Genomic DNA, 57671 nt, shown 5'->3' on the forward strand with positions numbered 1-57671 from the left:
CGAACCGAAGAATCGCCGAGACCTCTGCCTTCCTGCAGCAGGTCCGGGTGACGGGAAGCCGGGAGATTTCGTCCTTCACCGCTGCCGTCATCGCCATGGGCCGATCCTTCCATGCATCCGAAAAATACGGTCGTACGCGGCGGCCAACAGCACCGGATCGTGCTTGGCGGAGCTGTCGGGCGACGCGACCGGCGCCAGCTCGACCTCGGCACCCAGACGCTTGGCAGCGTCGTTGAGAGACTCCGGGTCGGGCACGGCGGCCTGGTCGGCCAGCACCACGTCCAGGGCGAGTTTAGGGGCGTGTCGGGCCAAAACCTCCAAATGACGCTGCGGGGAGAAGCCTTCGGTTTCACCGGGTTGCGGCGCGAGGTTCAGCGAGAGGACACGCCGGGCCTTGGTCTCGACGAGTGCGTCGAGCAGGTCGGGTACGAGGAGATGCGGGATCACGGAGGAGAACCAGGAGCCCGGTCCGAGCACCACCCAGTCCGCGTCGAGCACCGCGGCGACCGCCTCGGGGACGGCCGGCGGGTCGTGCGGGACCAGGTGCACGGACTGCACCTCGCCCGGCGTCAGCGCGACCGTGGCCTGTCCCCGTACGAGATCGACATCGTCCGGACGTTCGACCTCGTGGCCCTTCACCAGGGCCTGGAGCTCCAGGGGCACGGCGGACATCGGCAGGACGCGGCCGTGGGCGCCGAGCAGCTTGCCGACCAGGTCGAGGGCCTGGACGTGGTCGCCCAGCTGTTCCCACAGGGCGACGATCAGCAGGTTGCCCACGGCGTGGTCGTGCAGCTCGCCCTGGGACTGGAAGCGGTGCTGGATGACACGGGACCAGGTCTGGCCCCAGTCGTCGTCGCCGCACAGGGCCGCGAGCGCCTTGCGCAGATCGCCGGGGGGCAGCACGCCGAGCTCGTCGCGCAGCCGGCCGCTGGAGCCGCCGTCGTCGGCGACGGTGACCACGGCGGTGAGGTCACCGGTGATCCGGCGCAGGGCGGCCAGCGAGGCGGACAGGCCCATGCCGCCGCCGAGCGCCACGACCTTGGGCTGGGCGCCCCGCTTGCGGCTCAGCCGGTTCAGACGCCCCAGGCGGGGAGTCGGCCTCACTCTCGCCCCATGTCCCGGTGGACGACGACGGTCTCCACACCCTCGGCCGCCAGGCGCGCGGCCAGCTTCTCGGACATCGCGACGGAGCGGTGCTTGCCGCCGGTGCAGCCGACCGCGATGGTCACGTAGCGCTTGCCCTCGCGGCGGTAGCCCGCCGCGATCAGCTGGAGCAGCTCGGCGTAGCGGTCGAGGAACTCCTTGGCGCCGGGCTGGTTGAACACATAGCCCGACACCTCCTCGTTGAGGCCGGTGAAGGGGCGCAGCTCCGGGACCCAGTGCGGGTTGGGCAGGAAGCGGCAGTCCACGACCAGGTCGGCGTCGACGGGCAGGCCGTACTTGTAGCCGAAGGACATGACGGTGGCGCGCAGCTCCGGCTCGTCGTCGCCGGCGAACTGGGCGTCCATCTTGGCGCGCAGCTCGTGCACATTGAGGCTGGAGGTGTCGATCACCAGGTCCGCGTCGCCGCGCAGCTCGCGCAGCAGCTCGCGCTCGGCGGCGATGCCGTCCACGATCCGGCCGTCGCCCTGGAGCGGGTGCGGGCGGCGCACGGACTCGAAGCGGCGCACCAGGGCCTCGTCGGAGGACTCAAGGAAGACGATGCGGCGCGTGACCTGCTTCGCCTCCAGGTCCGCGAGGGACTGGCGGAGGTTGTCGAAGAAGCGCCGGCCGCGCACGTCGACGACGACGGCGATCCGCGCGACATTGCCCTGCGAGCGGGCGCCGAGCTCCACCATGGTGGGGATCAGGGCGGGCGGCAGGTTGTCGACCACGAACCAGCCGAGGTCCTCCAGACACTTGGCCGCGGTGGAGCGGCCCGCGCCCGACATGCCCGAGATGATCACCAGCTCGGGGATGGCCGCCTCGGCTGCCTCTCCGGCTTCGATCGTGGTGCCCGTGTTGCCCGTACTCACCTGTGCTCCATCGTCGTGCTCGGTCATCTGTCCTGCCCCCGTCGGTCGTTTTTCCGGCCCGTGGTGCGCCGTCTCATTCCATGATCTCTCCGGTCGCGGTGTTCACCGCGGGCGCGGCGGGCTCCGCCTGGGCGAAGGCCGCCACGATGGTCTCGGCGGTCTTGCGGCCTATGCCGGGAACTTCACAGATCTGGTCAATTGTGGCGGACCGCAGCCGCTTCACCGAACCGAAGTGCTTGATGAGCGCCTGCTTACGCGTCTCACCCAGGCCCGGCACGGCGTCGAGCGGGCTGGAGCGGATCTTCTTGTTGCGCTTGCTGCGCTGGTACCGGATCGCGAAACGGTGCGCCTCGTCCCGTACCCGCTGGAGAAGATAGAGCCCTTCGCTGGAGCGCGGGAGGACCACCGGGTCGTCCTCGTCCGGCAGCCAGACCTCCTCCAGGCGCTTGGCCAGGCCGCAGACGGCGACATCGTCGATGCCCAGCTCGTCCATGGCCCGCTTGGCGGCGGCGACCTGCGGCTGTCCGCCGTCGACCACGACGAGCTGCGGCGGGTACGCGAACTTCTTGGGGCGGCCGTCCTCCTCGGTGAGCTCCGCGGGGGCGGCGCCGCTCTCGTCGGGCGCCCACTCCCCCGTGCGCTCCTTCTCGGCGAGGTAGCGCTTGAAGCGGCGGGTGATCACCTCGTGCATCGAGCGGACGTCGTCCTGGCCCTCGAAGCCCTTGATCTGGAAGCGCCGGTACTCGCTCTTGCGCGCGAGCCCGTCCTCGAAGACCACCATCGAGGCCACGACGTCCTCGCCCTGCAGATGGGAGATGTCGAAGCACTCGATACGGAGCGGGGCGCTGTCGAGGTCGAGGGCGGCGGCGATCTCCTCAAGCGCCCGGGAGCGGGTGGTCAGATCGGAGGCGCGCTTGGTCTTGTGCAGGACGAGGGACTGCTGGGCATTGCGCTGCACGGTCTCCATGAGGGCGCGCTTGTCGCCGCGCTGCGGGATGCGCAGCGAGACATTGGCCCCGCGCTTCCCGGTCAGCCAGGCCGTCACGGCCGCCGTGTCCTCGGGCAGGGCCGGGACCAGCACCTCCTTCGGCACGGCGTCGCCGCTCTCCTCGCCGTACAGCTGCTGGAGCGCGTGCTCGACGAGGTCCGCGCTGGTGACGGCCTCCACCTTGTCGGTGACCCAGCCGCGCTGGCCGCGCACGCGTCCGCCGCGTACGTGGAAGATCTGCACGGCGGCTTCCAGCTCGTCCTCGGCCAGGGCGATGAGGTCGGCGTCGGTGGCGTCGGCGAGGACGACCGCGCTCTTCTCCATCGCGCGGCGCAGGGCCTCGATGTCGTCGCGCAGGCGCGCCGCCCGCTCGTACTCCATCTCCTCGGCCGCCTGCTGCATGTCCTTCTCCAGGCGGCGGATGTACGCGCCCGTGCGGCCGGCCATGAAGTCGCAGAAGTCCTCGGCCAGTTCGCGATGGTCCTCGGCGTCGACGCGGCCGACGCAGGGGGCCGAGCACTTGCCGATGTAGCCGAGGAGGCAGGGGCGGCCGGTGCGGGCCGCATTCTTGAAGACCCCCGCCGAGCAGGTGCGGACGGGGAAGACCCGCAGCATCAGGTCGACCGTCTCGCGGATGGCCCAGGCGTGCGCGTACGGGCCGAAGTAGCGCACGCCCTTCTTCTTGGCGCCGCGCATGACCTGGACCCGCGGGAACTCCTCGTCGAGCGTGACCGCGAGATACGGGTAGCTCTTGTCGTCGCGGTACTTGACGTTGAACCGCGGGTCGAACTCCTTGATCCAGCTGTACTCCAGCTGGAGCGCCTCGACCTCGGTGGCCACGACGGTCCACTCGACGGAGGCGGCGGTGGTCACCATCGAGGCCGTCCGCGGGTGCAGGCTCACGAGGGGCTGGAAGTAGTTGGCGAGGCGCTGGCGCAGCGACTTCGCCTTGCCGACGTAGATCACCCGGCGGTGCTCGTCGCGGAACTTGTAGACCCCCGGCGAGTCGGGGATCTGTCCCGGCTTGGGGCGGTAGCTGGAGGGGTCGGCCATGGGATCCACCCTACTGGCGGCCACCGACAGCCCGGGCCGTGATCGCGGCCATGGACCGTGCCTGGCCACAGGTGGTCCGGCGGCGGGTCCGGCGGCCGGCCGGGGCTAGCGGGATTCCAGGAACGTGAGGACCGCGAGGACCCTGCGGTGGTCGTCCGTGGCCTCGGGGAGGCGGAGCTTGCTCATGATCGAGCGGACGTGCTTCTCGACCGTGCCCTCCGTGACCCAAAGGCGCCGCCCGATACCGGCGTTGGACCGCCCCTCGGCCATCAGCTCGAGCACCTCGCGTTCGCGGCTGCTCAGGAGCGCCAGCGGATCGTCGCGGCGCTGGGCGGCGACCAGCTCCTGCACCAGGGAGGGGTCGACGACCGAGCCTCCCTTGGAGATCCGGTCGAGGGTCTCCAGGAACTCGTCCACGTCCGTGATCCGGCTCTTGAGGAGATAGCCGATGCGCTGTCCGCCGGCGAGCAGCGCGAGGGCGTCCTCGACCTCCACGTACGCGGAGAGCACGAGGATGCCGGTGAGCGGGAACTTCTCGCGGATCACCGAGGCGGCTCTGAGGCCCTCCGTCGAGTGCTCGGGCGGCATCCTGATGTCGACCACCGCGAGCTCGGGCCGGTGCTCGTCCACGAGGGCGAGCAGCGCCTCGCCGTCGCCGGCCTGGCCCACGACCGCGTATCCCACCCGTTCGCACAGGCTCGCGAGGCCCTCGCGGAGCAGGACGTCGTCGTCGGCGAGGACGATCCGCCCCCTCGGTGCGTGCGGTGCCGTTCCCATGGCCAGTCCCTCCGTCGGGCGGTCCCCTCCGTCGGCTGTGTGCACCGGACCGCCCGGGGACAGCCTGCCCGACCAGGGGCTCTTCCTGCTAGCCGGAAGAACCAGGAGGTGCTGGCGGTAACGGACCATGGGGGCGTCCCTGAAAGGGAGTTGGGGGGTGGCGGTGAGGACACGGCGGGCCGCCGCGGCGATGCTGAAGCCCTCGGGAGAAACCCGGAACGTACGGGTCGATGAGGCGGTACCAATGCGGCAGTCACGGATCGAGCGCAGTCGGCGGTGGTCGACCCGTGACTGCTCCGCCGCGCGAGGCGGAGACCAGCCCGACGATGGGCCGCAGCCGCGCATCGACCCGCGGGACCCCGACATCGTCCGCGCGAAGCGGATCCAGCGCGCCGCACGGGCGCGCACCTCGACCGGACGGCGCCCCGGTCCGTCCGGCTGACCGCCCCCGGCGAACGCATCTTTCCGAGTCCAAGGCCCCCCACTTGGCCCCCTCGCGTTCGCCGGGCGGTCGGCATCGCTGTGCTGAGCGGGCTCAGCCGGTCGATGCACCTGCGGCGCCTACGCGTTGGTACGGGGATCGGAGCTCGAGACCGGAGGCCCGGCGTCCGCGTCCGGTTTCTCCATGCGCGGCGCCGGCAGCCGTACACACAGCGAAGTGCCGTTTCCCAGTTGGCTGTTGACGTGCAGTGTGCCGCCGATCGCCTCGACGCGGTCGGCCAGGCCCACGAGGCCCGAGCCGCGGGCCGGTTCCGCGCCGCCCACCCCGTCGTCGGAGATGGCCAGTTCCACGGCCTCCTCGGCCCGCACGACCTGCACCGACACATGAGTGGCGCGGGCGTGCTTCGCGGTGTTGGCGAGGGCCTCGGAGACGACGTAGTACGCGGCGACCTCGACGGGTTCGGGCAGCCTGGCGCGCGGGATGCGCAGATCGAGCTCCACGGGCACGGACGAGCGGCGGGCCAGGGCGCGCAGGGCCGGGCCGAGCCCGCCCTTGGACAGGATCGCCGGGTGGATGCCGCGCGAGAGCCGCTGCAACTCGTCGAAGGCGTCCTGCAGCCCGTGCCCGATGTGGACCAGGAGGCCCAGCAGCTCGCCAGAGCCCTCGGGGGCCAGCGCCTCGGCGTTGCGCAGTTCCAGCTGCAGCGAGACGAGGCGCTGCTGCACCCCGTCGTGCAGATCGCGTTCGATGCGGCGGCGCGAGGCGTCCGACGCGGCCACGACACGGGCGCGTGAGGCGGCGAGCTGGGCGCGGCTGTCGGCGTTGGCGATGGCGCTCACGATCAGTTCGGTGAACGCGGCGAGCCGCTTCTCGGTGCCGGGCGGCAGCTCATGCCCTTCGGGAGCGGCCGCGACGACGGCTCCCCACAGCCGGCCCTCCACCACGATGGGGGTGCCCGCCGCGCCGGCCCTGCTGACCGGTTCGCCCGAGCGCGCCACCTCGGCCACGGCGGGTTCGCCGGCCAGGGTGCGCGATCCGGCGCCCGCGTCGCCGAGCACCGTGACGCCGCCGTCGGCCTCGTACCGTACGACCGCCGCCGACGGCGTCTCGAGCAGCAGCCCGACCTCGCAGGCCACCTCGCCGAACAGCCGCTGCGGGGGCACGCCTTGGGCGACGAGGGTGGCCACGCGGCGCAGTGCGCTCTGCTCGGCCTGCACCCTGCGCCGCTCGGTGACGTCGCGGGCGGCCGCGTGGATGAGTCCCTTGCCGGGCACGGGACGTGCGTTCCACTGCAGCCAGCAGGAGGTGCCGTCGGCGCGCAGATAGCGGTTCTCGAAGCGCAGGACCTCATAGCCCTCCGTGAGCCGGGTCAGCACCGCGCGCGTGCTGTCGCGGTCCTCCACGTGGACGAAGTCCATGAACGGCCGGCCGAGCAGCTCTTCGGAGGAGCGGCCGATGACCTCCTCGAAGGCGGGGTTGACCCGCCGGAAGTACCCCTCCAGGTCGGCGATACACATCAGGTCAGCGGAGAGCGTGAACAGGTTGTCGACCTCGTGCTCGGCCTCCTTGCGGCGCCCGTGCAGGTTGGCGAAGGAGGCCATGGTGCCGTTCAGGCCGTCGAGCAGCCGCGCCCACTCGCCCTGGAACTCGGCCGGGTCCGCACGGTGGTCGAGCCGATCCGCGTCGATGGCGTCCGTCATCTCACGCACCTGCGCGGTCAGCCGCTCGACGGTGCCCCGCAGCTGCCGGAAGACCTCCGCCACACTGCCGATCTCGTCGCGGCCGTGGTGGCGTATGTCGTACGAGAGGTCGCCGGCCGCCAACGCCTTTGCGCCGTGGGCGACTTCGGCCAGCGGCCGGCTGATGGAGCGGCGCAGCGCGAGGGCGAACGCGGTGACGACGGCGACCAGGACGAGGAAGAGCACCAGGTCGCGCCAGGCACGGGCCTCGGCGGTGCGCACGCCCTCGGCGGCGGAGGCGCGCAGCTCGTCCTCGGCGGCGCGGGTCACCGTGCGCAGGCCGTCCATACGGGTCGAGGCCGCCTCGGCCCAGCGCTCCGGGGTGGGATACGGGCCCGGGCCCGCCTGCGCGAGCTGCTCGCGCACCTCCACGACGAAGGCGGACTCGGGGCGTGAAAGGACGTCGGAGAGCCGGGACTTGAGGGGGGCGGACGCGGTGCGCCGGAAGGTGTCCAGGCGGGCCCCCTCCAGGGCGGGCCAGCGGCTCGCCGTCGTGGAGCCGCGGCCCGGCGTCGCGGCGAACAGGATGACCAGCTCCGAGCGCTCGGCGCCGGCGGCCTCGGTGGCCTGGATCATCGAGAGGTGGGCGTCGGCCACGCCGCGGGAGGACTCACCGGGCTCACGTGACTCGACGACGGCCACCAGGTCCACGACGTCGAGGACCACGGCGCCGAAGCGGGCGGCGACATGGTCGACCGTGATCGCCCCCGTGTCGTGGGCCTTGCGCAGGTCGCCGAGGTCCCGCTCGATGGTGTCGAGCCGGGTGGTGAAACGTCCCTCCTCGGCTGCCCTGCGGTCGGCTTCGGCGAGTGCGGCCGTGGTCGTACGACGGGCTTCGGCGAGCCGCTGTCCGGCTTCGGCACTGGGCCGCAGCGTGTCGAACATGCTGGCGAGGCGCTCCTGGGCGAGGGCGTCCGCGAGGGCTCCGGCGGCGAAGGAGACCCGCGTCGACCGGTCGAAGGCACGCAGCCGGTCCGCCTCGCGCCACTGCCCCGCGACGGAGACGACGGTGAGGGTGAGCAGGACCCCCACGGGCAGCAGGGCGAGGAGCAGCAGTTTCGTGCCGACGTGGAGGCGGGCGAAGACGGGAGTGGAGGGCTTGCGGGGAGCCCGGGTCGTACGGCGGACGGGGGCCGTACGGTCTCCGCTCGACCTCACCCACCACTTGCGCAGTCCCATTGCGCACCCCCGGCCACTCGGCCCTCCGCGCGCCGCCGACGGATGGCGCCGTTTCGGGCAGGGCTCATGGTAGCGGCGCATGCACGCAGTGGTGCCGGGAAGCGGAGGGCCGAGGGGAAGCAGCAACGCGGCGCGCGGTCAAGGCGGTTGGCGCGCCGGCGGCAAGGTTTCCCGCTAGCAGGAAGGCGGCCGGGCCCATGCCATTGGCACGCTGGGCACATGGCGATGCGCTGTCTCCTCGTGGACGACAACGCCCGCTTCCTCGAGGTCGCGAAGGCGCTGCTCGAGCGGGGCGGTGCGAGCGTGGTCGCTCTCGCCGGTTCGAGCACCGAGGCGCTCGCACACGCCAGGGAGCTGCGACCTGATGTCGCGCTGCTCGACATCGACCTCGACGGGGAGAGCGGTTTCGACGTCGCCGAGCTCCTGGCCGGCATCGTGCCCCACCTGATCATGATCTCGACGCACGCCCAGGAGGACTTCGAGGAGCTCATCGCGGAGAGCCCGGTCCTCGGGCTGCTGCCGAAGTCACGCCTGTCGGCGGAGGCGGTGGGCGAGATGGTGGGGGCGCGGGACTGACGGGGTGGGCGGCCGCGAGGCGGGCGATCTGTGCCGGTATCGTCGACCGGGTCAGTCGTCCCTCCTGAGCTGTGGAGACTCCATGCCCGGCAAGGCCCCCGCCCGTCGCACCGTCCTCAAGGGCGCCGCCCTCGCGGGAACGGCCGGGCTCGGTGCCGCGGCCTGCTCCACGGAGTCCGACCTCGGCCACGCGGAGAACCCCACCCCGACCGCCCCGGTCGACCTCGGTGCCGCCTCGGCCGTCCCGGCGGGCAGCTCCAAGCTCTTCCGCGAACAACGGCTCCTGGTGACCTGCGCCGAGGACGGCACGTACACCGCACTCAGCGCGCAGTGCACCCACGCCGGCTGTGTGCTCGACAAGATCGAGGGCGACGAGGCCAACTGCCCGTGCCACGGCAGCCGCTTCAGCGTCACCAACGGTGCCGCCGTCAAGGGCCCCGCCTCCGTGCCGCTGCCGAAGGTCCCGGTCCGCGTCGAGAACGGCAAGCTGATCGCCGGGCCGAAGGCCTGACTTGGGCGCCCCGGAGCCTGACTTGGGCCCGGAGGCCTGACTCGGGCCGGGCGGCCTGACGTGGGCCCGGAGGCCTGACGTGGAGGCCTGAGCCAGCCCACCTGACAGGCGGCTTGACGGTCAGTAAGGCGTCGGGCGCGCGTCGAGATAGGCGCGCAGCCGGTCGGTGTCCTGCGCGGTCCACCCCTCGGGCGGCAGCACGGCCGCCCATCCGTCCACGGATCCGGTGCCGTAGCGGTGGCCGTGCGGGGCCTCCACTCCGTACGAGACCGCCATGTCGACCGTGGTCTGCCAGAAGGTCACGAACGGGAACCAGTTGATCTCCGGCGTGATGTCGGGGCCGAGGGGCTCCTTCAGCCACTCCGGCCGCTCGAACAGCAGGTCAGGGGTCCACCAGACGATCGCGTCGGACGCGTTCTGCAGGACGACGGCACGCGGCCTGCCCCACTCGGATGCCGGCCGCGCGAGGTCCTCCACGGGGAACTGGGCGAAGCGCACATTGCGTCCGCCCTCGAACTCGGGCCGCCAGACGGGACTCCCCTCGTCCCTGCGGTCGCGCAGCTCACCGGCGATGGGCGAGAAGTTGGGGACGCCGAGGAGCAGGGCGGCGTCGGTACCGGCGAGCAGCTTGTCGACCGTTCCGTACGAGTCCTCGATGGCGTATCCACCCAGGCTCTCGCCCGTGACGGCCAGCTTGGGGCGCCGGTCGGCGGGCAGCTTGTCGAGCTCGGTGCGCACGGCGTCGACCAGGGCGCGGGTGGACTTGCCGGCCTTCTCCTTGTCGACGAGGAAGGACACCCAGCTGGGCAGGTACGAGTACTGCACCGCCACGGTGGCCGTGTCCCCGCCGTACATGTACTCCAGGCTCTGCACGACGTTGGCGTCGATCCAGCCGGAGCCGGTGGTGCCGGCGACCGTCAGGACCTTGCGGTCGAACGCCCCCGTCCGCTTGAGCTCACGGACCGCCAGCCGGGCCTGGGCCGCGAAGGGTTCGTCCTCCTGGAAGGCCTCGGGTGCGGTGGAGCTGATGTAGACGCGCACGGGGTCCTTGGCGGGCTTGCCCGTGAACTCCGTGATCTGGTCCTTGCTCAGGACCGAGCCGGTGAAGTTCCGCCCCTGGAAGCCGAGTTCGTCCCACTCCATCTCGGAGCCGGGGCCGCCGGAGACCAGCCGTGACGTCGGTTGGTGGATGCCGTCCTTGGTGCCGCCGTTGGTGGCCTTGGCGATGCGGTCGGCGACGTCGATGACGCCTCGTTCGAAGACGACGTCCTGGAGGGCCGTGGACACCACGATCCCGCTGACCAGGAGACCGATGCCGACGGCGACGGGTCGGGGCAGCGCACGGCCGAGCCACTGGATGAACGTGCTGGAGCCGAGCCGGACGGCCCGGGCCGCCATGAGCAGGAGCAGCCAGAGGGCGACGGCGATCAGGCCGATCATCGGCGTGTGCCAGGTGAGCGACGGCGGCAGCCCCTGGAGTTGCCGCAACTGCCGCTGCATGTGGGCGCTTTCGGAGATCAGCCAGCCGGCCAGGATCGGGCTGAGGATCCAGTACGCGAGCCAGCAGCGTGCGCGGGCCCGCTCACTGGGCCGCCACTTGACGAGCCAGCGGAACAAGGAGCTGAGCACGCTTCCCACCGCATAGCCGATGGCGGCGGTGATCCCTCCGATGACGCCCTGGAGGAACCAGGGCCGGGGCACGAGGGACGGGGTGAGCGACAGCCAGAAGAAGACGGTGGCGACGCAGGTGGCGAAGAGGTCGGGCCAGCGCCGGACGAGATAGCTCTCCGAGGGCCGCTCCCAGTAGGGCTGCGCGAGAACCCGCTTGCCCAGATTTTTCACCTTTTGCCCCGTGAGATGCATGGGGCAACTGTAGGTGGTGGGGCGGTCCCCCGCCCCACCACCTCCGCGGGCTCAGCTCTTGCGGGTCCGCGTCGCCTTCTTGGCGGGCGCGGCCTTCTTCGCGGACGCCTTCCCGGTCGCGGCCGAACCCGCCTTGGCGGACACGGCCTTCTTCGCCGGCGCCTTGGCCGCCGCGACCGTCTTCTTCGCCGCCGTCTTGCGTGCGGGCTTACGCGCCCCCGGCACCCCGGCGTCGCTGATCCGCTCGGCTTCGAGGATGTCCCGCAGGAACTTGCCGGTGTGGCTGGCCGGGACGCCGGCCACCTGCTCCGGCGTGCCCTCGGCGATCACCAGACCACCGCCGGAGCCGCCCTCGGGACCCATGTCGACCAGCCAGTCGGCGGTCTTGATGACGTCGAGGTTGTGCTCGATGACGATGACCGTGTTGCCCTTGTCGACCAGGCCCGAGAGCACCTTGATCAACTTGCTGATGTCCTCGAAGTGCAGACCGGTGGTCGGCTCGTCGAGCACGTACACCGTCCGGCCGGTGGAGCGCTTCTGCAGCTCGGAGGCGAGCTTCACGCGCTGTGCCTCACCACCGGAGAGCGTGGGCGCCGACTGCCCCAACCGGACGTATCCGAGGCCGACTTCGTTGAGCGTCTTGAGGTGACGGGCGATCGTCGGGACGGCCTCGAAGAAGTCCAGGGCCTCTTCGATCGGCATGTCGAGGACCTCGGCGATGGACTTGCCCTTGTAGTGGACCTCCAGCGTCTCGCGGTTGTACCGCGCTCCGTGGCAGACCTCGCACGGGACGTACACGTCCGGCAGGAAGTTCATCTCGATCTTGATGGTGCCGTCACCCGAGCAGTTCTCGCAGCGGCCACCCTTGACGTTGAACGAGAAGCGCCCGGGCAGATAGCCGCGCACCTTCGCCTCGGTGGTCTCCGCGAACAGCTTGCGGATGTTGTCGAAGACACCGGTGTACGTGGCCGGGTTGGACCGCGGGGTACGGCCGATCGGCGACTGGTCCACGTGCACGACCTTGTCGACGAGGTCGTCGCCCTCGACGCGGGTGTGCCGGCCGGGCACCGAACGCGCACCGTTCAGCTCGCGCGCCAGGTGCGTGTACAGGATGTCGTTGACCAGCGTGGACTTGCCGGAGCCGGAGACTCCGGTGACCGCCGTGAGCACCCCGAGCGGGAACGCCACGTCGATGTCCTGGAGGTTGTTCTCACGCGCGCCGTGCACCACCAGCTGCCGCCCGGGGTCCACGGGACGGCGAATGTCCGGCACCGGGATGGACTTCTTGCCCGAGAGGTACTTGCCGGTCATCGACTCGGCGTTGGAGAGCAGCTCGGCCAGCGGGCCGCTGTGCACGACCTTGCCGCCGTGCTCACCGGCGCCGGGGCCGATGTCCACCACCCAGTCGGCCACCTTGATGGTGTCCTCGTCGTGCTCGACGACGATCAGCGTGTTGCCCATGTCGCGCAGGCGGACCAGCGTCTCGATGAGCCGGTGGTTGTCCCGCTGGTGCAGGCCGATGGACGGCTCGTCGAGCACGTAGAGCACACCGACCAGACCCGAACCGATCTGCGTGGCCAGGCGGATGCGCTGGGCCTCACCGCCGGAGAGGGTGCCGGCGGCACGGTTGAGCGAGAGGTAGTCGAGGCCGACGTCGACGAGGAAGCGCAGCCGCTCGTTGACCTCCTTGAGCACCCGCTCGGCGATCTTCTTGTCCCGCGCATTGAGCTTCAGCTTGCTCAGGAACTCGGCGCAGTCGGCGATCGACATCGCGGAGACCTCGGCGATGGACTTCTCCATCACGGTGACCGCGAGCACGATCGGCTTGAGGCGCGTGCCCTGACAGGTGGGGCAGGGCACCTCGCGCATGTAGCCCTCGAAGCGCTCGCGGCTCGCGTCGCTCTCGGCCTCGGAGTGCCGGCGCTTGACGAAGGGCACCGCGCCCTCGAAGGGCGTGGTGTAGCTGCGCTCGCGCCCGTAGCGGTTGCGGTAGCGCACCTGGATCTGCGTCTTGTGCCCGTACAGGATCGCCTTCTTGGCGCGCTGCGGCAGCGCCGCGAACGGAGTGTCCGTGCTGAAGCTCAGCGCGTCGGCGAGCGCGCCGTAGAGGCGGCCGAAGTACTCCTTGTTGTGCCCGTGCGACCACGGGTGGATGGCGCCCTCGTCGAGCGACTTGTCCTCGTCGGGCACGATCAGCTCGGGGTCCACCTCCATCCGCGTACCGATGCCGGTGCAGTCGGGGCAGGCGCCGAACGGCGAGTTGAACGAGAAGGAGCGCGGCTCCAGCTCCTCGAACGACAGGTCGTCGTACGGGCAGTAGAGGTGCTCCGAGTACATCCGCTCGCGCTCGGGGTCGTCCTCGGGCAGGTCGACGAAGTCGAGCACGACCATGCCGCCGGACAGGCCGAGCGCGGTCTCGACGGAGTCGGTGAGCCGGCGCTTGGCGGAGTCCTTCACGGTGAGGCGGTCGACGACCACCTCGATGGTGTGCTTCTCCTGCTTCTTGAGCGTGGGCGGCTCGGAGAGCTGGATGGTCTCGCCGTCCACGCGCGCCCGGCTGTAGCCCTTGGTCTGCAGGTCGGCGAAGAGGTCGACGAACTCGCCCTTGCGCTCGCGCACCAGCGGCGAGAGCACCTGGAAGCGGCTGCCCTCGGGCAGCTCGAGGACCTTGTCCACGATGGCCTGCGGCGACTGGCGCGTGATGGGCCGGCCGCACTCGGGGCAGTGCGGCTTGCCGATGCGCGCGAAGAGCAGCCGCAGGTAGTCGTAGACCTCGGTGATGGTGCCGACCGTCGAGCGCGGGTTGCGCGAGGTCGACTTCTGGTCGATGGAGACCGCCGGGGACAGGCCTTCGATGAAGTCCACGTCGGGCTTGTCCATCTGGCCGAGGAACTGCCGGGCATACGACGACAGCGACTCGACGTACCGGCGCTGCCCCTCGGCGAAGATCGTGTCGAAGGCGAGCGAGGACTTGCCCGAGCCGGACAGGCCGGTGAACACGATGAGGGAGTCACGCGGGAGGTCGAGCGAGACGTTCTTCAGGTTGTGCTCGCGCGCGCCACGGACGATGAGACGGTCGGCCACGCCGGTCCGCACCTTTCTTGATGGGAGAGCGGGGGCAGGGCCCCGCTTCTCAGAGTACGAGGGCCGCCACAGCAATGGACTGCTTCTGCTGAGACAGCCGGACGGTGCTGAAGGGCCCGACTGTCAAGGATGCCTCGGCCGACCCTATAGCACGCACATTCGATTTACGGTCACAGTCCACCACCTTCACCCGAAGGAGTGGCGGGACTATCGTCGAGGTCATGAATGATCATGAGCACGACCTGCTTCTGGTGCGGGAAGCGACCGACCGGCTCCTTGCCGCGGCGGCCAAGCTGGACAACGCCGCCGTCGCCGGACCGTCACGGCTTCCCGGGTGGACCCGTGGTCATGTGCTGGCGCATGTCGCCCGCAATGCCGACGCCCTGGTGAACGTCCTGGCCGGGCACCCCATGTATCTGAGCGCCGAGGCGCGCGACGCGGACATCGAGCGGGACGCGCCGCGCCCGCTGGACGTCCAGCTCGACGACGTGCGCGACAGCGCGGCCCGCTTCACCGCCCAGGCCGCGCAGCCCGCGGACTGGTCGCGCACCGTGGAGCTGCGCAACGGGGTCACGGACAAGGCCGCCCGTCTGCCGTTCCGCCGGCTCGTCGAGGTGGAGCTGCACCATGTCGACCTCGGCATCGGCTACGAACTCGAGGATCTGCCCGAGGAGTTCACCGACCGCGAGATCGCCTTCCTCGCGGAGCGCTTCGCGGGCAACGCCGCGGTGCCCCGTATCGCGATCACCGCGAGCGACGGCCGTCAGTGGACCACCGGCCGCACGGACGGCGACCCGGTGTCCGTCATCGGGCCCGCCCCCGCCCTGCTCGGCTGGCTGTCCGGCCGCCGCGCGGGCGCGGAGCTCGAGTGCGACGGCGGTCTGCTGCCCGTCCTGCCCGCGCTGTAGCGCACGGCCGCACCCCGCGCGCGCATCCCTGCGTACCGGGCGGGCACCGGTCGGCCCCTGGGGGCCGCGGAACCCGCTCGGTACGCTGAGGCCATGACGTACAGCGGAGCGGTGACAGTCGGCGGGCCTGCGGACGTGCATGAACTGGCGGACCTGATGATCTCCAAGGTCGCGGTCGGCCCCATGAACAACAACGCCTATCTGCTGCGCTGCCGGGCCACCGGCGAGCAGCTCCTGATCGACGCGGCCAACGAGGCCGACACCCTCCTCAAACTGATCGGCGGCGACGGCATCGCCTCGCTCGTCACCACGCACCGGCACGGCGACCACTGGCAGGCGCTGGAAGAGGTCGTACAGGCGACGGGCGCCCGCACGTACGCGGGCGCGTACGACGCGGAGGGCATTCCGGTACCGACCGACGTACGCGTCGAGGACGGTGACACGATCCGCGTCGGCCGCGTCGAGCTCACCGCGCGCCACATGGTCGGGCACACGCCCGGCTCGATCGTGCTCGTCTACGACGACCCGCACGGGCATCCGCACGTCTTCACCGGCGACTGCCTCTTCCCGGGCGGGGTCGGCAACACCTGGAAGGACCCGGAGGCCTTCGCCAGCCTCCTCCACGACGTCGAGACGAAGCTCTTCGACGTGCTGCCGGACGAGACGTGGGTCTATCCCGGACATGGCGACGACACGACGCTGGGCGCCGAGCGCCCGCAGCTGCCGGAGTGGCGCCGCCGCGGCTGGTGAGGACGGCGCCCGGCGGGGCGCCCGGCCCTCCTCGCAGATGTCCATGCGACCGATCGTGTCACCCGCCACTGACAATCGAGCGTTTGCGCAGGTCAGAGGCAAGTTAGGGGTCTGAGACGGCCGTCATGGAGCTCCTGGAGGTGGCGGAGGCCTTCGGTCTGGGCGAACCGCTGCGGACGCACGCGCTGCGCGGCGGAAGCTCGAGCGGTGCGTGGCGCCTCGATACCCAGGACGGGGCGTGGCTGGTCAAGGTCCAGCCGCCCGCGGGCGACTGGTGGGCCAGGTCGGCGCGGCGCGCGTACGAGCTGGAGAGCGCGGCCCAGGCCTCCGCTCTGCCACTCCCCCGGCCGCTGCTCCCACCCGATCCGGCCATCGGTTTCTGGCATGACGCGGGGCCGTACTACGCGCGCGTCTCGGCCTACGTGCCGGGCCGCACCGCGCGTCTCGGCGATCCCGGTCTGGCCGAGTGGCTCGGCGGGACGCTCGCCGCCGTCGCCGCCCTGGACCTGCCCGCCGACCTCGCGGACGACGAGTCCGCTCCCCTGCATCCGCCGGCCGACTGGCGCGCCTGGGCTGCCGAGGCACGGGGGTCCGAAGTGGCGGACGCCGCACAGGAGTTGCTGCCGGCCGTGGCCGAGGCAACCGGCCTGGTCCGCGCGGCGGAGGCCGGCGCTCCCGCGGCCCGGCTCGGGCACCGGGACACCGGGCTCGCCAACATCCTCGTGCACCAGGGCTCCTTCACCTTGATCGACTGGGACGCCGCGGGGCCGGTCATCCCCTGGTGGGACGCGGTGCACACGGCCCTGCGGTGCGCGGGCGGGCTGGACGCGCCGGGTACGACGGACGCGGCGGCCGTACGGCAGACCCTTGCCGCGTACCGCGCCGCGGGCGGGCCCGTGGGAGCGGCGGACGAGACGGCGTTCGCGGGGCTGCTGCGCTCCACGCTGGCGTTCACCGCGTACACCTTGTGGCTGGCGCTGGGGCACCGCGGCGGCGACGCGGAATTCCGGGCGCAGGGCGCGCGGCGGTTCCGCGCGAGTGCCGACTCTCTCCACCGCGCTCTCGGCTCGCTGCCGGAGTGGCAGACGTGATCGGCGGGTGAGGCGGGCGCGCGTCGGCCACGCTACGTACGGCAGGCCGGCAACGCTGTGTAGCCGGTCAACGGACCCACTGCGCAGGCAGTCACCGGGCACACCGCGCAAGGCGGTCGTCGGCCCCACTGGACAGCAGGTCGCCGGCCACGCTGCGTAACCGGCGGAGCCCGCGGGCAGTTGACGCGGCATGCACGACGCACCCCCGTCACATCCCGCGCCCGCCCCGAGCGCCGGTTCCCGGCCGGTCTCGATGACGCGCCTCGCCACCGCCTCGCTCGCCGGCACCGCCATCGAGTTCTACGACTTCTTCATCTACGGCACGGCGGCCGCCCTGGTGCTCGGGCCGCTGTTCTTCCCGACCTTCTCGCCGCTGGCCGGCACGCTCGCCGCCTTCGGCACCTTCGGGATCGGGTTCCTCGCGCGGCCGCTCGGCTCCGTGCTCTTCGGGCACATCGGGGACCGGCGCGGGCGGCGACCGGTTCTGATCGCTTCGCTGCTGCTGACGGGCGGCGCGACGGTGGCCGTCGGCTGCGTGCCCACGTATGACGCGATCGGGCTGTTCGCTCCCGTACTTCTGCTGGTCCTGCGCTTCCTGCAAGGGCTCGGGCTCGGCGGCGAGTGGGGCGGCGCGGTGCTCCTGACCGCCGAGCACGCGCCCGCGGGCAGGCGAGGGCTGTGGGCGAGCTTTCCGCAGATCGGGCCCTCGGTGGGCTTCCTGCTCGCGAACGGTGTGATGCTCGCCCTGACCGCGGGCCTGACCGACGCGCAGTTCGCGGCGTGGGGCTGGCGGGTGCCGTTCTGGGCGGCGGGGGTGCTCGCGGTCGCCGGGCTGTGGCTGCGGCATTCCGTCACCGAGACCCCGCAGTTCCTCGGCGTCCAGGAGCACGCGCGCGTCCCGCTGCTCGAAGTGGTGCGCGACCACTGGCGGTTGGTGCTGCTGACCGCGGGCTCCATGGCCATCGGCTACGCCATCTTCTATACGGTCTCGACCTGGGCACTCGCCTACGGGACCGAGCAGCTCGGGGTGGCCCGCACCGTGATGCTCACCAGCATCATGGCCGCCGTCGCGATCAAGGGCGCGATGACGCCGTTCGCGGCGATGCTGAGCGACCGGGTCGGGCGGCGGCCGCTCTGTCTGTACGGGGCCGGGGCCGCGGCGCTGTGGATGTTCCCGCTCATCGGGCTGCTCAGCACCGGGGAGCCGCTCCTCATGTTCTGCGGCTTCCTCGTGGCGCTGCTCGCTTTCATCGCGATGTTCTCGGTCCTGGCCGCGTATCTCCCGGAGTTGTACGAGCCGAGGGTGCGGTGCACGGGCGCCGCCGTGGGCTACAACCTGGGCGGGGTGCTCGGGGGCGCCCTCACCCCGATCGTGGCGACCGTCGTGGCCGGACGCGGGGACGGACCGCCCTGGGGTGTGGCCGCGTATCTGACGGTGATCGCGCTGGTCAGCCTCGGGTGCTTCGCACTGCTTCCGGAGACGCGGCCGGCCGTGGCGCGGGAGCCTGCGGCTGCTTGAGCGGGGGCGTGCGGTGCGTGGAGGTCCTGGGCGGGGCCGGTCGCGCGGCGCGTGAGCAGAGGGGCGGTGTGCGTGGCGTGCCGGGTCCGCAGCGGAGAATGGGCGCGTGAGCTTCCACTACCGCCTCATCGGTCCCACCCGGGTCCTGCGCGAGGACGGCACCGAGGTGCCGCTCGGCGGGGCCCGGATCCGTGCGCTCGTGGCCGCGCTCGCGCTGGCCGGCGGGCGCAGCGTGCCGGTCGGCGGTCTGGTCGCACAGATCTGGGCCGCGGAGGAGGAACCGCCCGCCGACGAGGTGAAGGCGCTGCAGGCCCTGGTCGGGCGGCTGCGGAAGGCGCTCGGCGCCGCGGCGGTGGCCACGGGGCCCGGCGGGTACCGCCTGGTGGCCGAGTCAGAGGATGTCGACCTCTTCCGGTTCCGGCGGCTGGCCGCCGAAGGGGCGGCCGCGCTCGAGGCGGGCGAGGCCGCACGGGCGGCCGGGCTCCTGGACGACGCGCTCGGCCTGTGGTCGGGAGATGTGCTGCACGACCTGCCGGGCCGCACGACGGATCCCGAGGTCGTACGGGCCGAACAGCAGTACCGGCAGGCGCGCAGGGCGCGACTCGCGGCCGAGGTGGCGCTCGGACGGGCCGCCGGAACCGTGGACGAACTCACGGCCCTTGCCGCTGAGTCCCCGCTTGACGAACCCCTCCAGGCACTGCGACTGCGAGCGCTGCGGGCGGCGGGACGGCGGGCGGAGGCGTTGGCCGGCTACGAGGAGGTGCGCAGGCTGCTGCTCGAGCGCCTGGGGACCGATCCCGGCGAGGAACTCCGGGAGGTGCACCGGGAGTTGCTCGGGGTGACGGAGGGCGGCACGCCCGGCACCCCCGGCAGCCGCGACGACCGGGCTCCGGGGCCCGGCGCGCACGGCGCGCACGGCACGACCGGAACCCGGACCGGCCACGAGCCTCTCGCAACACCCGCGGGCAACCTCCGTGCCCGGCTGAATTCCTTCGTCGGTCGCGAACGGGAACTTTCCGAGTTGGCCGACGAGTTGAGGAAGCAGCGACTTGTGACGCTGCTCGGTCCCGGCGGCGTGGGCAAGACGCGGCTGTCCCTGGAAGCAGCCGATGCGCACAAGGAGGTGTGGCCGGACGGAGTCTGGATGGCCGAACTCGCTCCCGTACGGGAGGGATCCGCGGTGGTGGAAGCGGTGCTCACCGCGCTCGGCGCGCGGGAGACGACGCTGCGCGGCCCCGGCGCGGCGGACGAGCTGCAGCTCGCTTCCCAGGATCCGCCTGCCCGCCTGGTGGAGCACTGCGGCCGACGGCAGATGCTGCTGATCCTTGACAACTGCGAACATGTCATCGGCGCCGCCGCCGAGTTGGCCGAGACGGTCCTCACCCGCTGCCCCGGGGTGACCGTGCTCGCCACGAGCCGCGAGCCGCTCGGTGTGCCGGGTGAAGCCGTGCGCCCTGTGGAGCCCCTCCCGCAGGACGTGGCGCTGCGCCTGTTCGCCGAGCGGGGCGCGGCCGTGCGTCCCGGTTTCCGCGCCGAGGACGATGCCGAGGCGTGCGCGGAGATCTGCGCGCGGCTCGACGGACTGCCGCTCGCGCTCGAACTGGCCGCCGCCCGGCTCCGGTTGCTCACCCCGCGGCAGCTCGCGGACCGGCTCGACGACCGCTTCCGGCTGCTCACCGGCGGCGGCCGCACCGCGCTGCCGCGTCAGCAGACCCTGCGGGCCGTCGTGGACTGGTCCTGGGACCTGCTCGACGCGGACGAGCGGGCGGTGCTGCGCCGGCTCGCGGTGTTCGCGGGCGGGTGCGCCCTGGAGCAGGCGCAGGAGGTGTGCGGGGACGACCCGTTGCACACCCTCGATGTGCTGGGCTCCCTCGTCGACAAGTCGCTGGTCGTGGCCGAACCGGGTGGCATGGGCGGGCCGCGCGGGAACGGTCCAGTCGGGGACGGTGCGGGTGGGGGCGATCCGGCGGGGAGCGAGCCCGCCGGGAGCGGGGCAGCCGGGAATGGTCCGGCCGGGATGCGCTACCGGTTGCTCGAGACGGTCGCCGAGTACGCGTCGGCGCGGCTCGACGAGTCGGGTGAGCGGGCGGCGTACGAGCGGCGGCATCTCATCGCCTACCGCGAGCTGATGCGCACCGGCGAGCCGGAGTTGCGGGGGCCCCGGCAGGTCGAGTGGCTGGAGCGTTTCGAGCTGGAGCACGACAACGCGAAGGCGGCGCTGCGTACGGCGGTCGAGGTCGGCGCGGAGCAGGACGGGCTGTGTCTGGTGCACGCGATGAGCTGGTTCTGGCAGCTGCGCGGGCACCAGGCGGAGGTCGGCACATGGTCGAAGGCGGTGGCGGCGCTCGGTCCAGACCCGTTCGCCGAGCCGGTGCGTCCGGCCGTGCCCCTGGTCGAGCGGTGCACGGACAGCGCGCCGCCGTGGGACGAGGAACAGATGTGGGAGGCGCGGCGGGGAGCGCGGATGATGGTGCAGGCCGCCCCGACCGGCGAGGAGCCGGACCTGGCGCAGCTGCGGCGGATCGTGGCCGCGTACCGGAGCGGGTTGCCGCAGGTGTGCCGCCAGCCGGGCTCCATGTGGTACTTCGCGCGGATGATGACCGGCGGCTTCGCGGGCCTCGAGGAGACCATGGACGCCGTGGTCCGTGACTGCTGGGAGCTCGGGCCCGGGTGGCGCGAGACTCATCACTGGGAGCTGGGGTTCACGCTGCTCATGCGGGCTAAGTTCGTGCACGACCGGCCCGCCACCCTGGAGCAGGCCACCGATGACGCCGGCCGCGCGCTGTGGCACTTCGAGCGGACCGGGGACCCGTGGGGGATCGCCGAGTCGCTGTCCGCGCGGGGCGAGGCGCATCTGCGGCGCGGCCTGTTCGAGCAGGCCGCCGCGGACTTCGCGCGGGCCGTCGACGGGGCGAGCGCCGCGGGGGCCTTCCGTCAAGTCCCGGTGTTCAAGGCGCAGTTGGCCGATGTGCGGCTGCGCACGAGTGAGGATCCCGCGGCCCGGGCCGATGCGGAGCGGCTGCTGCTCGAAGCGGTGGAGGAGTCGTCGCGGTACGGCGCCGAACCGCTGGGCACGGCCCGGCTGCTGCTCGCACGCCACTACGGCAGCACGGGCCGGCTGGCCGAGGCGCGGGCGCAGGTGGCGGAGGTGAAGCGGGCGCTGCCGCCGGACATGCCGCTGCTCTTCCACGGCACGGTCGCGGGCATGCGGGGCTGGTTGGACTGCCTCGACGGGAACTACGCGTCCGCGCTGGCCCATCTGCGCGAAGCGGTACGGGAGATGGCGAGCGTCGCGTATCTGGTGGCGCCGCAGCTGATCGTGGACCAGTTCCTCGCCGCCGCCTGGGCCAAGGCGCGGCTCGGCCAGGGCGGGGACGGGGCGCGGCTGCTCGGCACGTACGACCGGCAGGCGCTCAGCGGTGGGATGGGCTTCCGCCCGTTCCCGGACCAGGCGGCGATGCGCCGGCACGCGGAGGCGGAGTTGCGGGCGGTCCTCGATCCGGCGGCGTACGAGCGCGGTTACGCGGAGGGCGGGGAGCTGTCGGTCGAGGAGGCGGCGGGGTTGGTGTGAGGGGGCGGGGCGCGGCGTGAAGGGGCGACGGGTCGGCCAGGAGGGGGGCGGGGCGCCGCCCCCCTCCTGGCCGCTACTCCCCCGCCTCCGCCTGGGCCAGCAGCTCCTGGGCGTCCGCCAGGTCCGCCTCCGTCGGAGCGTCGTCCTGGGTGAGACGCAGCCGCCAATAGCCGGAGAAGTGCAGGGACTTCTTGTCGATCCCGCGGTCGTCCACGAGATGGCGGCGCAGGGCCCGTACGGCACCCGCCTCACCGCCGAGCCACGCGTACACCGACCCTGCCGGGAACGAAGCGGCCCGTACGGCCTCGACCAGCACCTCTCCCGCGGCGGCCGGCGCGCGCCCCGGCACGGCGCGCTCCAGCCAGTGCACCGTCACCTCGCCCCGGGTCGCGAACTCCTGCCGCTCCGCGCGGTCGGCCACCTCCACGTACGCCACCGCCCGCGAGCCCTCGGGCAGCGCCTCGAGGATCGTGGTGATGGCGGGGAGCGCCGTCTCGTCACCGGTCAGGAGCATCCAGTCGGTGGTCGCGAGCGGTACGGGCTTGGCGAAGTAGGCCGAGGGGCCGAACATCGCGAGCCGCTGCCCCGGTTCGGCCTGCCGCGCCCAGGCGGTGGCGGGCCCTTCGGAACCTTCGCCGTCCCCGTGCAGGACGAAGTCGACGGTGACCGTGGCGCGCTCGGGGTCGTGGCGGCGGATCGTATAGCTGCGCATCCAGGGGCGGACCTCTTCGGGCAGGGCGTTGAACGCCTCGTACCAGCTCATGAAGTCGTCGCCGGGTGCGGGCAGTACGGGGGCCTCCTGGCCCGGCTTGGGGAAGTAGAGCTTGACCTGCTGGTCGGGGCCGGCGAGCCGGAGCCCTTCCAGCCCTTCGCCGCCGAAGGTGATCCGCGCGAGGCGGGGCGTGGGGTGCCGCACCTCGACGACGTGCAGGGAACGGACCGGGAGCGTCATCTCGTACGTCATGGGGCCGAGGCTCCCGGCAGCCGTCTACAGACGGTCGACAGGCCGCCTACACAGCAGAACGCACGGAGAAACGGAAGGCGGAACGAAAGGCGAAACGGGCTGCGGAACGGCACCGGCCCGCCCGCACCGAAGTGCGGACGGGCCGGCTGCGGAGGCGGTGCGGAAGGTCAGGCCTCGATGCCGGCCTTCTCGTCGGACTCCGTGGTCGCCTTCTTGGCCTCGGCCTCCGCCTCGGCAGCGGCGATCTTCTTCGAGGCGATGAGGCTGGTGATCGTGGTGACGATCAGCACGGCGCAGATGACACCCAGGGAGACCGGGATCGAGATCTCCGGGACGTGCACACCGCTCTCGTGCAGGGCGTGCAGCACCAGCTTCACGCCGATGAAGCCGAGGATGATCGACAGGCCGTACGAGAGGTGGACCAGCTTCTTCAGCAGGCCGCCGATGAGGAAGTACAGCTGCCGCAGACCCATCAGGGCGAACGCGTTGGCGGTGAAGACGATGTACGGGTCCTGGGTCAGGCCGAAGATCGCCGGGATCGAGTCCATCGCGAAGAGGATGTCGGTCATGCCGATGGCCAGCATGACGACGAGCAGCGGCGTCATGACCTTCTTGCCGTGCTGGACCACGAACAGCTTGGTGCCGTGGTACTTGTCGGCGACGCCGAACTTCTTCTCGATCGACTTGAGGAGCTTGTTCTCCTCCCAGTCGTCCTCCTCCTCGTCGGCCCGCGCCTCCTGGATGAGCTTCCAGGCGGTGTAGATCAGGAACGCGCCGAAGATGTAGAAGACCCAGGAGAAGCTGGCGATGATCGCCGCGCCGGCGGCGATGAAGATCGCACGCAGGACCAGGGCGACGAGCACACCGATGAGCAGCACGCGCTGCTGAAGGTGGGACGGCACCGCGAACTTCGCCATGATCAGGATGAAGACGAAGAGGTTGTCGACACTGAGCGACTTCTCGGTGATGTAGCCCGCGAAGAACTCACCGGCCGCCTGGCTGTTGCCCCAGATCAGCAGGCCGATGCCGAAGAGCACGGCCAGCACGATCCAGACGACGGTCCAGATTCCGGCTTCCTTGATGGACACGTCATGGGGCTTGCGCCCGATGAAGAAGTCGACAGCAATGAGGGCACTCAGGCCCACGATCGTGAGGACCCAAAGGGTCATGGAAACATCCACTGCGCCTCCGGCAGTACGTAACGGCACAATTCCAGCGTCGTCGCTGCCGGAGGTCTCCTCCACCCGAGATGGTTCACCTCGCGTTCGGGCCGACGTCCCGGGACCCCTGTGGGTCCGTACTGACGGAATCGTCGCAGTCGGGAGTACTCCCCTCCGCACGCAGAAGACTACCGGGAAACCCAAGAGAAGGTAAAGGGTGAGGTAAAGCACACGCCAAGTTCGCAGGTCAAGGGCCGTACGGCAGGGAAAGGAACGGCAAAGGGCTCCCCTCGGCGGGGAGCCCTTCGGAGCCCTTCGGAGCCCTTTGGAGTCCGTCAGCGCCCGTCAGCGCCCGTCAGCGCCCGTCACAGCCTGCCGGTTCGCCGGCCGGAAGGCTCAGCGGCCCCACTCGCGGCGGGCATGCGCCACCTGGCCGAGCACCTGCTGCAGCACCGCGCTGCCCGGCGGCACGAGCGCCGGCTGGTACGTCCAGGCGTGGCCGATCCACGGGTCGGCAAGGTGGTCGTCCGGCACCGGGGTCAGCCGGAGCAGGGAGCGCCACAGCGGATCGAGGACCGGCCCGTAGGCAGAGGCGTCCTCGCGGTCGGCCACAAGCATGAGGTGCACGCCCACGGCCGGGCCCTCGTCCGCGAGATAGCGCAGCTGCGTCACGGCGCGGTCGTCGAAGCCGTGCGGGAAATCGTTGACGATCAGGAGCTGCTCGGCGGTGTCGAGGTCCGGCGGCAGAGCGTCCGTGGCACCGCCGCGGACCGCCATCTGCACCAGCTCGACGCGCTTGGTCAGGCGGGCCAGGACCTCGGTGACCCCCGCGGCCCCGTAGCCGGACGGCTGGGCCATCACGCCGGACTGGAGCAGCGGTGCGAGCGGGCCCGCCGCGCTTCCGCCCGCGTCGATGGCGTGCACCGCGAAGTCGCCCGGCGGGTAGACGGCGAGCAGCCGTGCGGCGAGCGCGACCGCGGTCTCCATGGCCAGGCGGTGCAGCTCGGCGCTGTCGTGGAAGGTGACGCTGCCCGACGAGGAGCGGCCAGCGTCGATCCACAGACCGCGCTCGAGCGGAAGCCGCATGAGGAGCGGAATGCGCACGTCGGCGCTCTCCGGCAGATGCAGATCACCCAGGCGCAGGGCCATGGGGACCTCCATCGGGACGCGGTACGCGTGCCACACCGGGTTGTCCCAGGCGGCGAAGGCCGGCGGCAGCGCCGGCTCGACCACGTCGGCCTCGGCCTTCAGCTGGGCGAGGTCGCGGTCGAGCACCTCCCTGGCCTGGTCGACGAGCTTCGCCTGCTTGGCGCGCGCGGCCTCCCGCGCGGCGTCGCCCGTACCGCCGATACGGCTGCGCGGATCGGACAGGACCTTGTCGAGCTCCTGCTCCATCCGGGACTCGGCGAAGTCCACGGCGCTGCGGTACGCGGCGGTGGTCCGGGCCAGGTCCTCGAACATGCCCCAGACCTGGTTGTACAGCCGCTCCTCCATGGACCAGCCGGTGGCATCGCCAGCGACGGGCTGCGCGGGCTGACCCGGCTGGGCGGGCGGCGCGGCCGGCGGCGGGGTGGGCGGCGCGGCGGCGGCCGGACGGCGGCTCGGGTGCGCGTAGTTGACGCCGCTCGTGGAGGGCGTCTCCGGGGGTGCGGAGGCTCCGCCGCTGCCCGCGGCGGAGGGCTGGGGAGTGGTGGGCGGCTGCGGTGCGGCGGGCTGCGGTGCGGGCGACGGCTGGGATGCCGCGGCCGCCGCGCCGTGCTCGCCCGCCGGGCCGGCGGTGGCCGCGGTGCGCCGTACGCGATCGGTCTCCGCCGTACGCGGAGGGGGCGCCGCGACCGAGCGGGCCATGCCGCGCGCCACCGCGTCGAGGATCTGGGTGGCGATCTCCCGCGCCTGGGCGAGGCCCTGGTCGGCGAGCATCTCGGCGAGTCCGCCCGCATAGCCCTGGCCGACGGCACGGACCTTCCAGGCACCGTTCCTGAGGTACAACTCCAGGGCGACGACGGCCGATTCGGGGTCGAGATCGGTGATCGTGTAGCTCGCGACCTCGGCCCCGTCGAGGCCGGTGACCGCCACGAAGGGGGCCGCGACCGCGCCGAAGCGGACCGGACCGCCGACGCCGACGGGGAGCGCGAGCAGCACATTGACCCGCTCCACCGCGTCCGGCAGGGCTTCGAGGTCCACCGCGAGCCGGTGGTCCGCGGCGGCCTGCTGCGACACTTCGAGACCCGGCAGCTGCGGCGACCCGGGGTGGGCGATCCATTCGGCGCCGCGCACCTTGCCCTGCGCGTCGCTGAGCGTGGCGCCCGCCACGATGGGCTTGCCCGCGGATACCCGGATCTCCAGACGGGTTTGAGGCAGCGGGGCGTTCTGACCCCGTACCAGCTCGACCGTCATGGTGTTGGTCCCCCTCGTCGCTGTGTTCAGTTGGGCGCGGCGGTGTGCCGGCCGGCTTGCGTGGTCCTCGGCGCGGTCCACGCCGGTACGCGGACGCGGACGGCTCCCGGTGGCCGCTGGGGCGCCCGGGAGCCGTGAACCGCGAACTGCCTCAGAGGTGCGGCAGGATCGCCGGCATCAGGTCCTGGAACGTACGGCCGTTGGCCGGCTGGCCGAGCGCCGTCATCGTCCAGCCCGTGCCGGAGCGGTGCACCTTCGCCATGATCTGGGCGGTGTACTGGCCGCCGCCGTCGAGCGTGTAGCGCGCCATCTCCTGGCCGTTGGTCTCGTCGACCAGCCGGCAGAACGCGTTCTGCACTTCCTGGAAGGTCTGGCCCGTGAACGAGTTGACCGTGAACACGATCTGGTCGATGTGGACCGGGACGCGCGCGAGGTCGACCAGGATCGACTCGTCGTCGCCGCCCTGACCGGCGCCGCCGACCAGGTTGTCACCGGTGTGCCGCACCGAGCCGTCGTCGCTGACCAGGTGGCGGAAGAACACCACGTCGACCGGCTGCTTGTCGGCGAAGAGCACCGCCGATGCGTCCAGGTCGATCTCCCGCGTACGGGATCCGAACAGGCCGCGGCGCGGGGCCGCCTGCCAGCCGAGACCCATGCGCACCGCGGTCAGCGTGCCCCCGTCGCTCTTCTGCAGGCTGATGGCCTGACCCTTGGTCATGTTGACCGTCACGCGCTGTCCCCTCTCATCGCCAAACTCATCCCCGCCCACCGCCTGTGCGTGCGGTTGCGATGAACCCTACGCAGTGGGACTGACAAGCGGGCCCCCGGGCCTCGCCTTTGTGTCGGTCTTGCAACACTCCTGGTCCGCGCGAAGGGACTTGCGCGCCACAGTGGGCGATTTGCCCGCTGGAATGCCTGAATTGCCAGGTCCCGGCGCCGAAGGCCGCACCCCCTGCTCCGTTTGCCGATACGCCATCGTGCGGCTGCGGACGGTTCACGCGGGGCCGCAGGGGCCGGGCATCGGCACGCCCGGCCCGCGGGCCCGCCCGTATCGCGCGGGCTGCCGGTCAGGCCAGCCCGGCCTCCCGCATCTGGCGCAGCTCCTTCTTCATCTCCGAGACCTCGTCGCGCAGCCGGGCCGCGATCTCGAACTGCAGGTCGGCGGCGGCCGCGCGCATGCGCTCGGTCATCTCCTCGATCTGCTCGGCCAGTTCGGCGGCGGGGCGGTCCGTGGGTGTGGCCGGCTCGGTCTTGCGCCCCTTGCCCCGCGCGGGCTTGGCGGAGGTCTCCTTGCCCGCGGAGTCCTTGGTACGCAGCGAAGGCACCGGAGCCTTGGCGCCCTTGCCGTCCTTCTGGCCCTTGCGGTAGCCGGTGCCGAGCAGCTGCTCGGTGTCCACCTCTTCGCGCGCGATGGTGGCGACGATGTCGTTGATCTTCTTGCGGAGCGGCTGCGGGTCGATCCCGTGCTCCGTGTTGTACGCGATCTGCTTGGCTCGGCGGCGGTTGGTCTCGTCGATGGCCTTCTCCATCGCCGGCGTGATCTTGTCCGCGTACATATGGACCTGACCCGAGACATTGCGCGCCGCGCGGCCGATGGTCTGGATCAGCGAGGTGCCGGAGCGCAGGAAGCCCTCCTTGTCCGCGTCGAGGATCGCGACCAGCGACACCTCGGGCAGGTCGAGGCCCTCCCGCAGCAGGTTGATGCCGACCAGGACGTCGTACTCACCGGCGCGCAGCTCGCGCAGGAGCTCGACGCGGCGCAGGGTGTCGACGTCGCTGTGCAGATAGCGGACCTGGATGCCCAGTTCGAGGAAGTAGTCCGTGAGGTCCTCGGCCATCTTCTTCGTGAGCGTGGTGACCAGGACGCGCTCGTCCCTCTCGGTGCGCTGCCTGATCTCGTGCACCAGGTCGTCGATCTGGCCCTCGGTGGGCTTGACCACGACCTCCGGGTCGACGAGGCCGGTGGGACGGATGATCTGCTCCACGAAGCCGTCGCCGCGCGAGAGTTCGTACTGTCCCGGGGTCGCCGACAGGTACACCGTCTGCCCGATCCGCTGCTGGAACTCCTCCCACTTCAGCGGGCGGTTGTCCAGCGCGGACGGCAGCCGGAAGCCGTGGTCGACGAGGGTGCGCTTGCGCGAGGCGTCGCCCTCGTACATCGCGCCGATCTGCGGCACCGTGACGTGCGACTCGTCGAGGACGAGCAGGAAGTCGTCCGGGAAGTAGTCGAGCAGGGTGTGCGGCGGGGTGCCGGGCGAGCGTCCGTCGAAGTGCATCGAGTAGTTCTCGACGCCGGAGCAGGAGCCGATCTGGCGGAGCATCTCCAGGTCGTACGTGGTGCGCATGCGCAGCCGCTGGGCCTCGAGCATCTTGCCCTGCTTCTCCAGCTCGGCGAGGCGCTCCCCCAGCTCCTTCTCGATGTCATTGGCAGCGCGCTCCAGGCGCTCCGGGCCGGCCACATAGTGCGTGGCCGGGAAGACGTGCAGCTCCTGGTCGTCGCTGATGATCTCGCCGGTGATCGGGTGCAGCGTGGACAGCGCCTCGATCTCGTCGCCGAACATCTCGATCCGCACGGCCAGTTCCTCGTAGACCGGGAAGATCTCGATGGTGTCGCCGCGCACGCGGAAGGTGCCGCGGGTGAACGCCAGATCATTGCGCGTGTACTGGATGTCGACGAAGCGGCGCAGGAGCTGGTCGCGGTCGATCTCCTCGCCGACCTTGAGGTGGACCATGCGGTCCACGTACTCCTGCGGCGTACCGAGACCGTAGATACAGGAGACCGAGGCGACCACGACCACGTCGCGGCGGGTCAGCAGCGAGTTGGTCGCGGAGTGGCGCAGGCGCTCCACCTCCTCGTTGATCGAGGAGTCCTTCTCGATGTAGGTGTCCGACTGCGGGACGTAGGCCTCGGGCTGGTAGTAGTCGTAGTACGAGACGAAGTACTCGACCGCATTGTTGGGCAGGAGCTCGCGGAACTCGTTCGCCAGCTGGGCCGCGAGCGTCTTGTTCGGCGCCATGACCAGGGTCGGGCGCTGGAGCTTCTCGATCATCCAGGCCGTCGTCGCCGACTTTCCGGTGCCGGTCGCGCCGAGCAGGACGACATCCTTCTCGCCCGCGCGAATGCGGCGGTCCAGCTCGGCGATGGCCGCCGGCTGGTCACCGCTGGGCTGGTACGGGCTGACGACCTCGAAGGGCCGCTCGCTGCGCTGGATGTTCTGGATGGTGGTCTCGGGCCGCATGCAACCACCGTACGACCCCCCACTGACAACGGGGCCGGATCGCCGCGACGGGCGGTCCGGCCCCGGTCCTGGGGTCGTGAGGGCGGAGGGCGGCGCCTGCCGGTGCGGAAGGTGGTGCTCACCGGCTCCGGAGGCGGCGCCTCACCAGTCCTGGCGGTACTGCGGGCTCCTGCGGGCGGGGGTCACGCTGCGCGGCGGGGCGGCCGGGACACCGTTGCTGCGGGCCCTCGCGGCGTCCCGCCAGTCCTCCTTGCCCATGATCATCAGCGGGTCGAACATGACGACCACACCGGCCAGGAGCAGGAAGGCCAGCGGGCCGACCATCATGGGGGCGAGCAGCTCGGCCGGCGAGTCACCCGCGACGGAGCCGGTCGAACCGTGCAGGTGGACGCTGAGCGCCGCCATGCCGGTGTAGTGCATACCGCTCACCGCGAGCCCCATGACGAGGCTGGCGCCGAGGCTCCACAGGAACCCGCGCACTTGCGCGGCGGCCCAGAGCGCGGCCGTCGCGGCCACGACCGCGATGACGACGGAGCTGGCCACGGTCAGGGTGTCGTACTGGAGGGTGCCGCGCAGCCGCATGGCCGCCATGCCGAGGTAGTGCATGGACGCGACGCCCAGGCCGGTGATTGTGCCCCCGGTGAACAGGGCCATGAACGTGGGCCCGCGGTAGCCCACGATGAAGACGCCGATGCCGACCATCACGATCGCGACGCCGAGGCTCGCGAAGGTCAGCGACGGGTCGTAACTGACGGGCGCCTCCTTGACGGTGAAGCCCATCATCGCGATGAAGTGCATGGTCCAGATGCCCGAGCCGATGGCGGCGGCGCCGAGCGCAAGCCAGCCGGGGCGCCAGGAATTCCCCACCACCAGGGAGCGCGCGGTGCAGCGCAGCCCCAGCGCACCGCCCACACACGCCATCACGTACGCGGCGATAGGGGTGACCAACCCGTAACTGAAACCGTCGACGGTGCCCTGCATGCTGGGATGACCCTTCCGCCCCTTGTGATAGCCCCGGGGGCGCCCCCGCGGCCCCACTGCACGGCCGGACATATGGCCGGTGCTGAGCAGAGATTAAAGCGCCAAGCGGAACGTACGAACGATTCTCCGGCAAAAAATCACCGGCTTCGCCGAAGGCGGACACCTCGTGTGCCGAGTTGGTGGAAGTTGCATGTTCCGTCTTGGCGGAAGTTGCGTGTTCCGTCCTGAGTGATTCCGTTCAACTTGTGGCCATCCTGCACCTGTCCTTTGTTGCGCCACGACTGCCACGCTCGGTCGGTATTCGATCGCACGACGTGAGGAGTCCTGGTGCATGCACGCACTGCCGCAGCCGCCGTCGCCGCCTTCATCGGTGCCGGAGCGCTCGCCCTGCCCATCGCCCCCGCACAGGCCGACTCCCCTGATACCGCGAGCGCCGCAAGGAACGACACCCCGGTGATCGTGGCCCACCGCGGAGCCTCGGCGTACGCCCCCGAGAACACCCTCGCCGCCATCGACAAGGCCCGTGAACTGGGCTTCACCTGGGTCGAGAACGACGTCCAGCGCACCAAGGACGGCGAGCTCGTGATCATGCACGACGACAACCTGGCGCGCACCACCGACGTGGAGCAGGTCTTCCCGGACCGCGCGCCCTGGAAGGTGAAGGACTTCACCGCGGCGGAGATCGCCAAGCTGGACGCGGGCAGCTGGTTCGACGCCAAGTTCAAGGGCGCACGCGTGCCCACGCTCACCCAGTACATGAACCGCGTCGAGCACAACGACCAGCGGCTCGTCCTGGAGATCAAGAAGCCGGAGCTCTACCCCGGGATCGAGCGCGACACCCTGCGCGTCCTGCGCGAGACCGGCTGGCTGGACCGCGGTCACGTCAGGAACAAGCTGGTGATCCAGAGCTTCAGCGCGGACTCCGTGAAGTCCGTGCACGCCCAGCGGCCGGACATCAAGACCGGGTTCCTGGGCACGCCGGCCGCCGCCGATCTGCCCGCGTACGCGAAGTTCGCGGACCAGATCAACTCCAACCACGGGACGATCACGGCTGATTACGTTTCGGCCATCCAGGCGCTGCGCGGTCCGCACGGCCGCCCGCTGGAGATCTACACCTGGACGATCGACGACGCGGCGAACGCGCGGCGCGCGGCCGGGTTCGGCGTCGACGGGATCATCACGAACCGTCCGGACGTCGTACGGAGCGCTGTGCGCGATTGATGCGGGGCTCGGTCGTAGCCGGTTGATGCAGACGTCGGTCCTCCCCGGTTGATGCCGACGTCGGTCGTACGTGGCCGCCCGGCGGCGTTGTCAGTGGCCCGCCGTACCGTGGAAGCGTGGAGATCCAAGCGCGGAACGCGCCGGAAACGCAGGAAACGGGCGGCGGGCAGGCCGCGGTCGAGTGGGCCGTGGTCGACAGTGCCATCGGGCCGCTGCTGCTCGCCGCGACCGCGGACGGGCTGGTCAATGTCGTGTTCCACGCCGACGGCCCTGTGCGCGACAAGGCCGTCGCCGGTCTGGCGGCGCGCTTCGGGGGTTCGGTCGCGCAGGCGCCCGACGCGGGTTCGGTAGCGCCGTCGCCCGACGCGGGCCGTCTCGCCGAGCCGATACGTCAGCTGCGCGCGTACTTCGCAGGGGAGTTGCGCGCCTTCACGCTCGATCTGGACTGGTCGCTGATCACCGGCTTCAACCGCCAAGTGCTGCGCGAGCTGCACGCGGGCGTGCCGTACGGGGCGGTGGTCGGGTACGGGGATCTGGCCCGCCGGGTCGGGCAGCCGGGCGCCGCGCAGGCGGTGGGCATGGCGATGGGGGCCAACCCGCTGCCCGTGGTGGTGCCCTGTCACCGGGTCGTGGAGAGCGACGGAGGCATCGGCGGGTTCGGCGGCGGCCTCGAGACGAAGCGGAAGCTGCTGGCGCTGGAGGGTGTCCTGCCGGAGCCGCTGTTCTGAGCGCGTCGCAAAGGCTGTCGCCACCCGCCTCCGGCCGGCCGTTCCCGCACGCTGCCGAGGCACTCCCCCACCCTGCCCGGACGCCCGCGCCTCCTGGCACACTGCGCCGGTGACCACCACCGATCCGTCCCGGATATCCGTCGCAGTCGACGAGCTTCCCGCGCTGCGGCGGCGGACCAACGCCGTCCTGATCGCCAGCCAGATCCTCGGCGGGCTCGGGGTCGCCACCGGGATCGCGCTGGCCGCCGTGCTCGCGCAGGAGGTCAGCGGTACCGAGGCGCTGTCCGGGCTCGCCCCGACGGCGACCGTGGCGGGCACCGCGATCCTGTCGATGCCGCTGGCCGCCCTGATGACACGGCGCGGGCGGCGGCCGGGGCTCGTTCTGGCGTACGCGATCGGTGCGTTGGGCGCGGGGGTCGTGGTGCTCGCGGCGGCGATCGGGAACTTTCCGCTGCTGCTCGTCGGCATGGCCGGATTCGGCGCCGCCTCCTCGGCCAATCTCCAGGCCCGGTTCGCCGCGGCCGACCTGGCCGAGCCGCAGCACCGGGCGCGGGCGATCTCCAACGTCGTGTGGGCTACGACCATCGGAGCCGTGCTCGGGCCCAACATCGCGGCACCGGCGGGCCGTAGCGTCGCGGGGCTCGGGATACCCGAGGCCTCGGGGCCGTTCCTGTGGGCGGCGGGGGTGTTCGTGATCTCGGCCGTGCTCGTCTCCGTACTGCTGCGGCCCGATCCGCTGCTCGCGGCCCGCGCGCTCGATCCCGAGGCCGAGGGCTCGCCGCAGAGCCGTTCGCTGCGGGCCGGACTGGCCGCCGTGGCGGCCTCGCCGCGAGCCCGGCTCGCGCTGGCCACGGTCGCGGTCTCGCACACCGCGATGGTCTCGATCATGTCGATGACCCCGGTGGACCTCGGTCACCACGGCGCGGACATCGATCTGATCGGCCTGGTGATCAGCGGTCACATCGCCGGCATGTACGCGTTCTCGCCGGTGATGGGCCGGCTCTCGGACCGGCTCGGCCGGCTCTCCGTCATCTCCCTCTCGGTCTCGCTCCTGGCCGTCGCCGCCCTGCTCGCCGGCACCGCCGGACCGAACCACACCCAGACGGCCGTCGGCCTCTTCGTCCTCGGCCTCGGCTGGTCGGCCGGACTGGTCGCGGGCTCCGCCCTGCTCACCGACTCGGTGCCGCAGCCCGCACGGGCCGCGGCCCAGGGCCTGTCCGACCTGACGATGAACACGGCGGCGGGCGTCGGCGGAGCGGCGGCCGGCCTGATCGTCGCGCAGGCGAGCTACGGCTGGCTCAACCTCGTCGCCGCCGGGCTGCTCCTCCCGCTGGCCGCGCTCGCGGTGTTCACGCCGCGGCCTGCGCGCCGAGCCGAGGACGCGCGGGCCACGGAGGACTGAGCCGGCCCGCCGTGGCCGGCCCGCCGCGGCTCCGGCGCAGTGGCCTCAGAGGCTGATGTGGTACGCCTTGCGCAGCGTCTCGTGCACCGTCCACGTCGTACGGTCCCCTTCGCGCAGCACCGCCGCCACGCCCGGCCCGAGTTCGAGGACGTCGCCGCCCTCGACCTCCACGGTCGCCCGTCCGCTCACCACCACGAACAGCTCGTTCGCCTCCGTGTCGGTGACCACGCCCGGCGTGATCTGCCAGATGCCGCGCAGCTGCTTGCCGTCCGCGGACTCCCACAGCACCTTGCCGGTGACCTCGGGCGTGCCCGACACGATCTGGGCGGGGTCGAGCGGTTCGGGCTCCAGCTCCACGTCCGGGATGTGCACGGCGAAGGAAGCGGGGGCAGCGGAGGCGTCGGCGGCCACACTGGCCGCGGCGGCGGAATCAAGATCAGTCGTCATGGCCGGTCACTCTAGAGTCCCGGTCCGGCCGTCCCCACGGCGCCCCGTCCTCAACCTCCGGCCGACCTCAGCCGGTTACCCGCCCGCACCCTCCGGCCGACCGAACCCGGTTACCCGCCCGCACCCTCTGGCCGACCGCCCGCACCGGTAGCAGACTCCGCCTTGCGCACAGGCCAGGGAAGCCCCGGGCGTGCCTCGTCCGCGGACTTCCGAGCATCCGCTGCACAGTGCCGAAGGGACGGCGAGGCAGTCATGAGCGCAACCACGGGCAACAAGGCAGTCGCGTATCTCAAGCCGGGAGCGGTGGAAGTCCGCACCATCGACTACCCGACGCTGGAGCTCCAGGACGGACCGGGGGTGGCGCGCGAGAACATCGGCCGCAGGTGCCGGCACGGCGTCATCCTCAAGGTCCTCGCCACCAACATCTGCGGCAGCGACCAGCACATGGTCCGCGGCCGTACCACCGCGCCCGAGGGGCTGGTGCTCGGGCACGAGATCACCGGAGAGGTCATCGAGCGCGGCCCCGACGTCGAGACCCTCCAGGACGGCGACATCGTCTCGGTGCCGTTCAACATCGCCTGCGGCCGCTGCCGCAACTGCAAGGAGCGCAAGACCGGCATCTGTCTCAACGTCAACCCGGCACGCCCCGGAGCGGCTTATGGCTATGTCGACATGGGCGGCTGGGTCGGCGGCCAGGCCGAGTACGTCATGGTCCCGTACGCGGACTTCAACCTCCTGAAGTTCCCCGACCGCGACCAGGCGCGCGAGAAGCTGCTCGACCTGACCATGCTCTCGGACATCTTCCCGACCGGCTTCCACGGTGCGGTGACCGCGGGGACGAAGGTCGGTTCGACGGTGTACGTCGCCGGGGCCGGGCCCGTGGGGCTCGCGGCGGCGGCCTCCGCGCAGCTGCTCGGCGCGGCCGTCGTGATCGTCGGCGACCTCAACGCCGAACGGCTCGCCCAGGCAAGGAGTTTCGGCTGCGAGACGGTCGACCTCACGCGCGGCGAGGTGGGCGAGCAGATCGCCCAGATCCTCGGCGAACCCGAGGTGGACGCCGCGGTCGACGCGGTCGGCTTCGAGGCGCGGGCGCACGGCCCCGACGCACCCGAGGCGCCGGCCACCGTGCTCAACTCCCTGATGGGCATGGTCCGTGCGGGCGGTGCGCTCGGGATCCCCGGTCTGTACGTGACCGACGACCCGGGCGGCATCGACGAGGACGCGCGCAGCGGCACGCTCAAGGTGCGGCTCGGTCTCGGCTGGGCGAAGAGCCACCGGTTCACCACCGGTCAGTGCCCCGTGATGAAGTACCACCACGGGCTGATGCGGGCGATCCTGCACGAGAAGGTGCACATCGCGAAGGCGGTCAACGCCACCGTGATCGGGATCGAGGACGCCCCGCGCGGCTACGCCGAGTTCGACCAGGGCGCCAGCCGCAAGTACGTACTGAATCCGCACGGGGCGCTGGACGGCGTACGCCCCGTCTGACCCCTGCCCCGACGGCCGCGTGTGCCCGCGTACCGGACAGGTGCGCGGGCACTCGCATGCCGACGGCGCGGTGCCGTCGCCGGACCTGCCCTTCGGGGCTGCGGTGCGGGGCCGTCGCGTGAGGGGCGGTTCGACGCCGTGGGTGAGAGGCGTTGGGCGCCGTCGCGCGAAGGGCGGTTTGGCGCTTCGCCCGGCCCGCCAAGGATGAAGGGGACACGACGGGAGTACCCGATGAGGGGAGACATGCGCGTGCTGGTGGTTTCCGCCGAGGTGAGGGATGCGATCGCGGGGCGGCGCCCGGTCGTCGCCCTCGAGTCCACGATCATCGCGCACGGGCTGCCCCGTCCGCGCAATCTCGAAGTCGCCCTGGAATTCGAGCAGTCGGTACGCGAGGAGGGCGCCGTTCCGGCCACGATCGCCGTCGTGGACGGGCAGGCGCGGATCGGTCTGGACAAGCAGCAGCTGGAGCGGATCGCCACCGGTGAGGGCGTATGCAAACTCGGGCAGCGCGACCTGCCGCTCGCCCTGGCGACCGGGGCGACCGGCGCGACCACCGTGTCCGGCACGGCCTTTCTCGCCGCGCGCGCCGGCATCCGCATCTTCGCCACGGGCGGGCTCGGCGGCGTGCACCGGCAGTGGACCGCCACCCAGGACGAGTCGGCCGACCTCGGCCTCCTCGCCCGCACCCGGATCGCAGTCGTATGCGCCGGCGTGAAGTCCATCCTGGACGTACCGGCGACACTGCAACGCCTGGAGACGCTGGGTATCGCCGTCGCGGGCTACCGCACGGAACGTTTCCCCGGCTTCTACGTGGCCGATTCGGGGCAACCCGTGGGCTGGTCCCTGCACTCCCCCGCCGATGTCGCCGCCGTGCTGCACGCGCAGGACGAACTGGGCGGCCCCGACGCCGCGTTGATCGTCGCGAACCCGGTCCCGGTCGCCGACCAGCTCGACCCCGCTCTCCACGCGCAGGTGCTCGACGAAGCGCTGCGGGCGTGCGACGAGGAGGGCGTGACGGGCCAGGCCGTCACCCCCTTCCTCCTCGACTTCCTGGTCCGGCGCACCAAGGGGGCCTCCCTGCGCGCCAATCTGGCGGCGGTACGGGGCAACGTGCGGCTCGCGGCGCGGATCGCGTCGGCGTGGGCGTGAAGGCGGAGGCTTCTCCGGGCGCACATCAGGGGGTGATGGCGGGCGCGGAAGCGGTCGGGACGGCGGGCGCGGAGCCGGCCGGGAAGGCAGACGCGGAACCGGCCGGGAAAGCGGGCACAGAGCAGGTCGGGATAGCAGCCGCGGAATCGGCCCGGAAGGCGGGCGCGGACCCGGCCGGGATGGCACACGCGGAACCGGCCCGGCAGGCAGGCACGGACCCCGTTGCGAAGACGCCAGCCGGCGCGCTGCTCGTCCTCGGCGATGTCGTGACCGACGTGGTGGCGCGCCACCGCACAGCCCTCCAGACCGGCACCGACACCGCGGCGGACATCCGCCTCGCCCCGGGCGGCGCGGGGGCCAATGTGGCCTGCTGGGCCGCCGCTTGGGGCTGCGCGGACGTCCGGCTCGCGGGACGGGTCGGCGCGGACGCCGTGCAGTGGCACCGCCAACAACTGGCCGCCGCAGGGGTACGGGCGCATCTCATCGTCGACGAGGAGGCCCCGACGGGCACGGTGATCTGCCTGGTCGACGGGGCCTCGGGGGCGGAACGGTCGTTTCTCACGGACAGCGGTGCGGTCCTGCGGCTGCGACCCGACGACCTCACCTCCGCACTGTTCGACGGGATCGCCCATCTCCATGTCTCGGGCTACCTCTTCTTCGGACCCGTGAGCCGGACCGCGGCGGTTGCCGCGCTGCGGAGGGCGCGGACGCGCGGTGTGACCGTGAGCGTGGATCCGGCGTCGGCGGGCTTCCTGAAGGAGACGGGGACCGAGCGGTTCCTGGACGCGACGGCGGGCGTGGACGTCCTGCTGCCCAGCCGCGACGAAGCCCTGCTCCTGAGCGGACTCCCGGAACTCACGTCTGCGGCAGCACAGTTGAGCAGGCGCTATCCCCTGGTCGTGGCCAAGCAGGGCGCACAGGGCGCGGTGGTGTGCCGGGCGGGTGCGGTGCTCGGTGCCGTGCCCGCGGCCGAGGCGTCGGTGGTGGACACGACCGGGGCGGGCGACGCGTTCACCGGCGCCTTCCTCGCGGCGCGGCTGTCCGGCGCGGACCCGCTGGAGGCGGCTGCCGAGGGGTGCCGCGCCGGAGCGCTGGCCGTCGGGCGGGTGGGCGGACGGCCGTGACGCGCGCGCCGGGTGCGGTGTGTACGGGGAACGGTGCGCACAGGGAGTTGTGCGTACAGGGAGCAGTGCCGACGAGCGGCGGGCAAGGGCGCCCGGGCGCGGGGCGGGCCCCCACGCCCGGCAGGCCCGAAGCACCCGGACTGCCTCAGCCCTTACGCCCCCACGCCGAGATCATCGGCGAAGTCGCCAGGTCCATGGAGCCGCCCTCGACATTGGCCAGATGCCGTTCGATCTCGGCGTCGGTGGCGTATCCGGCCGCCACCAGCCTCTCGCGCACCTGCCGCACCGTAGCGAGTTCGAGCGCGGTGCAGGCCGGTGAGGACACCGGGAAGTAGGCGTCCGCCTCGACCTGCGCGAGTCCTGCCTCGCGCAGCAGCCGGGGCAGCCTGCGGCCGTACGTGAGGTCGGCGCCGCGTTCGGCGAGCAGCGCGCGGAAGCCGTGCCGCAGCCGGTTCGCCAACTGCTGGTCGGGGCCGTGCTCGTCGGGGCAGATCAGGGGCTGCAGCGCCGGGTCCGCGTCCTCGACGAGCAGCCTGCCGCCCGGGCGCAGCGCCCGGATCATGGCACGCAACGCACGCTCACGGTCCGGCACATGGACCAGGACGAGGCGGGCGTGCACCAGGTCGAATCCTTCGCCCGGCGGCTCCTCGGCGCCCACGTCGTGCCGGACCACCTCGACGGGCGGGCGCGCGGCCCCGGCCGCCCAGGAGGTGTCGATGTCGGTGGCGAGCACCCGGCCGGTGGGACCGACCTTCTTGGCCAGCCAGGCGATCACGGAGGTTCCGCCGGCGCCGACTTCCCACACGCGCCAGCCAGGGCCGACGCCCAGCCGTTCGAAGTGCCGGAAGGTGGAGGGGTCGAAGAGCGCGGCGAGCGCATCGAAGCGCTGGCCGGCCTCGGCCTGGCGGTTGTCGAGGAGGTAGCCGTCGGTTCGCGTCATGCGGCCGATCATCCCAGTTGTGCCGTTCTGGGGGTGTTCATGCACGAGCTGTGGACAGGCGTGTTCGTCCGCGGCCGGCTCCGGCGTGTGCATCTCGGGAAAGCCGCCGCCGGAAAGTCTCCGGCAAGTGGAACCTCGATGGGCCGAGCGGTGTACCCGATACATGAACGAGATTCGCGAGCATCGCCCTTCACGCCGCGGCCGGCCCGATCCTTCACGCCGCGGCCGGCCCGATCTCCGGCGTGACTCACTCATGTGGGCCCTGGTCGCGCTGCTGTGCGCCCTGGTGGCGTCCGGCTGCTCCGACTCCTCCGGCCCCTCCGGCCCCTCATCGCCTTCGCCGTCAGCGTCGCCGTCAGCGAAGGGCGGTACGGCCGGGAGTGAGGGAAAGAAGGCCGTGGCCCGGACGATCGAGGGCGGTTGCGGCGATACGGAGATACGGATGGGGGCACCACCGGACTGGAATGCACGGCCCGCCGGCTTCTCGGGCGGGACCGCCGACATGCCCTACGTCGTCGGGGACCGCGACCAGATCATGGGCTTCCTGTGGGAGCACCCCATGACACCGAAGGCCGCCGCCCTGAAGAACGGGGGCGACGGCAACAAGGTGCTCTGGTTCGTACGCTCCGCACGCGAGGGCAAGCCGCTGACGATACGGGCAAACCCGCACGGTGCGCAGCGACCGGTGCTCGACCTGTCCTTCCCGGCGAACTCCGGGCCGGGCGAGATATACCCCTCGGACATAGGCGTACCTCGTCCCGGCTGCTGGACGTTCGAGCTGTCCTGGGGAGCTCACCGGGACGAGGTGGACCTCAACTTCATCGCAGAGAAGGGGACTTCCTGAAGCGGCACCGACAGGCGGGCCGCCGGGGCGCAGGCCTGCCTCAGCTCTTGGCGTAGACGCTCTCCGCCCAGGAGGCGATCTGCTCCTCCGACAGGTGCTGGGCGAGGTCCGCCTCGCTGATCATGCCGACGAGGCGCTTGTTGTCGATCACGGGCAGTCGGCGGATCTGGTGGTCCTTCATCTCGGCGAGGACCTCGGACACGTCGGCGGTGGCCTCGACCCAGCGCGGGGTGCCCTTGGCCATGTCGCCGGCGGTGACCTTCGAGGGGTCGTGCCCCATGGCGACACAGCCCACGACGATGTCACGGTCCGTGAGGATGCCGCAGAGGCGTTCGTTCTCGTCACTGATCGGCAGGGCGCCGACGTTGAGGGTGCGCATGAGCTGCGCGGCCCGGTCCAGGGTTTCGTGGGCGGGGATCCACTGGGCCCCGGGGTGCATGATGTCTCCGGCGGTGGTCATGGGATACCTCCCGTTTTCCGGCCGACCGGCGCGGCACGGGCGGCGCCGCTGGAACCGGCGGGACTCATTCTCGTCCCGCACCCGGAGGCCCGCACCTGCGGAGCGATCCGCGGTCACCGTGCGTCACCCGTTCCAGGCAGGGTGGCGGGGGTCGTCGGCGCGGATGAGGAGGTCCGCCGTCTCCCCGGGCGTCACCTCCTGCTCGTAGCGCTCGAACGCCGGCAGGGTCCACTGCTGGTCCTCGGGGGTGCGGCGGCGCAGCGAGCCAGGGCCGAGGCGGATGTGGACGGACAGATCGAAGGGGAACCAGCGGCCGAGCAGCAGCGGGCCATGCAGCAACAGCACGCCACCGGAAGGGAGTTCGACGGGAGCGCTGCGGGTGGCCCGGTCGGTGACCGGGTCCCAGAGATCGGGCAGCACCCGCCCGGAGCCGCCGGGCTCCAGCGGGCCGAAGACCTCACGCCACAGGGCGCCGGTGTCGAACCAGCCCTCCGCATAGGAATCGGGGTCCTGATGACCATGCTCATAACGCAGTGACGCCGGGCGCAGAAAGCCCTCGGCGGCGACCACCAGCGGGGTGCGGCCGCGCACGCGCAGCTCCTGCGCGAGGCCCTCGGCCAGCTCGCCGGTGCCCGCCGCCGGTGCCCCGTCCAGGCCGATGCGCAGCCGCTCGCCGCCGTCCTGCGCCTTCAGGGCCAGGACGCGGTCGGCGAGCGCGGCGGTCAGGCGGTCCCAGGAGATCGGTTGGAGTTGCACGCAGGCCATGATGCCGGGCGGCGAGACGCTCGCGTATGCGGGTGCGCGCCTGGTCGATGGTCCGGGCGCCGGGCCTGGATTTCACTTGTGGTGGCACCGGTGGACGTGCAGGATCTGGCGCGGTCCCCGCCCGACGGCGGCCGTTCCCGGCCGGTGCGTCCAACACCCTTCCCTCTTCCAGGAGTTGCCATGATCGACGGAACGCTTTTCGCGCTGACTTTGGTGACGGCGCTCGGCTGCGGCCTGATAGCCGGGGTGTTCTTCGCCTTCTCCACGTCGGTGATGAGGACGTTGGGAGCGCTGCCCTGGAAGCAGGGGCTGACCGCGATGCAGAAGCTCAACGTGCTGATCATCAACCCGGTGTTCCTGGGGGTCTTCGTGGGTACGGCGCTGCTGAGTGCCGTGGTCGCCGTGATGACCTTCGTGAGCTGGCCGGACGAGGGGGCGTGGGAGCTGCTGATCGGTTGTCTGCTGTATCTGGCCGGGTGCTTCGGCGTGACGATGGTGGCGAACGTGCCGCGCAACGACGCCCTGGACAAGCTCGACCCGGAGGCACCGGAGAGCGCCGAGCAGTGGAAGACCTACGTCAGGGAGTGGACGGCCTGGAACCACGTCCGCGGGGGCGCGGCGCTCGCGGCCTGCGCGGCGCTGGTGCTGGCGCTCGCCGCCTGAGCAGAAGGGCAGAAGGGGGTGGGCGGATGGCGCGTGCGCGGTCGGGTGCGCGGGGAACGGGGGTCGGTGCGCCGGGAACGGGGGTCGGTGCGCCGGGAGAGAGGTCAGGTGGGCCGGGAGCGGGGTCGGGTGGGTCGGGTGGGCCGGAGGCCGGCGTCCGGCGGCGGACTCCCCTGACGGGTGGCGGTCCGGTGGCCGTGGAGCCGCGGGGGCGCCGGCATTGCGCGGAGTGCCGGACCGGTCCGCTCGCATTGCTCGTCATGGCGGACGGTGCACCGCACTGCCTGGACTGCGCGGACCTCGGGCATCTGGTGTATCTGCCGCGCGGCGACACCGCGCTCACCAGGCGGGCGCGCGAGGGCAGTTCGCTGTCCGTGGTCGTGGTGCGGCGCAACGCCAGGCGCAGGCGGTACGAGCGTCAGGGCGTCCTCGTCGAGGAGGCCGCGCTCGCCCTGGCCGAGCAGCGCTGCCTCGCCGACGCCGAAGCGCGGGCCCGCCGCCGGGCGCGGGACGCGGTGCGCCGGGCGGAGCAGGATGTGCGGTTCACTGCGGCGTTCGCCGAGGAGCTGAGGCGGCTGTTCCCGGGATGTCCCGAGGACCGAGCGCGTGCGGTCGCCGAGCACGCCTCGGTGCGGGGCAGCGGGCGGGTCGGCCGCAGCGCGGCGGGCCGGGCGCTGGATCCGGGGGCGGTCACGGCCGCGTTGCGGGCGGCGGTGCGTCATGTCGACACCGAGTACGACGCGTTGCTGATGTCGGGCGTCCCACGCGCGGAGGCGCGGCGCCGGGTGTCGCCGACGGTGGAGGTCCGCCTCGACTCCTGGCGCCGTACGCAGGACACGGCACCCTGACCGCGAACGACCCACCAGGCCCGGCCCTTGCGCTCCCAGCCTTCCGCCCCCGCCCCCTTCGGCTGCTCAGCCCAGAACCCGTACCGGCTCAGCCCAGAACCCGTACCGGCTCCCCGCGCAGGAATCCTTCGATGTCCTCGACGGCTCCCGTGAAGTACCCCTCGTAATTGCGCCGTGTGACGTAGCCGAGGTGGGGCAGTCCGAGGAAGTTGGGGGCGGTGCGCAGCGGGTGGGCGGCCGGCAGGGGTTCGGTGTCGAAGACATCGGATCCCGCACCCGCGATCCAGCCTTCGTGCAGCGCCTGTACGAGGGCCTCCTGGTCGACGATCGCCGCGCGCGAGGTGTTGACCAGGAAGGCCGTGGGCCGCATCCGCTTCAGCTCGTCCACGCCCACAAGGCCGCGGGTCCGCTCGCTCAACTGGACGTGCACCGACACGAAATCGCTGCTCTCCAGGAGTTCCTCCAGCGAGCCCGCCCGGGTGACGCCCACCTCGTCCGTCCGCTGCACCGTGAGGTTCTGGCTCCAGGCCGCCACGTCCATCCCGAAGGCCTGGCCCACCCGCGCCACCTTGGCGCCGATCTTCCCGAGTCCGATCAGTCCGAGCCGTCGCCCGTGCAGATCCGCGCCGAGCGTCGACTGCCACGGGCCGCCGGTCCGCAGTGCGTCCGCCTCCACCACGACGGAACGGGCGAGTCCGAGCAGCAGGGCCCAGGTCAGCTCGGCCGGCGGCTCGGAGTTGCTGGGCGTGCCGCAGACCGTGACGCCGTGGCGGGCCGCGGCCGCCAGGTCGATCGAGGCGTTGCGCATCCCGGAGGTGATCAGCAGGCGCAGCGCGGGCAGCCGCTCGAAGAGCCCGGCGGGGAACGGCGTGCGCTCGCGCATCGCCACCACGATCTCGCAGTCCCCGATCTCCGCGGCCACCGCGTCGGGCCCGTCCAGATGGCTCCGTACGAACCGCACGTCCACCCGGTCGGCCAGGCGCGACCAGTCGGCGAGCGATTCCGCCACACCCTGGTAGTCGTCGAGCACCGCACATCGCACCCTGGTCATGGCCACCCCTGTCCGTTCCGCTTCGGTCTGCCCCGACACCGTACAAACGCGGGTGCGCGGCCGGGCCCGAGACCCCCGTGCCGTGGATGGTGCCGAGGCCGATGACCCGACGTATCGTGACGAAAGAAGCGCTCCGGACCCACCGCCAGGCGCCGCAGGACGAGAGAACGACAGACGTCAGGGCGCCTCAAGACCACGCAACACACTGCAGGACGCCGCAAGGGAGACCGGCCATGGGCGATCCCAAGGGCTTTCTCACCGCCGGACGCGAGGACTGGCCGCGCCGCCCCGTGGCGGAGCGGGTGCGGGACTGGCAGGAGGTGTACGTCCCGGGCGCGCTGCTCCCGATCATCTCCCGACAGGCCGACCGCTGCATGGACTGCGGGGTGCCGTTCTGCCATCAGGCCTGCCCCCTCGGCAATCTGATCCCCGAGTGGAACGACCTGGTGGCCCGCGCGGACTGGTGGACGGCCGCGGACCGGTTGCACGCGACGAACAACTTCCCGGAGTTCACGGGACGGTTGTGCCCCGCGCCCTGCGAGGCCGGGTGTGTGCTCGCGATCAACCAGCCCGCCGTGACCATCAAGAACGTCGAGGTCGCGATCGCGGACCGGATCTGGGCCGAGGGCTGGGCAGTTCCGCAGCCGCCGGACCGCCTGTCCGGCAAGACCGTGGCGGTGGTCGGCTCGGGCCCCACGGGCCTCGCGGCCGCCCAGCAGTTGACGCGCGCGGGCCATACGGTCGTCGTGTACGAGAAGGACGACCGGATCGGCGGCCTGCTGCGGTACGGCATCCCCGAGTTCAAGATGGGGAAGGTCCATCTGGAGCGGCGGCTCGGCCAGATGGAGGCAGAGGGCACGAGGTTCCGCACGTCGGTGACCGTGGGCCGCGACCTGACGGCGGAGGAGCTGCGCCGGCGCTACGACGCGGTCCTCGTCGCGACCGGGGCCACCGCCTGGCGTGAACTCCCGCTGCCGGGGCGCGAGTTGCAGGGCATCCACCAGGCCATGGAATATCTGCCGCTGGCCAACAAGGTGTGCGAGGGCGATCTGCCCGCCAACCCGCTCACCGCCGAGGGCCGGCACGTGGTCATCATCGGCGGCGGCGACACCGGAGCGGACTGTCTGGGCACGGCGGTGCGCGAGGGCGCGGCCTCCGTCACGCAGCTGGACATCTACCCGCAGCCCTCCCCCGAGCGCGACGAGACGGCCGACCCCTGGCCCGTCTACCCCAAGGTCTACCGGCTCTCGGCCGCCCACGAGGAGGCCCGCGACCTGGAGACCGCGCCCCTCGCGGACGCCGACGCGCGCCTGTTCAGGGCCTCGACCCTGCGCTTCACGGGCGATGAACAGGGCCGTGTACGGGAGCTGCACCTCGTCGAGGTCGACACGGAACGCCGGCCGCAGCGGGGCAGCGAGCGCGTCCTGCCGGCGGACCTGGTGCTGCTGGCGCTGGGCTTCTCCGGTCCGGACCGTTCGGACGGGCTCGTCGAGGGCCTCGGCCTGGAACTGGACGGGCGCGGAGTGCTCGCCCGGGACGCCGGGTTCGCGACCAGGGTGCCGGGGGTGTTCGCGGCGGGCGACGCGGCACGGGGACAGTCGCTGATCGTGTGGGCGATCGCAGAGGGCCGCGCGGCCGCGGCGGCGATCGACCGGCACCTCACCGGCGGCACGACCCTGCCGTCCCCGATCCGCCCGACGGACCGCCCCCTGACCGCCTAGCCGACCGGCACGCACCGCTGACCACCCGGCCAACCGGCACACACCTAAGCCCCAGCGATACGGCACACCCCCGAGCGCCCAGCCAACCGACACCCACCCGAGCCCCCAGCCATACGGCACGCACGCGAACGCACCGCCTAGTCATCCAGCTCCCAAAAGCCCGCATCCGCCCCACCCGTACCGGGCGCAAACTGCTGCGCCCCGCCTCTGGACCTCTGCCGCGGGACCCGCCACCGTGGGGCCTCCGCTCTCGCAGCCACAGGGGGTCCCATGAGCGGCAAACGCACTACGAGTTGGGCCGTCGCCGCCACGGTGCTCGGGCTGCTCGCCGTCGCCGTGCTCGGCTGGCGGCTGCTCGTCGCCTCGGACCCGTCGGGGGCCGCCGCGACGCCCGCGGCGCCTGCCGCCCGTACGCCGGAAGGGAAAGCCGTGCCCGGGGACGGAGGTGCGCCCGGCGAGACACCCAGCGGCAGCACGGCCGACGCCTCCACCGGCGGCGACCCCGGAACCGATCAGGCCGAGCAGCCCGCACCCCAGGGCGACCCCGTCCCCGCCCTCTACCTCGGCGACTCCATCGCCATGGAGAACCAGATCGTCCTCGCCGGACTGCTCGAGAAGACGGCCACGCTCCGCAACGCCCCGTACTCGGGCACCACGGTCTGTGACTATCTGGAGCGGGGCAAGGACCGTTCCCTGGTCCCGCCGCAGCACAAGGCGGCCGCGCTGGTGCGCGAGGTGCGGCCGGAGGTCGTGGTGCTGCAGTTCTGGGGCAACGCCTGGGGCTACACCCCTTGCATGGGCAGCATCGTGCAGGGCTCCGAGCCCTACTACGAGCGGTACGTGGCCGACGTCCGCGCCCTGACCGCCGAGATCGAGCGGGCGGCGGCCGAGGCGGGCATCGCGCGGCCGCGGCTCGTGTGGGTGCTGCAAGGGCCCGATCCGATGGCACCGGACCGGATCCGCCGCGTGAACGGCATCTACGAGAAGCAGGCGCGGGCGGCCGGCGACCTGACCGCCGACGCGGGGGCCGCCGTGAGCCGGCCCGGCGACCGCTACACGCACGTGGAGCGGCTGCCGTGCACGGCGTACGAACGCGCGCACCCGGAGTACTGCACGGACGGTACGAGCACGCGTCTGCACCGGTCCGACGACTATCTGCACTTCTGTCTGGCGCCGACGACGAAGACGCCGAAACCGTGCGCCAAGCGGTCGCCGGGGGTGCTGCGCTACAGCCGCGCGATCGCCGATGCGGTCACGGGGCATGTGCGCAGCACCCGAGGCACCTGACGCGGAGCGTCCGGGTTGCTTACGGCTTGCGCGCGACCGCGGCGTATCCCGGGATCGGCTCGTCGCCGGCGACCGGCACCGGCTCGCCGAGCTCCGGGTGCCACTCGGCGGTCAGCGAGACGCCGGGCTCGACGAACTCCAGACCGTGGAAGAAGCGCGTGAAGGCCTCGCGCGAGCGCAGCGCGAGGACGAGGCCACGCGCCTTGTACAGCTCCAGGGCCTCGTCCGCGCCGCCGGGGTTGAAGTCGCCGGTGGTCTGCGACAGGACGACGTAGCTGCCGGGCGCGAGCCGTTCCACGAGCGTGTCCACCAGCTCGTACGCGCCGTCCTCGTCGGAGACGAAGTGCAGCAGCGCCAGCAGCGAGAGCGCGACGGGCTTGTCGAAGTCCAGGAACTTCGCGGCGTGTTCGAGGATCACCTCGGGGTTGCGGGCGTCGGCCTGGATGTACTCGGTGAGGCCCTCGGGCGTGGAGCGCAGCAGGGCCTCGGCGTGGGCGAGCACGATCGGGTCGTTGTCGCAGTAGACCACGCGGGACTCGGGCGCGACCTGCTGTGCGATCTGGTGCAGGTTGGGCTCGGTCGGGATGCCGGTGCCGATGTCGAGGTACTGGTGTATCCCGCGCGCGGCCAGCCAGCGGATCACGCGCTGCATGAAGGCGCGGTTGACCCGGGCGAACTCCCGGGCGCGCGGGTCGATCGTGAGCAGCTGCTCGGCCATCTGCTCGTCGACCGGGTAGTTGTCCTTGCCGCCCAGGAACCAGTCGTACATGCGGGCCGGGTGCGGCTTGCTGGTGTCGATCTGCACAGCGGCCCGCTGGTCCGCCGCCTCTTGCCCGCTCATAAGACGCTCCAAGTCCCGTGGTGGATGAGAGAGTTGAGCCCCGTGGTGCATGTGGTGCACGCGTTGCGCTTATCAGTGATCATGACAGCAGAAAGTCCGCCTGTCCCGCCTTCGCACCCTCGATGAACGCGTGGATCTCGCCCAGGGTGTAGATCAGCGCGGGACCGTCGGGATCGGCCGACTGCCGTACCGCTATGCGCCCGTCGGCGAGCTTCATCGCCTCGACGCAGTTGCCCCCGTTGCCCCCGCTCCAGGGCTTGAGCCAGCCCTCGGAGCCCAGTTCGTGCGCGGGCATTCCGTTGTAGATCGGATCGCTGTACATCGGATCGCCCTTCTTGCCGGTCCTCGTACTCGTACTGGTGGAATCCATCCGGCCCCCGTTCGCGGACAGTTGATCCATCAGAGCTCCTTGCGGAGAGACTTGAGAATCTCCTTCGTACGGTGTGCCGACGCGGCCTGCGCGGCCATCCGGTCCATGGCTTCGAGGTAGGTGACGACCTCGGCACGGCGGTCCAGATAGACGGCACCGGTCAGATACTCGGCGTAGACCATGTCCTGCAGTTCGGGCACCGCGAACCGGAACAGCACGAAGGGCCCGTAGGTCCCGGGGTGGTGTCCCGCGGAGAACTCCGCGATCTGCAGCGTGACATTGGGCAGCTTGGTGGCGGCGATGAGCCGGTCGAGCTGTCCGCGCATCACGTCGGGCGTGCCCACGGTGCGGCGCAGGACGGTCTCGTCCATGATCACCCACAGCTTGGGCGCGTCCTCGCGCTCGAGCAGCTCCTGGCGCTGCATCCGCAGGGCCACGTGCCGCTCGATGTCCTCGTCGCCCATCGTGCCGATGGAGCCGGCCCGCAGCACCGCGCGGGCGTAGTCCTCGGTCTGTAGCAGACCGGGCACGAAGTGCGGTTCGTACGACCGGAGAAGGCTGGCCGCCCCCTCCAGACTCACGTACATCGAGAACCAGTTGGGCAGGATGTCGTGGTAACGCTGCCACCAGCCCGGCTTGTTGGCCTCCTCCGCCAGCTCGATGAAGGACTCGGTCTCCTCCTCGTCGGCCCCGTACGCCTTCAACAGGAGTTGTACGTAAGGGATCTTGAAGGCGACCTCGGCCATCTCCATGCGGCGTACCGTCGCGGGCGCGACGCGCAGCACCCGGGCGGCCTCCTCACGCTTGAGCCCGGCGCTTTCGCGCAGCTCCTGGAGGCGTTTGCCCAGGACGACCTGGCCCACGGTGGGAGCGGACCGCGGTTCGCTCACGTCTACCTCGCTCGGGTCGCTCTGTATCGCGGGAACTTCACTCGTTACACACACGATGCCCGCGACCGGTGCGAGCAGTGTGCCATGGCCTTCCAAGGTGTAACACAGCACTCTGCAATTTTCAGAGTGCGTCTTGCCAAGTGTTCCCGACGGGGCGATAGTGGCATGCGTGACCCCTACCCCACGCTCTCCAGCGCGCCCCCAGCCTCCGACCGGGGGGTGCCAGAGCATGGGAGACCCCACTGCCCCGTTAGGAACCGGCCGTGGCCATCGGTAACGCAGCAGCACAACCGGATCTCGGCCGACGCTGCCGCTTCGAGCTCCCCGCAGGCGTCGAGGCCGTGCCGCGCGCCCGCCGGATGACGCGCGAGCGCCTGCGGGGCTGGGCGGTCTGCGACGAGACCCGCGATCTCGCGGCCCTCGTCGTCTCCGAACTCGTCACCAACGCCGTGGTGCACACCGCGAGTCGGCTCATCGTGTGCGAACTGCACGACGACCACGCGGCCGATGTGGTGCGCATAGCGGTCACCGACGAGGGCTGCGGCCCCGACGGTCCGGCCCCGCACCCCGCCCGCGACGCCGGTGAGGACCACGGCCGCGGACTGCTCCTGGTGCAGGCCATGTGCCGTTCCTGGGGCGCCCAGGAGGCCGGTCTCGGGCTCGAGGTCTGGGCCCATCTGCCCCGTACTGCCGTTCCCGAGGTGGGCTGAGCATGCGCGCGATGACTCTCGACAAACTCACCGCTCTCGCCCGCAGGCTCAGCGATGTGCCGCTGCCACTGCCCGACGGGATGCGCACCCAGCTCGGCTGCGACGCGGTGGGCATGCCCGCGGAGCTCGGCCGGCAGGCCATGACCCGTATGTCGCGGGTCGGTTGTGTGTACGCCACCGGGGACCGCTGGTGGTGGATCGTGCCCTCGCACTCGGAGCAGTCCCTGGACTGGCCCGAGCCGGTGCAGTACGCGCCCCGCGCCCTGGTGCCGCCGTCGGCGAGCGGGGCCCGGCTCATCCACCACCCGGGCCGCGACGCCCCGTACACCCCGCCGATCCCGCTGTATCTGACGCTGTGCCGGATCACCAGGACGGTGCCGGTGTGGATGCGGCCGGCGGAGGCGTAGCCGACTCCTGGGCGGCGCGATCCGCCGTTCCCGCGGCGCGCACCCCGGCCGGTTCGCGCCCTGCCCAATTCGCCCGTGCCGGGCCATAGTTGACCTCCATCCCGAACGGAGGTCTCAGTGAGACTTGGCTGGGGGGCCAGGAACACACATTCAGGAAAGGGCGCGGACACCGCGCGTAAGGCGTCCTCCGGGGACGCCACCACGGATCCGGAGCGGCCCGCCGCGGAATCCGGGCAGCAGACGCCGGACGCAGAGCAGCGCACCACGGACTCCGAGCAGCTCCTCTTCGGCGGCCCGCTGCGGTACGACACCGGCTGGGCCCAGCACGAAGAAGCCGTACTCCAGCTGGACTTCATCGCGCTCCTGCGGCGCTTCCCGGCACTCATCGCCGCGAGTCTGCGGCTCGCCTGGGGCGCCGACCGGCAGGCCGCCCGCATCGTGGTCGGCGCCGAACTGGGCCGGGGCATCGCCCAGGCGGTCAGCCTGCTCGCCGTCAACAGCGTGCTCACCCGCCTGATGACCTCGGCACCGATCGAGCAGCGGCTGTCCGCCGCCGCGCCCGCGCTGGTGACGGTGGCCTGCGTGCTGTTCGTGTCGGCGCTGCTGCGCGCGGCGTCCACGTACGCGACCGGGCGGCTGGAGCCGAAGGTCGAACGCGTCGCCACCGAGCAGTACTTGGAGCGCGCCGCGTCCGTGGAGCTGGCGGCGATCGAGGACGACGCCTTCCACAAGCTGCTCGACACCGCGCAGTACGGTGCGGCCTCGGCCCGCCGGATGGTCTCGCTCGCCACGCGCGTGGTGAACGCGGCCATCTCGCTGATCGCGGCGGCCGGCGTGCTCACCGTGCTGCACCCGCTGCTGCTGCCGCTCCTGGTCACGATGACGCTGCCGAGCGCGTGGGCGGCCCTGACCAACGCGCGTCGGCGCTACCGCTCCTTCCACGCGTGGGTGCAGCACGCGCGGGCGGGACGGCTGCTCAGTTCGCTGCTCACCGAGACGCGGGCGGCGCCCGAGATCCGGGTGCACGGCGTCGGACCCTTCCTGCTCAGGCACTTTCGCGCCATGTCCCAGTCCGCCGAAGTCGAACAGACCAGGCTCGCGCGCCTCGCGGCCCGCACCAGCCTGGTCGCGGCCGCCTGGACCGGGATCGCGACGGCCGCCACGTACACGACGCTCGGCGCGCTGCTGCTGACGGGTGCGATGTCCCTGGCCGTCGCGGGGACGGCGGTGATCGCGATACGGACCGGGTCGGCCAGCCTCAACACGCTGGTCCTCGAGGTCAGCGAACTGCACGAGAACGCGCTGTTCGTGGGCGATCTGGAGCGGATGCACGCGGAGGCCGCGACGCGCACCGTGCCGGTGGGCGGCACCCAACTGCCCGTGGATACACGGGAGATACGCTTCGAGAAGGTGACCTTCCGCTACCCGGGCAGCGACCGCAAGCGCCCCGCGCTCGACGACGTGTCGCTCGCCCTGCCCACCGGAAAGATCATCGCGCTCGTCGGCGAGAACGGCTCCGGCAAGACCACCCTCGTCAAACTGCTCGCCGGGCTCTACGCCCCGCAGCAGGGCGCCGTCCTGTGGGACGGCGTGGACGCGGCGGGCGCGGACCGGGCGCAGCTCGCGGAGCGGATCGCGATGGTGGCGCAGGACTTCAAGCGCTGGCCGTTCACCGCGAAGGTCAACATCGCCATCGGCCGGGCCTCCGCCGCGATGACCGAGGAGCGGCTCACGCGGTCCGTGGCCGACGCGGGCGCCGAGGACGTGGTGACGGATCTGCCGCGCGGCCTGGAGACCCTCCTGGTCCGGGCGTTCACCGGCGGCCACGAGCTGTCCGGCGGCCAGTGGCAGCGGCTCGGGATCGCGCGGGCCGCCTACCGGCGGGGCTCGATCCTCATCGTGGACGAGCCCACGGCCGCTCTGGACGCGCGGGCCGAGCTCGAAGTCTTCGACCGGATCCGGGCGTTGGCGGGCACGGGCCAGACGGTCATCCTCATCACGCACCGGCTCGCGTCGGTGCGGCACGCGGATCTGGTCCACGTACTGGAGGCGGGACGGCTCGTGGAGTCGGGGACGCCGCAGGAGCTCCTCGACCGGGGCGGGGTGTACGCGGAGCTGTACTCGCTGCAGGCGCGGCAGTTCGCGGACGGGGTCGTGCCGGGGTCCTGAGCGGGTCCCCGGGACGCAGGCGTGCGGGGCTCGCGGAGCGGCGCTCAGCCCTCCGCGAGCTCCGGCGCGCGCACCACCACGAGGAAGGCGTCCGACGCGAGGTCCATCACGACCTCGGCGGCCTCACCCTCGAGCCGGCGCGCCTGCGCGAACTCCTCGGCGGGCCAGGACCCGCGCGGTCCGCCCGCGGGGAAGCGGCCGATGACCACGCGTCCGGTTCGTACGTTCATGGAGCACCCCCGTGCTCTGTTCCGTTGCGACACCTGTGCGCAACGAAGAGTCAAAGGGAAAGACACCGGCCGGCGGGAGAAAGGTGTCCAACGTGACCGACCTGACACGGAGTTGATGCAGAACATGGCATCAACCGGCGCGTCCCTTACGGGTCGGACGGCTCCCCCGCGCACGGAACACGGGACTCCTACGCCTCGTACGTCTGGATGCGCTGCCCGTGGCTGCGGTCGGTCAGCACGGGCAGCCGCTCCTCCAGCTCGGCGACGGTGGCGGGCACGTCGACGGTGCGGAGTTCGCGGTCGCGCATCAGCACCCGGCCGTCGACGACCGTGGTCGTCACATCGCTCGACCGCGCGCAGTGCACCAGCGTGTCCGCGAGGTCGTGCACGGGCTGGGTGTGCGGCCCCGACAGGTCGACCAGGACGAGGTCGGCGCGGTGTCCGGGCCTGAGCGCACCGATCCGGCCCGCCAGCCCCACGGCCCGCGCGCTCTGCCGCGTGGCGTGGTCGAGTGCCTGGCGTGCGGTGAGCCAGCGCGGGTCGCGGGTGGCCTGCTTCTGCGTCAGGGCGGTGAGCGTCATGGCCTCCCACACGTCGAGGGTGTTGTTCGACGCGGCGCCGTCGGTGGCGAGGCCGACCGGTACGCCGATCCGGGCGAGGTCGCGCACCGGCGTGGTGTCCCAGCCGAACTTCAGATAGCCGCGGGGCGCGGTCGCGACGGCGATGCGGCCCGGGGCGGCGGCGAGCAGCTCGAAGTCCCGCTCGGTGAGTCCGGTCGCGTGGGCGATCAGGAGATCGGTGGCGAGCAGTCCCGCCCGGTCGAGGATCTCGATGGGCGTCAGGCCGTGCTCCTTCAGGGAGTGGTCGGTCTGCGCGCGGTTCTCGGCGGCGTGGAGATGGACCGGCAGGCCGTGCTCGCGGGCCAGGTCCGCGGTGGCCGCGAGATCGTCCGCGGTCACGGTGTACGGGGCGTGCGGCGCGAGTGCGGTGGTGATACGGCCGTCCGCCGCACCCTGGTGCTCCCGCGCGAACTCCAGTGACCGCGCCCGCCCTTCGGGCCCCTGCGAGGAGAAGTACGCCCAGCCGAGCTGCGCGCGCAGCCCGGTCTCTTCGACCACGGCGGCCACGCGGTCCATCGCGAAGTAGTGGTCCGCGAAGCAGGTCACGCCCGCCCGGATCATCTCGGCGCACGCGAGCCGCGCACCGAGTTCCACGTCCCGATCGGTGAGCTGGGACTCGACGGGCCAGATCCGCTCGTTGAACCACTCCTCGATGGGCAGGTCCTCGGCGATCCCCCGCAGGGCGGCCATCGGCGCGTGCGTATGGCAGTTGACGAACCCGGGCATCGCCACCTGGCCGCGCGCGTCGATCCGTTCGCGCGCCTCGATCCCGGCGGCCTCGCCGCTCGCCGGCAGCTCCGCGATCGCCCCGGAGCGCACGACGACGGCACGGTCGGCGCGGAAGTCGATCCCGCCGTCCTCGTCGTGGACGAGCACGGTGCAGTGGTCGATGACGAGGTCCGCGGGCGGCTGCGGTGCGGCGGTGGTCATCGGGCCACGGTAGCGGGGCGGCCGCCGCCCTCGCAGCAGCTGTGGACCGGGGTCGCCGCCGGGCGCGGAGCGAGATCGTCCGATTGTCAGTGGCGGCCCGTACGGTCTTCTCCAGTGGTCGCGAGCGCTGTTGGGGCGCCGGGCCCTGACCTGGGGAGAGGTGTGGCATGACGCAGGGGGACCGGACGCAGACGTACCTGGAGCTGTCCCAGGAGGGCGGCGGCGCGCACAAGTTCTACGAGGTGACCGTGGAGGGGACGGTCGTCTCGGTGCGGTACGGACGGATCGGCGCGGCGGGCCAGTTGCAGACCTCCACCTTCCCGACGGTGCAGAAGGCGCAGGCGGCCGCGGCGAAGAAGATAGGCGAGAAGGTCCGCAAGGGGTACGCGCCCGCGGTGCAGGGGCAGCGCGCCCCGCGCCCGGTGACGCGCCGCCAGGTCGCGTCCGCGCCGTCGCGGGCCCGCAGCGTGGCCCCGGTCCTGTGGCGCTTCCGTACGGGCTCACCGTCGTTCGGCATCCACATCGACGAGGACCGCTGCTGGGTGGGCAATCAGGCGGGGGATGTGTACACGCTCGGCCACAGCGGCGAGATCCTGGCCCGCTACGCACTGCCGGACGGCGTCAAGTGCCTGGTGGCGGACGACTTCTGGATCTATGCGGGGTGTGACGACGGCAAGGTCTACGACCTGTCCTCGAAGCTCCCGTTCGCCGCGTACGACATCGCCGCCGATGTCGACATCTTCTGGCTGGACATCCACGAGGGCGTCCTGAATGTGGCGGACCGCGCGGGCGGTCTGACCGTGATCGACCACGAGGACGAGTACCAGTGGTCGCGCAAGTCCAACGGTGCGCACGCCTGGATGGTCCGCGCCGACGAGGACGCCGTATACCACGGCCACCAAGGCGGTGTGACGGCCTATGCGCCGGACGGCGGCGGCGAGTTGTGGCACACGCGGACCCAGGGCGGGGTGCTCTTCGGCTGGCAGGAGGACCGCGCGGTGTACGCGGGGACGGCCCGCCACACGGTGCAGCGCCTGTCGAAGGCCACGGGCCTGATCGAGGCCACGTACCGGTGCGACGACCCCGTCTACTCGTGCGCGACCTCGCCGGACGGCCGCCATGTCTTCGCCGGTGACAGCGCGTCCTCGGTGTACTGCTTCGACGCGGACGGCACGCGCCTGTGGAAGCTGAGCACCGGCAACGGCTCGGCGCTCTCGATGCAGTACCGGGACGAGAAGCTGTACATGGTGACCACGGACGGCTCGCTGGTCTGTGTGGACGCCTCGCCTTCGGCCGTCTCGGCGGCCGAGTCGGGCTCGGTCCCGACGGCGGTGGACATCAAGTACTCGTCGGCGACGCCCACCTACACCCCGGCGACCACCGTGGCCGAGGTGCACACGGTGTCGGTGGCACCGGCCGGCGGTGTGGTGGTCGAGTGTGTCCAGGAGGGCGCCCGCCTGCGCGTGCACGTGATCTCGGACGGCTACGAGCCTTCGTGGAACGTGCAGTTCCCGCGCGGCATCCGCCAGGCCGGTGCGCGCTACGTGGTCGATGCGCTGCACCCGGCCGCGGGCGGTTTCTACCGCGTACGGGGCGAGATACGCCGGCTGGTCTGAGTCCCCGCACCGCGCTCGCCGACGCGCCGCAGGAGCAGCCCCGCCGCGCCCGCGGTGAAGTAGATCAGGATCGCGTACACGGCGCTCGGCACCGCGATCTCCGTGCTGTCGAGCAGCGAGGGGCTCAGCGCGATCGTGAGCGCCAGCGAGGTGTTGTGCATCCCGATCTCCATGCACGCGGCGACGCCCTGCGCGTGCGCGGCTCCCGCGAGCCGGGCGGCGACGTATCCGGTGCCCAGGGAGATCACGCTGAACAGGAGGGCCACGGGGCCGACTTCGGCGAGGTACTCCCCCACGTTCGCGCGTTCGGCGAGCAGGGCGGCCACGATCACGCCGGCCAGGATGAACAGGCACAGCACCTTGACGGGCCGCTCGGCGCGCTCGGCGAAGCCGGGCCGCCGGGCGCGCACGACCATGCCCACGGCCACGGGGATGAGCACGAGCGCGAACACCTGCAGCGTCTTGCCGAACTGGAGCCCCACGCTGCCGTCGTCCCCGGCACCGTCCCAGTACCCGACGGCCAGATTCACCACGAGAGGCAGGGTGAACACCGCGAGCACCGAATTGATGGCGGTGAGCGTGATGTTGAGCGCGACATCGCCGCCGAACAGATGGCTGTACAGGTTGGCCATGGTCCCGCCGGGCGACGCGGCGAGCAGCATCATGCCGACGGCGGGTGCGGCGTCGAGCCCGAAGGCGAGGACGAGTCCGAAGCACACGGCGGGGAGCACGATCAGCTGACAGCCGAGTGCGGCGACGACCACCCGCGGATACTCCCGTACCCGCCGGAAGTCCCCGACGGTCAGACTCATCCCGAGCCCGAACATGATCACGGCGAGCACGATGGGCACGAGGACGGTGACGAGACCGGAATCCATGGGGGTCAGGGTGGAGGGTGCCGGGTCAGGAGTCCATGGCTACGGCGTATCGGAGTGGGGAGGCGCTGTACATCGGCGTGCGGTGGCGCGGCGTGCGCCGGCGGCCGTACGCCCGGCAGTCGCCGGAAAAGGAGCGGACCCGAGGGCGTAGCCGGCCCCCGGGCCCTGTGGATGCCGCCCCACGGGCACGCCGGCACGCTTGAGGGCTCGGGTCAGTCTGATGTCGTCGCGTCCTGCCTTTGGACCACCGCGCATCGAGAGCTGCGCGGGCCGGAGTTGAACCGGCATTTCGACGATCGGGGCCCGGGCCCGGTCGATCCGGCGATGGGCGGCGGATGCTGAGTCTGGAGCGAGAGTCTGAGATTGATCGCGGTCTGCCTCTGCCGGTTGGGCTACCGCGGCCCGAACGCCCGTAGGGGAACGGGCTCTTGTGCCGCGGGGAGGACTCGAACCTCCACTGGAACCGCGTCGTCACGACAAGCTTCAGGTTCAGCTTGCGCTCCTTCGCGCACCCCGGCCGCGCACAGCGGCCGGGGAGTCTTTCACGCTACCCGAACAGGTAGCCGAACACGGCGTCGCCGACGCGCTCGTCGGTGACCTCCGCGCCGTTGGCCTCTTCGCGGGCGAACTTCACCGCCTGCTGCAACTTCTCGACGCGGTCGAGGAGTTCGTTGACGCGCTGGGCCGGCAGCGCACCGGAGAACTTCACGGTGGTCCAGTAGCCGATCGGGATGTCCTCGTAGTACACCTCCACCTGCGCGGGGTGCTTCTCGGTCGCCTCGGCCTTCACATGGTTGCGCGGCACCTTCTTGGTGCGCACCGTGCGCACCGGCTCCGTCTTCCAGGAGTCCGTGGACGGGTCGCGCACCCACGACTCGGCGGCGTCGAGCACCGGCAGCTTGCGCACGAAGGTGTTGAGGTCGGTCAACTGCTTCTCGAGGAAGAGCAGATACGACACGGGGACCTGCGGGATGAGCACACGCCCGTCGACGGTCACATCGGCGCGCGCGGTGCAGTTGGCCCAGTCCTTCGTGGCGGTCACATCGAACAGCCGGGTCAGCGTCG

Annotated in this window: 48 protein-coding genes and 1 tRNA gene (2 of these 49 cut by a window edge); 22 read left to right on the forward strand and 27 right to left on the reverse strand. The window is 71.7% G+C overall.

The genetic code is table 11. The annotated features are described in order from the left end of the window. From whiA to BLT97_RS27365, 6 genes are all read right to left on the reverse strand, one after another. Positions 1–97: the 5' portion of a DNA-binding protein WhiA gene (whiA, locus tag BLT97_RS27340; RefSeq protein ID WP_093614770.1), read on the reverse strand. It extends 893 nt beyond the left edge of the window; only the first 97 of its 990 coding nucleotides appear in the window; it begins with the start codon at positions 95–97; its stop codon lies beyond the left edge, outside the window. Beyond that, positions 88–1104, reverse strand: coding sequence for a gluconeogenesis factor YvcK family protein (locus BLT97_RS27345; protein ID WP_245769567.1), 1017 nt, complete (start codon positions 1102–1104; stop codon positions 88–90). Before BLT97_RS27345 ends, whiA begins: the two co-directional genes overlap by 10 nt. Then, positions 1101–2042 (reverse strand): RNase adapter RapZ, encoded by a 942-nt coding sequence (rapZ, locus tag BLT97_RS27350; RefSeq protein ID WP_093614774.1) that lies wholly within the window; start codon positions 2040–2042, stop codon positions 1101–1103. Before rapZ ends, BLT97_RS27345 begins: the two co-directional genes overlap by 4 nt. A gap of 46 nt (positions 2043–2088) precedes the next feature. Continuing rightward, on the reverse strand, positions 2089–4056 hold the full coding sequence (gene uvrC / locus BLT97_RS27355) for an excinuclease ABC subunit UvrC (RefSeq protein WP_093614776.1): 1968 nt from the start codon (positions 4054–4056) through the stop codon (positions 2089–2091). 105 nt (positions 4057–4161) lie between these two features. After that, positions 4162–4833 carry a response regulator gene (locus BLT97_RS27360; RefSeq protein WP_093614778.1) on the reverse strand — a complete coding sequence of 224 codons (672 nt, stop codon included), beginning with the start codon at positions 4831–4833 and terminating at the stop codon, positions 4162–4164. A 561-nt stretch (positions 4834–5394) separates the two neighbouring features. After that, entirely contained in the window at positions 5395–8193 is a 2799-nt protein-coding gene (locus BLT97_RS27365; RefSeq protein WP_093614780.1) for a nitrate- and nitrite sensing domain-containing protein, read from the reverse strand. Positions 8194–8412: 219 nt separating this feature from the next. On the opposite strand from BLT97_RS27365, the gene BLT97_RS27370 reads away from it, so the two are divergent. Both BLT97_RS27370 and BLT97_RS27375 read left to right on the forward strand, forming a co-directional pair. After that, positions 8413–8769 carry a LytR/AlgR family response regulator transcription factor gene (locus BLT97_RS27370; protein ID WP_093614782.1) on the forward strand — a complete coding sequence of 119 codons (357 nt, stop codon included), beginning with the start codon at positions 8413–8415 and terminating at the stop codon, positions 8767–8769. Positions 8770–8851: 82 nt separating this feature from the next. Next, positions 8852–9280 (forward strand): Rieske (2Fe-2S) protein, encoded by a 429-nt coding sequence (locus tag BLT97_RS27375; protein ID WP_093614784.1) that lies wholly within the window; start codon positions 8852–8854, stop codon positions 9278–9280. Between the two features lie 120 nt (positions 9281–9400). Here BLT97_RS27375 and BLT97_RS27380 read toward each other — a convergent pair whose 3' ends face one another. Next, positions 9401–11143: an alpha/beta hydrolase gene (locus BLT97_RS27380; protein ID WP_093614786.1), complete on the reverse strand. Its 1743-nt coding sequence runs from the start codon at positions 11141–11143 to the stop codon at positions 9401–9403. Positions 11144–11194: 51 nt separating this feature from the next. Next, complete coding sequence (uvrA, locus tag BLT97_RS27385; RefSeq protein ID WP_093614788.1) at positions 11195–14227, reverse strand: excinuclease ABC subunit UvrA; 3033 nt, start codon at positions 14225–14227, stop codon at positions 11195–11197. A 221-nt stretch (positions 14228–14448) separates the two neighbouring features. Between uvrA and BLT97_RS27390 the strand changes: the two genes are divergently transcribed. The 5 genes from BLT97_RS27390 to BLT97_RS27410 all read left to right on the forward strand — a co-directional run bounded on the left by BLT97_RS27390 (position 14449) and on the right by BLT97_RS27410 (position 22066). Then, positions 14449–15135, forward strand: coding sequence for a maleylpyruvate isomerase family mycothiol-dependent enzyme (locus BLT97_RS27390; protein ID WP_093614790.1), 687 nt, complete (start codon positions 14449–14451; stop codon positions 15133–15135). 93 nt (positions 15136–15228) lie between these two features. Further along, positions 15229–15885: an MBL fold metallo-hydrolase gene (locus tag BLT97_RS27395; RefSeq protein ID WP_093614792.1), complete on the forward strand. Its 657-nt coding sequence runs from the start codon at positions 15229–15231 to the stop codon at positions 15883–15885. A 125-nt stretch (positions 15886–16010) separates the two neighbouring features. After that, positions 16011–16976, forward strand: a complete 966-nt coding sequence (locus BLT97_RS27400) for an aminoglycoside phosphotransferase/kinase family protein (protein ID WP_093614794.1) — start codon at positions 16011–16013, stop codon at positions 16974–16976. A 253-nt stretch (positions 16977–17229) separates the two neighbouring features. Beyond that, the gene (locus BLT97_RS27405) at positions 17230–18495 is read left to right on the forward strand and encodes an MFS transporter (protein ID WP_093614877.1); all 1266 of its coding nucleotides are present in this window, start codon (positions 17230–17232) and stop codon (positions 18493–18495) included. Between the two features lie 106 nt (positions 18496–18601). Further along, the gene (locus tag BLT97_RS27410; RefSeq protein WP_093614796.1) at positions 18602–22066 is read left to right on the forward strand and encodes an AfsR/SARP family transcriptional regulator; all 3465 of its coding nucleotides are present in this window, start codon (positions 18602–18604) and stop codon (positions 22064–22066) included. A gap of 73 nt (positions 22067–22139) precedes the next feature. Here BLT97_RS27410 and BLT97_RS27415 read toward each other — a convergent pair whose 3' ends face one another. The 6 genes from BLT97_RS27415 to BLT97_RS27440 all read right to left on the reverse strand — a co-directional run bounded on the left by BLT97_RS27415 (position 22140) and on the right by BLT97_RS27440 (position 30807). After that, positions 22140–23030 carry a siderophore-interacting protein gene (locus BLT97_RS27415; protein WP_245769568.1) on the reverse strand — a complete coding sequence of 297 codons (891 nt, stop codon included), beginning with the start codon at positions 23028–23030 and terminating at the stop codon, positions 22140–22142. Positions 23031–23197: 167 nt separating this feature from the next. Further along, on the reverse strand, positions 23198–24211 hold the full coding sequence (locus tag BLT97_RS27420; protein ID WP_093614798.1) for a TerC/Alx family metal homeostasis membrane protein: 1014 nt from the start codon (positions 24209–24211) through the stop codon (positions 23198–23200). Between the two features lie 375 nt (positions 24212–24586). Beyond that, the gene (locus tag BLT97_RS27425; protein ID WP_093614800.1) at positions 24587–26587 is read right to left on the reverse strand and encodes a TerD family protein; all 2001 of its coding nucleotides are present in this window, start codon (positions 26585–26587) and stop codon (positions 24587–24589) included. Positions 26588–26738: 151 nt separating this feature from the next. Next, positions 26739–27317, reverse strand: coding sequence for a TerD family protein (locus BLT97_RS27430; protein WP_093614802.1), 579 nt, complete (start codon positions 27315–27317; stop codon positions 26739–26741). Positions 27318–27654: 337 nt separating this feature from the next. Then, positions 27655–29826 (reverse strand): excinuclease ABC subunit UvrB, encoded by a 2172-nt coding sequence (uvrB, locus tag BLT97_RS27435; protein WP_093614804.1) that lies wholly within the window; start codon positions 29824–29826, stop codon positions 27655–27657. Positions 29827–29967: 141 nt separating this feature from the next. Next, a complete protein-coding gene (locus BLT97_RS27440) occupies positions 29968–30807 on the reverse strand; it encodes an MHYT domain-containing protein (protein ID WP_093614805.1) in 840 nt (279 codons plus the stop codon). Between the two features lie 327 nt (positions 30808–31134). Here BLT97_RS27440 and BLT97_RS27445 point away from each other — a divergent pair, with 327 nt between their 5' ends. From BLT97_RS27445 to BLT97_RS27455, 3 genes are all read left to right on the forward strand, one after another. Beyond that, on the forward strand, positions 31135–32028 hold the full coding sequence (locus BLT97_RS27445; protein ID WP_093614806.1) for a glycerophosphodiester phosphodiesterase: 894 nt from the start codon (positions 31135–31137) through the stop codon (positions 32026–32028). Between the two features lie 122 nt (positions 32029–32150). After that, on the forward strand, positions 32151–32756 hold the full coding sequence (locus tag BLT97_RS27450) for a methylated-DNA--[protein]-cysteine S-methyltransferase (RefSeq protein ID WP_093614881.1): 606 nt from the start codon (positions 32151–32153) through the stop codon (positions 32754–32756). Between the two features lie 109 nt (positions 32757–32865). Then, on the forward strand, positions 32866–34158 hold the full coding sequence (locus BLT97_RS27455; protein WP_093614807.1) for an MFS transporter: 1293 nt from the start codon (positions 32866–32868) through the stop codon (positions 34156–34158). A 45-nt stretch (positions 34159–34203) separates the two neighbouring features. Here the strand turns inward: BLT97_RS27455 and BLT97_RS27460 are convergent, their stop codons facing one another. Next, positions 34204–34605, reverse strand: a complete 402-nt coding sequence (locus tag BLT97_RS27460; RefSeq protein ID WP_093614809.1) for a cupin domain-containing protein — start codon at positions 34603–34605, stop codon at positions 34204–34206. 252 nt (positions 34606–34857) lie between these two features. Here BLT97_RS27460 and fdhA point away from each other — a divergent pair, with 252 nt between their 5' ends. The 3 genes from fdhA (at position 34858) to BLT97_RS27475 (ending at position 38366) form a co-directional block, all read left to right on the forward strand. Next, entirely contained in the window at positions 34858–36093 is a 1236-nt protein-coding gene (gene fdhA / locus BLT97_RS27465) for a formaldehyde dehydrogenase, glutathione-independent (RefSeq protein WP_093614811.1), read from the forward strand. 243 nt (positions 36094–36336) lie between these two features. Beyond that, positions 36337–37242 (forward strand): pseudouridine-5'-phosphate glycosidase, encoded by a 906-nt coding sequence (locus tag BLT97_RS27470; protein WP_176953906.1) that lies wholly within the window; start codon positions 36337–36339, stop codon positions 37240–37242. Between the two features lie 179 nt (positions 37243–37421). Continuing rightward, positions 37422–38366, forward strand: a complete 945-nt coding sequence (locus BLT97_RS27475) for a carbohydrate kinase family protein (protein ID WP_093614885.1) — start codon at positions 37422–37424, stop codon at positions 38364–38366. Positions 38367–38511: 145 nt separating this feature from the next. Here the strand turns inward: BLT97_RS27475 and BLT97_RS27480 are convergent, their stop codons facing one another. After that, positions 38512–39306, reverse strand: coding sequence for a methyltransferase domain-containing protein (locus BLT97_RS27480; protein WP_093614887.1), 795 nt, complete (start codon positions 39304–39306; stop codon positions 38512–38514). A gap of 442 nt (positions 39307–39748) precedes the next feature. Here BLT97_RS27480 and BLT97_RS27485 point away from each other — a divergent pair, with 442 nt between their 5' ends. Then, a complete protein-coding gene (locus BLT97_RS27485) occupies positions 39749–40150 on the forward strand; it encodes a hypothetical protein (RefSeq protein ID WP_093614813.1) in 402 nt (133 codons plus the stop codon). Positions 40151–40190: 40 nt separating this feature from the next. On the opposite strand, the gene BLT97_RS27490 is transcribed toward BLT97_RS27485, so the two are convergent. Next, the gene (locus tag BLT97_RS27490) at positions 40191–40610 is read right to left on the reverse strand and encodes a CBS domain-containing protein (protein WP_093614815.1); all 420 of its coding nucleotides are present in this window, start codon (positions 40608–40610) and stop codon (positions 40191–40193) included. 123 nt (positions 40611–40733) lie between these two features. Further along, positions 40734–41366: a nucleoside/nucleotide kinase family protein gene (locus BLT97_RS27495; RefSeq protein ID WP_093614889.1), complete on the reverse strand. Its 633-nt coding sequence runs from the start codon at positions 41364–41366 to the stop codon at positions 40734–40736. Between the two features lie 189 nt (positions 41367–41555). Here BLT97_RS27495 and BLT97_RS27500 point away from each other — a divergent pair, with 189 nt between their 5' ends. After that, the gene (locus BLT97_RS27500) at positions 41556–42038 is read left to right on the forward strand and encodes an anthrone oxygenase family protein (RefSeq protein WP_093614817.1); all 483 of its coding nucleotides are present in this window, start codon (positions 41556–41558) and stop codon (positions 42036–42038) included. 26 nt (positions 42039–42064) lie between these two features. After that, complete coding sequence (locus BLT97_RS27505; protein ID WP_093614819.1) at positions 42065–42886, forward strand: DUF2293 domain-containing protein; 822 nt, start codon at positions 42065–42067, stop codon at positions 42884–42886. Between the two features lie 88 nt (positions 42887–42974). Here the strand turns inward: BLT97_RS27505 and BLT97_RS27510 are convergent, their stop codons facing one another. Next, a complete protein-coding gene (locus BLT97_RS27510) occupies positions 42975–43937 on the reverse strand; it encodes a D-2-hydroxyacid dehydrogenase family protein (RefSeq protein ID WP_093614821.1) in 963 nt (320 codons plus the stop codon). 233 nt (positions 43938–44170) lie between these two features. On the opposite strand from BLT97_RS27510, the gene BLT97_RS27515 reads away from it, so the two are divergent. Together BLT97_RS27515 and BLT97_RS27520 are read left to right on the forward strand one after the other, a co-directional pair. Beyond that, complete coding sequence (locus BLT97_RS27515) at positions 44171–45658, forward strand: glutamate synthase subunit beta (RefSeq protein WP_093614823.1); 1488 nt, start codon at positions 44171–44173, stop codon at positions 45656–45658. A 270-nt stretch (positions 45659–45928) separates the two neighbouring features. Then, positions 45929–46945 (forward strand): SGNH/GDSL hydrolase family protein, encoded by a 1017-nt coding sequence (locus BLT97_RS27520; RefSeq protein ID WP_143041393.1) that lies wholly within the window; start codon positions 45929–45931, stop codon positions 46943–46945. Between the two features lie 19 nt (positions 46946–46964). Here BLT97_RS27520 and BLT97_RS27525 read toward each other — a convergent pair whose 3' ends face one another. The 3 genes from BLT97_RS27525 to BLT97_RS27535 all read right to left on the reverse strand — a co-directional run bounded on the left by BLT97_RS27525 (position 46965) and on the right by BLT97_RS27535 (position 49046). Further along, positions 46965–47786 carry an SAM-dependent methyltransferase gene (locus tag BLT97_RS27525; RefSeq protein WP_093614827.1) on the reverse strand — a complete coding sequence of 274 codons (822 nt, stop codon included), beginning with the start codon at positions 47784–47786 and terminating at the stop codon, positions 46965–46967. A gap of 79 nt (positions 47787–47865) precedes the next feature. Beyond that, positions 47866–48108 carry a DUF397 domain-containing protein gene (locus BLT97_RS27530; protein ID WP_245769575.1) on the reverse strand — a complete coding sequence of 81 codons (243 nt, stop codon included), beginning with the start codon at positions 48106–48108 and terminating at the stop codon, positions 47866–47868. A gap of 77 nt (positions 48109–48185) precedes the next feature. Further along, positions 48186–49046, reverse strand: a complete 861-nt coding sequence (locus BLT97_RS27535; RefSeq protein WP_093614829.1) for a helix-turn-helix domain-containing protein — start codon at positions 49044–49046, stop codon at positions 48186–48188. 263 nt (positions 49047–49309) lie between these two features. Here BLT97_RS27535 and BLT97_RS27540 point away from each other — a divergent pair, with 263 nt between their 5' ends. The 3 genes from BLT97_RS27540 (at position 49310) to BLT97_RS27550 (ending at position 52332) form a co-directional block, all read left to right on the forward strand. Continuing rightward, positions 49310–49756: an ATP-binding protein gene (locus BLT97_RS27540; protein ID WP_093614831.1), complete on the forward strand. Its 447-nt coding sequence runs from the start codon at positions 49310–49312 to the stop codon at positions 49754–49756. 2 nt (positions 49757–49758) lie between these two features. Then, positions 49759–50163, forward strand: coding sequence for a hypothetical protein (locus tag BLT97_RS27545; RefSeq protein ID WP_093614833.1), 405 nt, complete (start codon positions 49759–49761; stop codon positions 50161–50163). Between the two features lie 297 nt (positions 50164–50460). After that, entirely contained in the window at positions 50461–52332 is a 1872-nt protein-coding gene (locus BLT97_RS27550; RefSeq protein ID WP_245769576.1) for an ABC transporter ATP-binding protein, read from the forward strand. A 44-nt stretch (positions 52333–52376) separates the two neighbouring features. Here the strand turns inward: BLT97_RS27550 and BLT97_RS27555 are convergent, their stop codons facing one another. Then, on the reverse strand, positions 52377–52562 hold the full coding sequence (locus BLT97_RS27555) for a hypothetical protein (protein WP_093614837.1): 186 nt from the start codon (positions 52560–52562) through the stop codon (positions 52377–52379). A 188-nt stretch (positions 52563–52750) separates the two neighbouring features. Then, the gene (locus BLT97_RS27560) at positions 52751–54112 is read right to left on the reverse strand and encodes an amidohydrolase (RefSeq protein ID WP_093614839.1); all 1362 of its coding nucleotides are present in this window, start codon (positions 54110–54112) and stop codon (positions 52751–52753) included. A 167-nt stretch (positions 54113–54279) separates the two neighbouring features. On the opposite strand from BLT97_RS27560, the gene BLT97_RS27565 reads away from it, so the two are divergent. Continuing rightward, on the forward strand, positions 54280–55728 hold the full coding sequence (locus tag BLT97_RS27565) for a WGR domain-containing protein (RefSeq protein ID WP_093614841.1): 1449 nt from the start codon (positions 54280–54282) through the stop codon (positions 55726–55728). Here the strand turns inward: BLT97_RS27565 and BLT97_RS27570 are convergent. The 3 genes from BLT97_RS27570 to BLT97_RS27575 form a co-directional block, all read right to left on the reverse strand. Beyond that, entirely contained in the window at positions 55692–56606 is a 915-nt protein-coding gene (locus BLT97_RS27570) for a bile acid:sodium symporter family protein (RefSeq protein ID WP_093614843.1), read from the reverse strand. The two genes, BLT97_RS27565 and BLT97_RS27570, sit on opposite strands and share 37 nt — an antisense overlap. A gap of 431 nt (positions 56607–57037) precedes the next feature. Further along, positions 57038–57137, reverse strand: a tRNA-OTHER gene (locus BLT97_RS38040). A 16-nt stretch (positions 57138–57153) separates the two neighbouring features. Further along, positions 57154–57671, reverse strand: partial view of a DUF7873 family protein gene (locus BLT97_RS27575; protein WP_093614845.1) — the 3' portion only. It continues 214 nt past the right edge of the window; the window shows 518 of its 732 coding nt (coding positions 215–732); the start codon falls outside the window, past its right edge; its stop codon occupies positions 57154–57156.

The sequence above is a fragment of the Streptomyces indicus genome, assembly GCF_900100315.1.
Taxonomy (GTDB): domain Bacteria; phylum Actinomycetota; class Actinomycetes; order Streptomycetales; family Streptomycetaceae; genus Streptomyces; species Streptomyces indicus.

Bases quoted from the DNA above. Each gene is read 5' to 3' on its own strand.
- rapZ (WP_093614774.1), bottom strand. From the start codon at position 2,042: ATGACCGAGCACGACGATGGAGCACAGGTGAGTACGGGCAACACGGGC.
- uvrC (WP_093614776.1), bottom strand. From the start codon at position 4,056: ATGGCCGACCCCTCCAGCTACCGCCCCAAGCCGGGACAGATCCCCGAC.
- BLT97_RS27360 (WP_093614778.1), bottom strand. From the start codon at position 4,833: ATGGGAACGGCACCGCACGCACCGAGGGGGCGGATCGTCCTCGCCGAC.
- BLT97_RS27365 (WP_093614780.1), bottom strand. From the start codon at position 8,193: ATGGGACTGCGCAAGTGGTGGGTGAGGTCGAGCGGAGACCGTACGGCC.
- BLT97_RS27370 (WP_093614782.1), top strand. From the start codon at position 8,413: ATGGCGATGCGCTGTCTCCTCGTGGACGACAACGCCCGCTTCCTCGAG.
- BLT97_RS27375 (WP_093614784.1), top strand. From the start codon at position 8,852: ATGCCCGGCAAGGCCCCCGCCCGTCGCACCGTCCTCAAGGGCGCCGCC.
- BLT97_RS27380 (WP_093614786.1), bottom strand. From the start codon at position 11,143: ATGCATCTCACGGGGCAAAAGGTGAAAAATCTGGGCAAGCGGGTTCTC.
- BLT97_RS27390 (WP_093614790.1), top strand. From the start codon at position 14,449: ATGAATGATCATGAGCACGACCTGCTTCTGGTGCGGGAAGCGACCGAC.
- BLT97_RS27395 (WP_093614792.1), top strand. From the start codon at position 15,229: ATGACGTACAGCGGAGCGGTGACAGTCGGCGGGCCTGCGGACGTGCAT.
- BLT97_RS27400 (WP_093614794.1), top strand. From the start codon at position 16,011: ATGGAGCTCCTGGAGGTGGCGGAGGCCTTCGGTCTGGGCGAACCGCTG.
- BLT97_RS27405 (WP_093614877.1), top strand. From the start codon at position 17,230: ATGACGCGCCTCGCCACCGCCTCGCTCGCCGGCACCGCCATCGAGTTC.
- BLT97_RS27415 (WP_245769568.1), bottom strand. From the start codon at position 23,030: ATGACGTACGAGATGACGCTCCCGGTCCGTTCCCTGCACGTCGTCGAG.
- BLT97_RS27425 (WP_093614800.1), bottom strand. From the start codon at position 26,587: ATGACGGTCGAGCTGGTACGGGGTCAGAACGCCCCGCTGCCTCAAACC.
- uvrB (WP_093614804.1), bottom strand. From the start codon at position 29,826: ATGCGGCCCGAGACCACCATCCAGAACATCCAGCGCAGCGAGCGGCCC.
- BLT97_RS27440 (WP_093614805.1), bottom strand. From the start codon at position 30,807: ATGCAGGGCACCGTCGACGGTTTCAGTTACGGGTTGGTCACCCCTATC.
- BLT97_RS27460 (WP_093614809.1), bottom strand. From the start codon at position 34,605: ATGACGACTGATCTTGATTCCGCCGCCGCGGCCAGTGTGGCCGCCGAC.
- fdhA (WP_093614811.1), top strand. From the start codon at position 34,858: ATGAGCGCAACCACGGGCAACAAGGCAGTCGCGTATCTCAAGCCGGGA.
- BLT97_RS27470 (WP_176953906.1), top strand. From the start codon at position 36,337: ATGCGCGTGCTGGTGGTTTCCGCCGAGGTGAGGGATGCGATCGCGGGG.
- BLT97_RS27475 (WP_093614885.1), top strand. From the start codon at position 37,422: ATGGCACACGCGGAACCGGCCCGGCAGGCAGGCACGGACCCCGTTGCG.
- BLT97_RS27480 (WP_093614887.1), bottom strand. From the start codon at position 39,306: ATGACGCGAACCGACGGCTACCTCCTCGACAACCGCCAGGCCGAGGCC.
- BLT97_RS27485 (WP_093614813.1), top strand. From the start codon at position 39,749: ATGGGGGCACCACCGGACTGGAATGCACGGCCCGCCGGCTTCTCGGGC.
- BLT97_RS27490 (WP_093614815.1), bottom strand. From the start codon at position 40,610: ATGACCACCGCCGGAGACATCATGCACCCCGGGGCCCAGTGGATCCCC.
- BLT97_RS27500 (WP_093614817.1), top strand. From the start codon at position 41,556: ATGATCGACGGAACGCTTTTCGCGCTGACTTTGGTGACGGCGCTCGGC.
- BLT97_RS27505 (WP_093614819.1), top strand. From the start codon at position 42,065: ATGGCGCGTGCGCGGTCGGGTGCGCGGGGAACGGGGGTCGGTGCGCCG.
- BLT97_RS27510 (WP_093614821.1), bottom strand. From the start codon at position 43,937: ATGACCAGGGTGCGATGTGCGGTGCTCGACGACTACCAGGGTGTGGCG.
- BLT97_RS27515 (WP_093614823.1), top strand. From the start codon at position 44,171: ATGGGCGATCCCAAGGGCTTTCTCACCGCCGGACGCGAGGACTGGCCG.
- BLT97_RS27520 (WP_143041393.1), top strand. From the start codon at position 45,929: ATGAGCGGCAAACGCACTACGAGTTGGGCCGTCGCCGCCACGGTGCTC.
- BLT97_RS27525 (WP_093614827.1), bottom strand. From the start codon at position 47,786: ATGAGCGGGCAAGAGGCGGCGGACCAGCGGGCCGCTGTGCAGATCGAC.
- BLT97_RS27530 (WP_245769575.1), bottom strand. From the start codon at position 48,108: ATGTACAGCGATCCGATCTACAACGGAATGCCCGCGCACGAACTGGGC.
- BLT97_RS27545 (WP_093614833.1), top strand. From the start codon at position 49,759: ATGCGCGCGATGACTCTCGACAAACTCACCGCTCTCGCCCGCAGGCTC.
- BLT97_RS27555 (WP_093614837.1), bottom strand. From the start codon at position 52,562: ATGAACGTACGAACCGGACGCGTGGTCATCGGCCGCTTCCCCGCGGGC.
- BLT97_RS27560 (WP_093614839.1), bottom strand. From the start codon at position 54,112: ATGACCACCGCCGCACCGCAGCCGCCCGCGGACCTCGTCATCGACCAC.
- BLT97_RS27565 (WP_093614841.1), top strand. From the start codon at position 54,280: ATGACGCAGGGGGACCGGACGCAGACGTACCTGGAGCTGTCCCAGGAG.
- BLT97_RS27570 (WP_093614843.1), bottom strand. From the start codon at position 56,606: ATGGATTCCGGTCTCGTCACCGTCCTCGTGCCCATCGTGCTCGCCGTG.